At 44.9% G+C, this 57,496-nt stretch carries 59 protein-coding genes (2 of these 59 running past the window's edge); 15 read left to right on the forward strand and 44 right to left on the reverse strand.

Going from position 1 to position 57,496, the window contains the following annotated elements:
• On the forward strand, positions 1-1,962 hold the 3' portion of the coding sequence (secA2, locus tag JOD21_RS02670; protein WP_204728116.1) for an accessory Sec system translocase SecA2. The gene continues 417 nt to the left of window position 1, outside the view; 1,962 of the gene's 2,379 nt are visible here — the last part of the coding sequence; the start codon falls outside the window, past its left edge; it ends in the stop codon at positions 1,960-1,962.
• Positions 1,959-2,858, forward strand: a complete 900-nt coding sequence (locus JOD21_RS02675) for an accessory Sec system S-layer assembly protein (RefSeq protein WP_204728117.1) — start codon at positions 1,959-1,961, stop codon at positions 2,856-2,858. Before secA2 ends, JOD21_RS02675 begins: the two co-directional genes overlap by 4 nt.
• 187 nt (positions 2,859-3,045) lie before the next feature.
• On the opposite strand, the gene JOD21_RS02680 is transcribed toward JOD21_RS02675, so the two are convergent.
• The 6 genes from JOD21_RS02680 to galU form a co-directional block, all read right to left on the reverse strand.
• Positions 3,046-4,305, reverse strand: a complete 1,260-nt coding sequence (locus JOD21_RS02680; protein WP_204728118.1) for an oligosaccharide repeat unit polymerase — start codon at positions 4,303-4,305, stop codon at positions 3,046-3,048.
• Positions 4,302-5,816, reverse strand: coding sequence for a murein biosynthesis integral membrane protein MurJ (murJ, locus tag JOD21_RS02685; protein ID WP_204728119.1), 1,515 nt, complete (start codon positions 5,814-5,816; stop codon positions 4,302-4,304). The genes JOD21_RS02680 and murJ overlap by 4 nt, the downstream gene beginning before the upstream one ends.
• A 10-nt stretch (positions 5,817-5,826) precedes the next feature.
• On the reverse strand, positions 5,827-6,534 hold the full coding sequence (locus JOD21_RS02690) for a WecB/TagA/CpsF family glycosyltransferase (RefSeq protein WP_204728120.1): 708 nt from the start codon (positions 6,532-6,534) through the stop codon (positions 5,827-5,829).
• A gap of 21 nt (positions 6,535-6,555) precedes the next feature.
• The gene (locus JOD21_RS02695; protein ID WP_204728199.1) at positions 6,556-7,836 is read right to left on the reverse strand and encodes a nucleotide sugar dehydrogenase; all 1,281 of its coding nucleotides are present in this window, start codon (positions 7,834-7,836) and stop codon (positions 6,556-6,558) included.
• 67 nt (positions 7,837-7,903) lie between these two features.
• Positions 7,904-9,223 (reverse strand): UDP-glucose dehydrogenase family protein, encoded by a 1,320-nt coding sequence (locus JOD21_RS02700; RefSeq protein ID WP_204728121.1) that lies wholly within the window; start codon positions 9,221-9,223, stop codon positions 7,904-7,906.
• 6 nt (positions 9,224-9,229) lie between these two features.
• On the reverse strand, positions 9,230-10,108 hold the full coding sequence (galU, locus tag JOD21_RS02705) for a UTP--glucose-1-phosphate uridylyltransferase GalU (protein WP_204728122.1): 879 nt from the start codon (positions 10,106-10,108) through the stop codon (positions 9,230-9,232).
• Positions 10,109-10,836: 728 nt separating this feature from the next.
• Here galU and JOD21_RS02710 point away from each other — a divergent pair.
• Positions 10,837-12,096, forward strand: a complete 1,260-nt coding sequence (locus JOD21_RS02710; protein WP_204728123.1) for a helix-turn-helix transcriptional regulator — start codon at positions 10,837-10,839, stop codon at positions 12,094-12,096.
• Positions 12,089-12,277 carry a hypothetical protein gene (locus tag JOD21_RS02715; protein WP_204728124.1) on the forward strand — a complete coding sequence of 63 codons (189 nt, stop codon included), beginning with the start codon at positions 12,089-12,091 and terminating at the stop codon, positions 12,275-12,277. Before JOD21_RS02710 ends, JOD21_RS02715 begins: the two co-directional genes overlap by 8 nt.
• A gap of 302 nt (positions 12,278-12,579) precedes the next feature.
• Here JOD21_RS02715 and JOD21_RS02720 read toward each other — a convergent pair whose 3' ends face one another.
• The 3 genes from JOD21_RS02720 to serC form a co-directional block, all read right to left on the reverse strand.
• Positions 12,580-13,038 (reverse strand): IDEAL domain-containing protein, encoded by a 459-nt coding sequence (locus tag JOD21_RS02720; protein WP_235420730.1) that lies wholly within the window; start codon positions 13,036-13,038, stop codon positions 12,580-12,582.
• 462 nt (positions 13,039-13,500) lie between these two features.
• Complete coding sequence (locus JOD21_RS02725; RefSeq protein ID WP_204728125.1) at positions 13,501-14,685, reverse strand: phosphoglycerate dehydrogenase; 1,185 nt, start codon at positions 14,683-14,685, stop codon at positions 13,501-13,503.
• A gap of 703 nt (positions 14,686-15,388) precedes the next feature.
• Complete coding sequence (serC, locus tag JOD21_RS02730) at positions 15,389-16,468, reverse strand: 3-phosphoserine/phosphohydroxythreonine transaminase (RefSeq protein WP_204728126.1); 1,080 nt, start codon at positions 16,466-16,468, stop codon at positions 15,389-15,391.
• A gap of 211 nt (positions 16,469-16,679) precedes the next feature.
• Here serC and JOD21_RS02735 point away from each other — a divergent pair, with 211 nt between their 5' ends.
• Complete coding sequence (locus tag JOD21_RS02735; RefSeq protein WP_204728127.1) at positions 16,680-17,453, forward strand: LysM peptidoglycan-binding and 3D domain-containing protein; 774 nt, start codon at positions 16,680-16,682, stop codon at positions 17,451-17,453.
• Between the two features lie 225 nt (positions 17,454-17,678).
• Here JOD21_RS02735 and JOD21_RS02740 read toward each other — a convergent pair whose 3' ends face one another.
• From JOD21_RS02740 to JOD21_RS02760, 5 genes are all read right to left on the reverse strand, one after another.
• On the reverse strand, positions 17,679-17,870 hold the full coding sequence (locus tag JOD21_RS02740; protein ID WP_204728128.1) for a DUF6199 family natural product biosynthesis protein: 192 nt from the start codon (positions 17,868-17,870) through the stop codon (positions 17,679-17,681).
• Positions 17,871-18,001: 131 nt separating this feature from the next.
• The gene (locus JOD21_RS02745) at positions 18,002-19,252 is read right to left on the reverse strand and encodes an S-layer homology domain-containing protein (RefSeq protein ID WP_204728129.1); all 1,251 of its coding nucleotides are present in this window, start codon (positions 19,250-19,252) and stop codon (positions 18,002-18,004) included.
• A gap of 18 nt (positions 19,253-19,270) precedes the next feature.
• Complete coding sequence (locus JOD21_RS02750; RefSeq protein WP_204728130.1) at positions 19,271-20,506, reverse strand: S-layer homology domain-containing protein; 1,236 nt, start codon at positions 20,504-20,506, stop codon at positions 19,271-19,273.
• Between the two features lie 374 nt (positions 20,507-20,880).
• Entirely contained in the window at positions 20,881-22,152 is a 1,272-nt protein-coding gene (locus tag JOD21_RS02755; protein WP_204728131.1) for an S-layer homology domain-containing protein, read from the reverse strand.
• 387 nt (positions 22,153-22,539) lie between these two features.
• Positions 22,540-23,394 (reverse strand): STAS domain-containing protein, encoded by an 855-nt coding sequence (locus JOD21_RS02760; RefSeq protein WP_204728132.1) that lies wholly within the window; start codon positions 23,392-23,394, stop codon positions 22,540-22,542.
• Positions 23,395-23,623: 229 nt separating this feature from the next.
• Here JOD21_RS02760 and JOD21_RS02765 point away from each other — a divergent pair, with 229 nt between their 5' ends.
• Positions 23,624-23,779 (forward strand): hypothetical protein, encoded by a 156-nt coding sequence (locus JOD21_RS02765; RefSeq protein ID WP_204728133.1) that lies wholly within the window; start codon positions 23,624-23,626, stop codon positions 23,777-23,779.
• 39 nt (positions 23,780-23,818) lie between these two features.
• Positions 23,819-24,010 carry a hypothetical protein gene (locus JOD21_RS02770; protein WP_041123421.1) on the forward strand — a complete coding sequence of 64 codons (192 nt, stop codon included), beginning with the start codon at positions 23,819-23,821 and terminating at the stop codon, positions 24,008-24,010.
• A 238-nt stretch (positions 24,011-24,248) separates the two neighbouring features.
• Here the strand turns inward: JOD21_RS02770 and JOD21_RS02775 are convergent, their stop codons facing one another.
• On the reverse strand, positions 24,249-24,761 hold the full coding sequence (locus JOD21_RS02775) for a hypothetical protein (protein WP_204728134.1): 513 nt from the start codon (positions 24,759-24,761) through the stop codon (positions 24,249-24,251).
• A gap of 315 nt (positions 24,762-25,076) precedes the next feature.
• Here JOD21_RS02775 and JOD21_RS02780 point away from each other — a divergent pair, with 315 nt between their 5' ends.
• Positions 25,077-25,949, forward strand: coding sequence for a hypothetical protein (locus JOD21_RS02780; RefSeq protein ID WP_204728135.1), 873 nt, complete (start codon positions 25,077-25,079; stop codon positions 25,947-25,949).
• Positions 25,950-26,192: 243 nt separating this feature from the next.
• On the opposite strand, the gene JOD21_RS02785 is transcribed toward JOD21_RS02780, so the two are convergent.
• The 3 genes from JOD21_RS02785 to JOD21_RS02795 form a co-directional block, all read right to left on the reverse strand.
• The gene (locus tag JOD21_RS02785; protein WP_204728136.1) at positions 26,193-26,333 is read right to left on the reverse strand and encodes a YwzD family small protein; all 141 of its coding nucleotides are present in this window, start codon (positions 26,331-26,333) and stop codon (positions 26,193-26,195) included.
• Positions 26,334-26,366: 33 nt separating this feature from the next.
• A complete protein-coding gene (locus JOD21_RS02790) occupies positions 26,367-26,813 on the reverse strand; it encodes a hypothetical protein (protein ID WP_204728137.1) in 447 nt (148 codons plus the stop codon).
• 83 nt (positions 26,814-26,896) lie between these two features.
• The gene (locus JOD21_RS02795; RefSeq protein WP_204728138.1) at positions 26,897-27,034 is read right to left on the reverse strand and encodes a hypothetical protein; all 138 of its coding nucleotides are present in this window, start codon (positions 27,032-27,034) and stop codon (positions 26,897-26,899) included.
• Between the two features lie 177 nt (positions 27,035-27,211).
• On the opposite strand from JOD21_RS02795, the gene JOD21_RS02800 reads away from it, so the two are divergent.
• The 3 genes from JOD21_RS02800 (at position 27,212) to JOD21_RS02810 (ending at position 29,756) form a co-directional block, all read left to right on the forward strand.
• A complete protein-coding gene (locus JOD21_RS02800; protein ID WP_204728139.1) occupies positions 27,212-27,631 on the forward strand; it encodes a helix-turn-helix domain-containing protein in 420 nt (139 codons plus the stop codon).
• A 166-nt stretch (positions 27,632-27,797) separates the two neighbouring features.
• Complete coding sequence (locus tag JOD21_RS02805; protein ID WP_204728140.1) at positions 27,798-28,463, forward strand: hypothetical protein; 666 nt, start codon at positions 27,798-27,800, stop codon at positions 28,461-28,463.
• Between the two features lie 15 nt (positions 28,464-28,478).
• Positions 28,479-29,756: a permuted SH3 domain-containing protein gene (locus tag JOD21_RS02810; protein ID WP_204728141.1), complete on the forward strand. Its 1,278-nt coding sequence runs from the start codon at positions 28,479-28,481 to the stop codon at positions 29,754-29,756.
• A 298-nt stretch (positions 29,757-30,054) separates the two neighbouring features.
• On the opposite strand, the gene JOD21_RS02815 is transcribed toward JOD21_RS02810, so the two are convergent.
• Positions 30,055-31,005: a nuclease-related domain-containing protein gene (locus JOD21_RS02815; protein ID WP_204728142.1), complete on the reverse strand. Its 951-nt coding sequence runs from the start codon at positions 31,003-31,005 to the stop codon at positions 30,055-30,057.
• Positions 31,006-31,420: 415 nt separating this feature from the next.
• Here JOD21_RS02815 and JOD21_RS02820 point away from each other — a divergent pair, with 415 nt between their 5' ends.
• Both JOD21_RS02820 and JOD21_RS02825 read left to right on the forward strand, forming a co-directional pair.
• Positions 31,421-32,959, forward strand: a complete 1,539-nt coding sequence (locus tag JOD21_RS02820) for an SWIM zinc finger family protein (protein ID WP_204728143.1) — start codon at positions 31,421-31,423, stop codon at positions 32,957-32,959.
• Complete coding sequence (locus tag JOD21_RS02825; protein ID WP_204728144.1) at positions 32,946-35,738, forward strand: DEAD/DEAH box helicase; 2,793 nt, start codon at positions 32,946-32,948, stop codon at positions 35,736-35,738. Before JOD21_RS02820 ends, JOD21_RS02825 begins: the two co-directional genes overlap by 14 nt.
• Before the next feature lie 156 nt (positions 35,739-35,894).
• On the opposite strand, the gene JOD21_RS02830 is transcribed toward JOD21_RS02825, so the two are convergent.
• The gene (locus tag JOD21_RS02830) at positions 35,895-36,302 is read right to left on the reverse strand and encodes a single-stranded DNA-binding protein (RefSeq protein ID WP_204728145.1); all 408 of its coding nucleotides are present in this window, start codon (positions 36,300-36,302) and stop codon (positions 35,895-35,897) included.
• 240 nt (positions 36,303-36,542) lie between these two features.
• Here JOD21_RS02830 and JOD21_RS02835 point away from each other — a divergent pair, with 240 nt between their 5' ends.
• Positions 36,543-36,968: a YwpF family protein gene (locus tag JOD21_RS02835; RefSeq protein WP_204728146.1), complete on the forward strand. Its 426-nt coding sequence runs from the start codon at positions 36,543-36,545 to the stop codon at positions 36,966-36,968.
• 187 nt (positions 36,969-37,155) lie between these two features.
• On the opposite strand, the gene JOD21_RS02840 is transcribed toward JOD21_RS02835, so the two are convergent.
• The 9 genes from JOD21_RS02840 to JOD21_RS02880 form a co-directional block, all read right to left on the reverse strand.
• Positions 37,156-37,539 (reverse strand): hypothetical protein, encoded by a 384-nt coding sequence (locus JOD21_RS02840; protein ID WP_204728147.1) that lies wholly within the window; start codon positions 37,537-37,539, stop codon positions 37,156-37,158.
• 241 nt (positions 37,540-37,780) lie between these two features.
• Entirely contained in the window at positions 37,781-38,125 is a 345-nt protein-coding gene (locus JOD21_RS02845) for a hypothetical protein (RefSeq protein WP_204728148.1), read from the reverse strand.
• Positions 38,126-38,588: 463 nt separating this feature from the next.
• Positions 38,589-39,011, reverse strand: a complete 423-nt coding sequence (fabZ, locus tag JOD21_RS02850) for a 3-hydroxyacyl-ACP dehydratase FabZ (RefSeq protein WP_204728149.1) — start codon at positions 39,009-39,011, stop codon at positions 38,589-38,591.
• Between the two features lie 16 nt (positions 39,012-39,027).
• The gene (locus JOD21_RS02855) at positions 39,028-39,282 is read right to left on the reverse strand and encodes a DNA-directed RNA polymerase subunit beta (protein ID WP_204728150.1); all 255 of its coding nucleotides are present in this window, start codon (positions 39,280-39,282) and stop codon (positions 39,028-39,030) included.
• A gap of 15 nt (positions 39,283-39,297) precedes the next feature.
• Positions 39,298-40,134, reverse strand: a complete 837-nt coding sequence (locus JOD21_RS02860; protein ID WP_204728151.1) for a flagellar hook-basal body protein — start codon at positions 40,132-40,134, stop codon at positions 39,298-39,300.
• Positions 40,135-40,146: 12 nt separating this feature from the next.
• Positions 40,147-40,986 carry a flagellar hook-basal body protein gene (locus JOD21_RS02865; RefSeq protein ID WP_204728152.1) on the reverse strand — a complete coding sequence of 280 codons (840 nt, stop codon included), beginning with the start codon at positions 40,984-40,986 and terminating at the stop codon, positions 40,147-40,149.
• Between the two features lie 116 nt (positions 40,987-41,102).
• On the reverse strand, positions 41,103-42,104 hold the full coding sequence (gene mreB, locus JOD21_RS02870) for a rod shape-determining protein (protein ID WP_204728153.1): 1,002 nt from the start codon (positions 42,102-42,104) through the stop codon (positions 41,103-41,105).
• A 273-nt stretch (positions 42,105-42,377) separates the two neighbouring features.
• Positions 42,378-42,641, reverse strand: a complete 264-nt coding sequence (gene spoIIID, locus JOD21_RS02875) for a sporulation transcriptional regulator SpoIIID (RefSeq protein WP_204728154.1) — start codon at positions 42,639-42,641, stop codon at positions 42,378-42,380.
• 63 nt (positions 42,642-42,704) lie between these two features.
• Positions 42,705-43,391: a M23 family metallopeptidase gene (locus tag JOD21_RS02880; RefSeq protein WP_204728155.1), complete on the reverse strand. Its 687-nt coding sequence runs from the start codon at positions 43,389-43,391 to the stop codon at positions 42,705-42,707.
• Between the two features lie 123 nt (positions 43,392-43,514).
• On the opposite strand from JOD21_RS02880, the gene JOD21_RS02885 reads away from it, so the two are divergent.
• Positions 43,515-43,949: a VanZ family protein gene (locus JOD21_RS02885; RefSeq protein ID WP_204728156.1), complete on the forward strand. Its 435-nt coding sequence runs from the start codon at positions 43,515-43,517 to the stop codon at positions 43,947-43,949.
• A gap of 188 nt (positions 43,950-44,137) precedes the next feature.
• Here JOD21_RS02885 and spoIID read toward each other — a convergent pair whose 3' ends face one another.
• The 15 genes from spoIID to upp form a co-directional block, all read right to left on the reverse strand.
• Positions 44,138-45,121: a stage II sporulation protein D gene (gene spoIID / locus JOD21_RS02890; RefSeq protein WP_204728157.1), complete on the reverse strand. Its 984-nt coding sequence runs from the start codon at positions 45,119-45,121 to the stop codon at positions 44,138-44,140.
• A 616-nt stretch (positions 45,122-45,737) separates the two neighbouring features.
• The gene (gene murA / locus JOD21_RS02895) at positions 45,738-47,048 is read right to left on the reverse strand and encodes a UDP-N-acetylglucosamine 1-carboxyvinyltransferase (RefSeq protein WP_204728158.1); all 1,311 of its coding nucleotides are present in this window, start codon (positions 47,046-47,048) and stop codon (positions 45,738-45,740) included.
• A 457-nt stretch (positions 47,049-47,505) separates the two neighbouring features.
• Positions 47,506-47,736: a DUF1146 family protein gene (locus JOD21_RS02900; RefSeq protein WP_204728159.1), complete on the reverse strand. Its 231-nt coding sequence runs from the start codon at positions 47,734-47,736 to the stop codon at positions 47,506-47,508.
• A gap of 195 nt (positions 47,737-47,931) precedes the next feature.
• Entirely contained in the window at positions 47,932-48,336 is a 405-nt protein-coding gene (locus tag JOD21_RS02905; protein ID WP_204728160.1) for a F0F1 ATP synthase subunit epsilon, read from the reverse strand.
• Between the two features lie 22 nt (positions 48,337-48,358).
• Complete coding sequence (gene atpD, locus JOD21_RS02910; RefSeq protein WP_204728161.1) at positions 48,359-49,768, reverse strand: F0F1 ATP synthase subunit beta; 1,410 nt, start codon at positions 49,766-49,768, stop codon at positions 48,359-48,361.
• A gap of 268 nt (positions 49,769-50,036) precedes the next feature.
• Positions 50,037-50,900 (reverse strand): F0F1 ATP synthase subunit gamma, encoded by an 864-nt coding sequence (locus JOD21_RS02915; RefSeq protein WP_204728162.1) that lies wholly within the window; start codon positions 50,898-50,900, stop codon positions 50,037-50,039.
• Between the two features lie 39 nt (positions 50,901-50,939).
• Positions 50,940-52,448, reverse strand: coding sequence for a F0F1 ATP synthase subunit alpha (gene atpA, locus JOD21_RS02920; RefSeq protein WP_204728163.1), 1,509 nt, complete (start codon positions 52,446-52,448; stop codon positions 50,940-50,942).
• A 26-nt stretch (positions 52,449-52,474) separates the two neighbouring features.
• The gene (locus tag JOD21_RS02925; protein WP_204728164.1) at positions 52,475-53,011 is read right to left on the reverse strand and encodes a F0F1 ATP synthase subunit delta; all 537 of its coding nucleotides are present in this window, start codon (positions 53,009-53,011) and stop codon (positions 52,475-52,477) included.
• Entirely contained in the window at positions 53,008-53,526 is a 519-nt protein-coding gene (gene atpF / locus JOD21_RS02930) for a F0F1 ATP synthase subunit B (protein ID WP_204728165.1), read from the reverse strand. Before atpF ends, JOD21_RS02925 begins: the two co-directional genes overlap by 4 nt.
• A 288-nt stretch (positions 53,527-53,814) precedes the next feature.
• Entirely contained in the window at positions 53,815-54,039 is a 225-nt protein-coding gene (gene atpE / locus JOD21_RS02935) for a F0F1 ATP synthase subunit C (RefSeq protein ID WP_041123457.1), read from the reverse strand.
• A 76-nt stretch (positions 54,040-54,115) separates the two neighbouring features.
• Entirely contained in the window at positions 54,116-54,826 is a 711-nt protein-coding gene (gene atpB / locus JOD21_RS02940; RefSeq protein WP_041123458.1) for a F0F1 ATP synthase subunit A, read from the reverse strand.
• 5 nt (positions 54,827-54,831) lie between these two features.
• Complete coding sequence (locus tag JOD21_RS02945) at positions 54,832-55,218, reverse strand: ATP synthase subunit I (protein ID WP_204728166.1); 387 nt, start codon at positions 55,216-55,218, stop codon at positions 54,832-54,834.
• Between the two features lie 5 nt (positions 55,219-55,223).
• Positions 55,224-55,442 (reverse strand): AtpZ/AtpI family protein, encoded by a 219-nt coding sequence (locus JOD21_RS02950; RefSeq protein WP_204728167.1) that lies wholly within the window; start codon positions 55,440-55,442, stop codon positions 55,224-55,226.
• Between the two features lie 539 nt (positions 55,443-55,981).
• The gene (gene wecB / locus JOD21_RS02955; protein ID WP_204728168.1) at positions 55,982-57,127 is read right to left on the reverse strand and encodes a non-hydrolyzing UDP-N-acetylglucosamine 2-epimerase; all 1,146 of its coding nucleotides are present in this window, start codon (positions 57,125-57,127) and stop codon (positions 55,982-55,984) included.
• 28 nt (positions 57,128-57,155) lie between these two features.
• On the reverse strand, positions 57,156-57,496 hold the 3' portion of the coding sequence (gene upp / locus JOD21_RS02960; protein ID WP_204728169.1) for a uracil phosphoribosyltransferase. The gene runs 289 nt beyond the window's last position; 341 of the gene's 630 nt are visible here — the last part of the coding sequence; the start codon falls outside the window, past its right edge; the stop codon is at positions 57,156-57,158.

Raw genomic sequence — 57,496 nt, forward strand, 5'->3', positions numbered from 1 at the left:
GACCTGATTGGACAGGTACATGAATTCCTTGGACTGGATGTCAGCCTGAATATCCCCGGGCTAGAGCCTGACCGCAAGAGAATGGCTTATGCTGCTGATATTACATATGGAATCGGAAGCGAGTTTGGATTTGATTATCTGCGTGACAATATGGTCTATGAGACCGGGCAGCGCGTTCAGCGTCCCCTTCACTACGCCATCATTGATGAAGCAGACAGTGTGTTAATTGATGAAGCAAAGACGCCGCTGATTATTGCCGGTAAAGACGGAATCAGTACTGACCTCAGTTATCTATGTGCCAGGATCGTCAAGAATTTTGAAGAAGGCCGTGAGTTCCATTATGACCTTGAGACAAAAACGACGAACTTAACAGAAGACGGGATTTCAAGTATTGAACGCGGATTTGATATTGATAACCTGTATGAGCTTAAGCACCAGACGCTCTATCATTATGTGATTCAGGCTTTGCGTGCTCGCGTAATGTTCCAGCGTGACGTGGATTATATCGTGAAGGAAGGCAAGATTCTTCTGATTGATATGTTCACAGGGCGACCGATGGAAGGACGTTCATTAAGTAATGGGCTCCACCAGGCGATTGAAGCAAAAGAAGGTCTGGAAGTCACGGAAGAAAACAAAACGCAGGCTTCTATTACGATCCAGAACTACTTCCGCCGCTACGCGAAGCTGTCAGGTATGACAGGTACAGCGAAGACAGAGCAGAAAGAACTTCGTGACATTTACAACCTTGGTGTAGTACAGGTGCCGACAAATAAGCCGATCGCACGTGAAGATATGAAAGATCGCATTTATGAAACTGGTGAGCAGAAGTATCAGGCGGCTGCAGACCGTGCGGAAGAGCTCCATGCTGCCGGACGTCCCATTCTGATTGGAACGACGTCTATTATTCAGTCAGAGCTTGTCTCTAAAGAGTTGAAGAAGCGTGGTCTTCCTCATGAACTCTTGAACGCTAAGAGTCTTGAGCAGGAAGTCCGACTGATCTCACTTGCAGGTCAGAAAGGTTCCATTACGGTTGCGACGAATATGGCGGGACGTGGAACAGATATCGTCCTTGGTGAAGGTGTCCGTGAGCTTGGTGGACTGTACGTAATTGGAACAGAGCGTCATGAAGCACGCCGGATTGATAATCAGTTAAAGGGGCGCTCAGGTCGTCAGGGAGACCCGGGTACATCTGAATTCTTTATCTCACTTGATGATGAAATGTACCGCCGCTTTGCACCGGAAGAGCTTGAAAAACTGAAGAAAAATATTTCTTCTGATAAAAACGGTGAAGTAAAAAGTAAAAAAGCCAAAGAATTCGTTGACCGCGTGCAGCGGATCTGTGAAGGCTCCAACTTCTCGATCCGTGAATATAACCTGAAGCTTGATGATGTACTTGGTGTTCAGCGTGCGACGATTTATGATCTGCGCGATAAGCTGCTTGAACGTGACGCTGTTCATCCGATTCTGAAGAATATTATTTCCTCTCATGCAATGGAGGAAGTACGCCTGCGCTGCCCTGAGGATGAGCCGGATGAAACGTGGGATCGCAAACAGATGAAAGACAACCTGAAACTGATTGTGCCAACAGGTGACTTTTCGTTTATTAACGAAGACACACCACTGAAGAAAATCCAGCAGTCAGTGAAAGAGCAGACTGACGTTTATGTAAACCTTGTAGATGAACACCTGCAGGAGGAGTCATTCTCTGAGCAGCTGAGAAAGTTCCTGCTCGGCCGTACGGATCATTACTGGCTGCGCCATATTGATGCAATGGACCGCCTGAAAGAAGGCGTTGGACTCAGAAGCTACTCTCAGGAAGATCCAATGAGACAGTATCAGCGCGAAGGACTTGAGCTGTTCTCCATGATGTACTATCAGCTCGAGCAGGACGTGAGCAGACAGACTGCACAGCTGATTCATAAGATCGAGACAACGAAGAAGAACGGAGTGAAAGTTAAATGAGCTGGCTGAAAAAATTTACACGTAACAAAAAAAGAGACGGCAAAGATCACGCTGTTTCTTCTGATGAACTCGTAGAAAATACAGAAGCTGCGGGTGAAGAGGAAGTCACAACCGCCCTCTCCCTGCACCCTGGTTCAAGAGTTAATGATGAAGAAAAATATTATTATCAGTTTCTGAATAAAGAATTATCCCCGCTTAAGCGGAACCAGCTGTCACTGGCAGGGATTAACCTTGAACAGGACGAAAAAAGCGGTGCGGTTGCGGTAACGGCATTTGTCAGATCAAGCCTAAAGAAGCCTGTGACGCTCGGTAAAACATTTTTACTGCTGTTAAGTCCTGAAGGTGAGCGACTTGCACGTAAAGAATTTGACCTTGCAGCGCTTGGCGAGCTTCCGGCAGAGAGCAGCCGTCCGTGGCAGTTTATGTTTGAAGCTGGAACTGTTGAGAAGAAAGACATGCCTTCAGAGGACTGGCAGCTTGCTTTTGAACTGAAGCCAAAAGAAGTGCCGCACAGACTCGAGCTTGATGAAAAGTGGGAACAGTCACTGGCAGTTGAGGAACAGGAAAAGCTTGCATCATTTGTGAAGCAGACAGAGCCGCCGAAGCCTGGCGAAGTGAACTTCCTTGGCCTGCAGCAGTCGCGTAAGGAAGATGGCAGTCTTCATGTTACACTGCTGATCCGTAACGGCAGTCAGAAGAATATTCAGCTTGAGCAGCTGCCACTTGTGATTGAAGATGCACAGGGTGATGTAGTAGCAAAGGGTGGATTCAAGCTTGGACCGCTTTCTGTATCAGCGAATACAAGTAAGCCGTGGACATTTATTTTCCCTGCGGAGATGGTGAAGAAGCCGGATGCTGACTTTAGCAGATGGAAAGCTTATCCGCCGAAGCAGTAGGAGTATAAGTAAGAGCACAGTCCGGGATATCGGGACTGTGCTTTTTTTTGCACCAAAAAAGCACCCCGCCATCAGGCGAAGTGCTCCCGGCCACCAACCAGCCGTTGTTATATATTCTAGAGGAAATTTTTATCTGCAAAACCATCTTATCACTTATTAATAATTTTCACAATCTTTCATTTCACAATTAAGGAATTTTCTTTTCCACCGTCGCACTCAGCAGCGCAAAGCCGAGCATCAGTACAAAAATCAGATCTAAAAGCCCCGTGTGAAGCGAGATGGTGAACACTGTCAGCACAAATGCATAACTGATCGTCTGATATGACCGTGCTCCCGTCTGCCTCGTCTGGTTGTACAGAACGGTGATAAATAGCCCGATTAAGCCGAATCCGATGATCACACCGGCGTACCCGAAGTCAGCGAAGAGCTGGCCGAATAACGTTGGCGTTGTGGTCCGCCCGGGACGGGTAATATAGATCCCTTCTTCGACAGTCAGAGAGTTTGCGATTTCAGATACCTTCATTCGCGGTGATGTCTGTTCACCCGGCAGAAGCGGACTCAGAATGCCTCCATGGATCTCACCTAACAGGTACCCTTCCTCATCTGTGTACTCCATGATCTTACTCAGCACGACATGTCCAGTGACACTTTCGTTATTGATCGCGCGAACGAATGCAGGTGTTTCTTCCATCCTTGCTCTGAGCATTTCATTCCGCTCTGCAATCTGATCCACGTTCAGTTCATCTGAGATCTCAGGCAGCTCGCGGCTGTTGAACGGGTTTGATGGATCCTCCGTTGCGAACCGGTAGAAGCCGAACATAGAAAATGCAAGTCCGACGAATACGAGCGCTCCGATAAACCAGGTGAACTTAATCTGCTTGACCATATAGTGAAAAATGATAATGGCTGTAAACAGCATGATCACAAGCGGTGTTCTGTAACCCATCACAACAAACAGGCCAGCCAGCACAGCAAACAGTAGAATGAACAGTCCAACCTTCTTCTCTTTTACAAGGAAGAACCAGCTGATTAAAAATAGTCCGGAAAACCATAAAAGCGCACTCAGGAAGTTCAGCTTCGGATCAAGTGATCGTCTTGCCGCTTCATCACTGATGCCGATCTGTCCTGAACCGATCATAATGATATAAGCAATCAGGCCAAGCCAGGCGAGCGCGAACAGCACCCAGATGCTTTTGCCCTGAAGCTTGTCAGACACGTTTACCGTAAAGCGCCAGTTTTTACTGCGGACAATCCAGACCATGAGCCAGTATGACGCGAGCCCAAGCAGCAGCACAGGCCAGATTGAATATGTTAAGCCGAAATACTCAAACCGTCCGAAGTCAAACAGGCTTGTCCCGAAGTAAAGCAGTACAATAAACGGGAAGAACAGATACGGTGAAAATACGTCAATTCTATTTAGTTCCTGAAGTACGTGTTTGAATTTCATCCTCTGTTCCCTCCCCTTGCAATCAGCTCTTTAAACGGCTGGCTTTTTAGTATGAATAGTCCTGCTGCGTACACGATGATCCCTGTGACGCCGATAATGGCTAGATACAGAATAATCGGAAGTGACGGGATCGCTGTCTGCTGTAAGCCGATCAGTGCAACAGTCATGACTGCTCCTGCAATGAGCACCTTCAGCACATTCCATCCAATCTTCTTCAGATCAAATCCGCCTGTCAGTCTATAAAGCATGGTAAATGTCATAATGCTATACAGCATGCCTACAACGGATGAAGCAAGCGCAAGGCCAACTGCACCATACAGACTTGAGAACCACCAGTTGAAGATAACATTCAGTACGACTGAAATTAATCCGATGCGCAGGATATAATGCCCTTTTGACATCGTATAAAACCCTTTTGCTATAACGGCCTGTATACTGTAAAACAGCACGGATCCGACGTAAAAAATAGCATATGTAGCAGTATCAGCAGTCGCTGCTGCGTCAAACGCTCCTCTTTCGAAGAAGATCTTCACGAGTGGCTCCATGACAAGAATCATCCCGGCAATCGTCGGGATCAGGAACATGATCATAAAGATCAGTCCTTTTTCAATTCCGCTCTTGAACTGATCCATCTTATTGTCAGCATAAGCGGATGCAATTAACGGGAACACAAGCGTTGCAATTGTCACACCGAAGATCGCCTGCGGAATATTGACGAGTCTAAACGCATAATTCAGGTTCGATACGACCCCTGTGTCCATCTGAGCTGAGAAAATCGAGTCAACGGTAAGGTTAATCTGACCTATCGCAATGGTCAGTCCCACCGGCAGGAAGATCAGGTAGAAAGCCTTCACTTCTTTCCGGTCAATTTTCTGCCGCCAATCCATAAATCGCTTCGGCTTAAGGTACACAAGCTTGATTAAAAACGAAATAATCGTACCAATCAGATATCCGATCGGCACCGCATAAATGCCAATCTGGCGGTAAAATAAAAATGAAAATCCGATCATTACAAGTACTACAACGGTTTGTGAGAACGTGGAAAATGAGAACTTCTTCTGCGAGTCGAAGAAACCTTCATATACTGCGTTCATGCCAACGAAGATAATGGCAATAAAATAAATAATGGCAGTCCACGTTGCAATTTCAAAGCCGTCTTCATAGCGGCCAAATTCCGGATAAATCAGCCTCATTAGAAATGGTGAGACGATAATTCCGATAATGGAAATCCCGATTGTAATCCAAAACGTTCCTTTAACGATGTTTGTGAGGTGTGAAAACCCTTTACCTTCCCGGTCGAACTTATAATAGCTCGGCAGGAACGCATCCTTCATACCTGTAAGCATAAAAAGAACGATGGCATTTGGAATGGTCATCGCGGCAAAATAAATATCTGACTGCCCGGAAGCACCAAACAGCCCCGCGATCGTCATGTCACGGAGCATGCTTGAGAACTTTAACAGCAGTGTTGAAAATAGAAATAGTATACTCGCTACTTTGAATTTCGACATAGTAAACTCCTTACTTCTTCAGCACGCTGATCAGGAATTTCGGCAAAATGAGCTGACGCTTAATCCGCTTCGGTTCCTTCAGCAGGCGGTAAAACCATTCAAGCCCGAGGCGCTGAAAGGCTTGGGGCGCACGCTTGATTCTGCCTGACAGCACGTCAAATGAGCCGCCGACACCCTGGAAAATATGCGGGTGCAGTTCGCTCATATTGTTGACGATAAAGTATTCCTGCGCAGGGCTGCCCATTGCAACAAACAGGATATCAGGCTTGGCATCATTGATCGTCTGCCTGATCACGTCAGGATCTTTTTCGTAACCGTTCAGCGTACCTGCTACACGAATGCCAGGGTACAGTCTCTCAAGACTTGCCTGCGCTTCTTCAGCAATACCAGGCTTTGCGCCGAACAGAAACACACTTTTGTTGCGTTTCACTGACTCTTCGCAGATCCGCATCATCATATCAATGCCTGTGACGCGGCTGTTGATGCTGCCGCCTTTTAGCTTTGAAGCCAAAATCACGCCAATCCCGTCCGGAATCTGAAAGTCCGCGCGATTCAGGAGCGTTCTCAGCTCTTCATCCTGCCGGGCTTTCATGATTTTTTCCGGATTGATTGCGACGATGAATGAATTTTGCTGTTCTTCAAGTCTTTTATAGAGTGCGCTTATCAGTTCATCGTAGTTCAGAGGACTGACATCGACTCCGAGATAATTTTCCTTCATGTCATCTCACCTATCCCACTCTTATTCAGAGTGCTTTGAGTCACCTAATAGTCCGAATGCAAAACCTGCCTCTTCCCACGTTACGCGGTCAATACAGTTTTTCGTATCAAGCACAGCTGGTGTGCGCATCTCGGATTTGAAAGCTGCGGGATCCAGCTCTTTAAATTCATTGTGATCTGTCAGGATCAGCACCAGATCAGCATTGCTTACCGCTTCTGTAAAGTCCTGCGTCTGACGCGGCACTTTATTTTCTTTTACATGCGGATCGTAAGCTGTATAATCAACGCCTGCTTCTTCAAGCTGACGAAGTACTTCAAGTGACGGGCTTTCACGCACATCATCCACATTTCCTTTGAACGCCAGACCAAACACTGCCACACGGCCATGCTGAATCTGCTCCTTCTGGAAATACTTCTGTACGCGCTCTACTGTATGCTTTGGCATACCATCGTTCGTGTCACGTGCAAGGTGAATCATCTTCGCAAGGTCAGGCGCAAGCTCTACAAGGAACCACGGGTCAACTGCGATACAGTGACCGCCCACACCAGGGCCCGGCTTATGAATATTCACACGCGGGTGGAAGTTTGCAAAGTCAATTGCCTCCCAGATATTCACATCAATCTTTTCAGCGATCTTCGCAAGCTCATTGGCAAATGCGATATTGATATCGCGATACGTATTTTCAATGACCTTTACAAGCTCAGCTGTCGTTGCGTCTGTTAGATGGATTGTTCCTTTGACAAACGTTTCATACAGCTCTTTTGTCTTCTGTGAAGATTCAGGGCTGATTCCGCCGACAATGCGGTCATTCTGTACAAGCTCTTCAAAGATCTTACCCGGAATCACACGCTCTGGTGAGTGTGACACAAGCAGTTCAGTTCCGAACTCAAGACCTGTTTCTTTTAATACAGGCAGCATCACATCTTCAACAGTACGCGGTGGCACGGTTGATTCAAGGATGACCAGGTTGCCTTTTTTCACAAAAGGAACGATTGATTCTGTCGCCATGCGCACATAATCAAGGTTCGCTGTTTTATCGTCATTGATCGGTGACGGAACGGCAATGATGAACACGTCCGCTTCTTCAGGCTTTGTTGATACAGTAAGTGTGCCTGCATCTACGGCTTTTTCAAGGTACTCCTGAAGACCGTTTTCTTCAATATGAAGCTGTTTATTCTGAATCATGCTGACTGCTTTTTCATTTACATCAACGCCGTGAACCTTAATGCCGTTATTTGCAAACATGACAGCAGTCGGAAGGCCTATATAGCCAAGACCTACAACACAAATTTTCTCAAACATACGTTTTGTACTTCCTTTCATCGGCTTATCTTCAATAAACCTGCCTTTTATTATATCGAAAAAACGCTTAAGTTGACATACTCATACGAAAAGAATTTCCGCTCCGTCCGATCGAATGGTAGTGAATGCCGCCACTGAGCATATCACCTGGATCAAAGCAATTCCGTCCGTCAAAAATCAGCGGACGTTTCATCAGTTTTGTAAAGAAATCAGGCGTCTGTTCTTTAATCTGCTGCCAGTCTGTAATAATAAACGCTGTTTCAGCACCGCGGAGCGCTTCTTCAAGCGAGTCAGTATACGTCAGATCAGGGAACACTGCCTTCATTTTATCCGTAGCGATCGGATCATATGCGATAATATCAGCACCTTTTCGCTGAAGCTCTTCAATCATATGAATCGCCGGTGAATCCCGCGTGTCATCTGTATTCGGCTTAAATGCAAGTCCGAGCACAGCCGTTTTGGTGCCACGGTGAATCGCGCTGTACTCATTGGCCTTTTCCATCAGCTTGTTATGCTGCAGCTCATTGACCTCAAGTACAGCATTCAGCATACGGAATTCATAGCCCGCTTCAGCAGACATCGACGTAAGTGCTTTTGTATCTTTCGGGAAGCATGAGCCGCCAAAACCGATCCCGGCTTTTAAGAACTGGGTGCCGATCCGCTTATCGAGCCCCATACCTTTCGCGACTGCTTCCACATTTGCGCCGGTAATCTCGCAGATATTTGCGATTTCATTAATAAAGCTGATCTTGGTCGCTAAAAATGCATTGGATGCGTATTTGATCAGTTCTGCACTTTTCGTATCAGTCTGCACGACTGGAATGTCAAATGGCTCATACAGTGCAGCGACCTTTTGAACAGCCGGCTCATGATTACCGCCGATGACAATCCGGTCCCCGTGAAAGGCATCATAGATTGCATTGCCTTCACGCAGGAACTCAGGGTTTGATACTGCGTGAACGTCAATTTTTGACTTGCTGCGGATGATGTCTTCGACCATTTCGTTCGTCCCGACAGGCACTGTGCTTTTTGTGACGACGATGATGTCATTTGTCACAGTATCAGCAATGTCTGCTGCAGCCTGTCTGACATACGACAGATCTGCCTGACCGTTTTCACCCTCAGGCGTACCGACTGCGATAAAGATCATGTCTTTCCCGTGATAGGCTTCAGTGCGTTCTGTTGTAAAATGCAGCCGCTCTTCACGGATGTTTTTCTGCAGCATCTCATCAAGCCCCGGTTCAAAAATCGGTGACTTGCCGCTGCGGAGTAATGCTATTTTTTCTTTTGATATATCAAGACAGGTAACATGGTGTCCCACCTCTGCCAGGCAGACGCCTGTGACAAGGCCGACATAGCCTGTACCTGCAATTCCTATATGGTTCATGATGATTTATCCTTTCTGACGTGCCATCAGTTCCTCCAGATAATCCAGGAGGTCCCCTTTCAGGTCTTCCCGTTTAAGCCCAAGTTCAAGCGTCGCTTTAATAAAACCAAGCTTATCCCCGACATCATAACGGTTGCCGTTAAAATAATACGCAAGCAGCTGCCCCGGCATCTGTCTCAGCGCATCCGTCAATTCGATTTCACCCCGTGCACTCGGCTCAAGGTTCTCAAGTATATGAAACACTTCAGGCTGCAGAATATATCTGCCCTGAATCGCAAGCGTGGAAGGTGCATCTTCTATAGAAGGCTTTTCAACCAGACTCTCAATGGTATACAGGTGATCTTCAATCTGCTCACCCGGAGAGACGATCCCGTATTTCGAGACGTCCTCTTTCGGCACTTCCTGCACGCCGATCACAGAACTTCCAGGGTGCTCCCCGTAAATATCAATCAGCTGCTTCAGGCATGGCGTATCAGACTCAACAATATCATCACCTAAAATGACCGCAAACGGCTCATCGCCAATAAAGCTTTTCGCACACAAAATCGCATGTCCGAGTCCTTTAGGCTCTTTCTGCCTGATATAATGAATGTTCGCCAGGTTGGATATGTGCTTCACCTGATTCAGCAGTTCACGCTTTTCTTTTTTCTCAAGGGTTTCCTCCAGCTCATACGATTTGTCAAAATGATCCTCAATCGCACGCTTACCGCGGCCGCTGATAATAATAATATCTTCAACACCCGATGCGATCGCCTCTTCCACTATGTACTGGATCATCGGCTTATCTACAATCGGCAGCATTTCCTTCGGCTGAGCCTTCGTCGCCGGCAGCATTCTCGTTCCAAGGCCGGCAGCCGGAATAATCACCTTACGCACCTGCTTCATCCAAACCCCTCCCCTACACTTCTTTCAATCTCACTATTATAACGCAAAAGAGGTAATATCTGATAGCAAAAACGTGATTTTGCACATTATCCTATTGTATGCGAGTGTGATGATGTGTGCCAGTAGGAGATGTGAAATTTAAAGGAAATGTAATGGTTGTTATACTGAAGACCCGGGACAGTCCCGGGTCTTCAGGGGCTGGCTGTTTGGCGGGTAGGTCGTATAGGTGCTGAATGTGGTCGTGTTTCGGCTGCTTATGGTCGGATACACCCGGGTTTGTGGTCATATGAGCGCTTGCGGTGGTCGTATGAGAGGAATTAAGGGTCGCATCCGGTATTTTCATTGCAGCGACACACCCTCTTAATGCTTTTGAGAAACTAAAGGCTTGTTTCTGAAGGGCATGCAAGGCGGCTTCGCTTTGTGCGGGCGTGGTTGTAGAGTTTTGGCTGGCAGGTGGGGTGTTTTCGCGCACAGCTGTAGGATACACCCGGCTTTATTGCAGTGAGACGGGCCGCAGCTGTAGTGAGACGTGAATGGGTTGCAGTGACCGAACTCGTGACTGCATAACCCTCTGGGTAATGACTATATCGAAAGTCTTATATTATAATAGGAAGAGAAGATTTGAACCGCTTTGCCTTTTCGCAGGGAACTGCGCTTAGTAACATAAAGAAATAGATTTTAAAATATACATACACTTTTATACATAGATAACGAATGGGGGATGGCAGATGAATGTCGGGTCAATTATTAAGTATTACCGCACGAAAAAAGGCATGACACAGACAGAGTTGGCTGAAGGCATTTGCTCAATTTCTCACTTGAGTAAGATTGAGACGAATATGTATTCGGCGAATGAAGAGACTGTGGGATTGTTGTTGGATAAGCTTGGACTTCAGCTTGATGAAATTGCTGATAATCTTGCTGAATTGAAAGAAATACTGCAGGAGTTCATTTCTTCTGTTTTTATGAGAGATACAGCGACTATGGACACCTTATTTGAAGAAATGATGAAAAAAGAAGACTATTTTGAAACGAGTGAGTATGTAAATTTATTTCATTTATATAAATACAGATATTTTCTTAATAAAGCTGATTTAAAAGAAGCACAGGTGCAGTTGAAGATTCTGCAAAGACTTAAAACTACTTTTGATCCAATTGAAAGTAATATCCTTACATTCTTTAGCGGTTTCCACTATACAATAACTGAAAAAACAGAAGAAGCGATTAAGGCTCTAAATAAATTCTTGGAAAACCCACTCCCTGTAGGAGGTCAATGGGTTGGAGAAGCGTATTATCTGCTTGCCCGTGCCCACGTCAGTATGAATCAAAATGAAGCAGGGCTTATTTTTAGTAAAAAAGCGTATGATATCTTCATGAATGAAAGTAATTTTTCAAGACAGATTCATTCTCAGACAATTATAGGGATCAGTTACATGCGCCTGAACCTTTATAATGAAGCCATTGCAATCTATAAGCCTCTATTGCAAAATACGCGCATGTTCTTTCGGGACTCACTATATGCCGGCGTCCTTGTCAATTATGGAAGGTGCCTGCATATGTCAAAGCAATATGGAAAAGCACAAAAATATCTTGATGAAGCACTCGAACTTGCAGAACCATATACGGAAAGCCATGCAGTCGGATTACTTATTTGGTTAGAGAATGTCCAGAAAAATCGTAAAGTAAATAAACAATGGCATAGCAGGGTACAACTTTTAAAAGAATCTTATAAAGAAACATACGGAAAATACTATTATCATTACTCCACGTATTTAGAAAAATTAGAATTTTCCCAACTCGAAGGAGTTAAATATGCGGTAAAATGGTTGTATCCTTACTTAGTGAAACATCAGAACTATGGGGATGCACGTGAAATCATAGAAGTGATCATTGATTACTATAACGAAATTGGGGACTTTACTAAGACCAAGGAGTTTTATGATCAATGGAGGCTACTAATAGAAAAGGAGAGAATATATTATGGTTAAATTAAAGAAACTTATCACTGCCGGAGCTCTTGGGGTCACTGTATTGGCTGGAGGCTTTATGGCTGGAAGTGCTCTCCACACAGCAACAGATTCTAACCAGACAATTCATCAAGTTGCGAGTGACGACACTTATGGAACACAAACAGTTAAAGATCGAACTGTGCTTCCTCCTGCCAGATAAAGGAAATACAATTTTCCCAATAGACAATGTTGCGAACCTATCCTACAATAAGATTATGAAATGACCCAGCAATACCCTCTCATTTAACCGTCCGATTTGATCGGGCGGTTCTTTTTGTGCTTTTTTAGAGTAATTGTGACTTTCGTACATATAAGTGTCGATTTATGAGACCTTGGAACAATTTTTCTAAAAAAATTTCCGACTGTTTTTGACAAAATTTTTGGATTTTTCCCAACTTTAAAACCCTCTCTTCTGTTGGTCAGATGAGAGGGTTTATGGCTCGCTTCGGGTTCGGGCTTTCATTACTGGGCCGCCTCCTCTGTTTTCAGCTGGTCAGTAAGCTGCATAAACAGGTCACGGTCTCCTTCCAGGAGGGCTTTATCGATCAGTCTGTATAGGTTCTGCATCTCAAGGTTGCCGATTTCTTCATTCATTGCTTCTTCCTCCTCGTCTGCCTGAATTTGCTCAACGTAGAATTGGGAGACTGCTTTTAGATGATCAACCAGATCTGATATTTGCAGCAGCTGGAACAGCGGTATTCTGAAGATCCGTGTGCCTCGCTGGAAGACGAAAATATCAGTCAGGTTTTCGATTTGGCGTGTTTTCAGATTAATTCTGATCTCGTTTGATTCGACCGGGATAAATTGATAGACTTCCTCTCCCTTAACGACGGAGAAGTATTGGTACGCGAATACCAGCTTGAGCTCATGGCCTTCCTGAAGCGTGTAAAACGGCTTCATCATTTTAACGGTCAGCAGCATTGTTCTCCCTCCTGTCTTTAGTTGTAGTCGATCCCCGCAGATCCTTTACACGGATCTGCCCGTTATTCGAAATAAGAGTTTCCCTTCTTGAGACAGTGTGATGAGATTCACTGGTTAAGTCATTTAAGTTGAATATTATTTAAATATTCAGTACTTTAACATAATTATCGTATATTTTATGCAAAATGAAAAGGATAAATGTTTGAATATTTTGTGGATAGCATATTGAATGCTGGTTATTAAGGGAATTTTTCTGATAAATCAAGGAATTTAAGGTGGTTGTTATTTACTTTTTGGGAGATAACAGTAGAATGTTCTGATTAGTTTGGAAAATTTGATTTCAAATTTTTGGTTATATTTTATCGTGATGAAGTGTCTTTGTGAGATGGCAGGGAATTTTGCAGTTGTTTGTGCTTAGAGTGAAAAAGCGAAGACCCGGGACAGTCCCGGGTCTTCGCTCTTTTAGTGCCAGCCGTTTGCGATGTGTCGCGCGCGGATGACGCCTTCTATTTTTTGGAGTCTATTCATGATATCTGTTGCTTCTTCGTTGTTAAGTTTGTTGTCGATATCGATTAGCGTATAGGCAAATTCTCCGCGGCTACGGTTCAGCATGTCTGCAATGTTGAAGTTACGTTCTGCGAGCAGCTGTGAGAATTGGCCGAGCATATTCGGGATGTTGCGGTGCATGATTGTCAGGCGCCCCGGTGATGTAAGCGGGAGGCTGACGTTTGGCAGATTGACTGCATTTTTGATATTACCTGTTTCAAGGTAATTCTTCAGCTGCCTGGCAGCCATGATCGCACAATTTTCCTCAGATTCAGTTGTTGAGGCACCAAGGTGCGGTGTAGCCACTACATTGTCCATGCCAAAAATATCATCGCTCGGGAAGTCTGTAATATATTTGCCGACCGTTCCGTCCTGAAGCGCAGCTTTCAACGCTGCATGATCAACAAGTTCTCCGCGGGCAAAGTTGATAAAATGAATGCCTTTTTTCATGGCTTTGAATGCTTTTTCATCAATAATGCCGGTTGTTTTCGGGCTTAAAGGCACATGAATGGTTATGAAATCACACTGGGACAGGAGTTCTTCAAGCTGATGAACGCGCTTAACACTTCTTGAAATGGTCCATGCTACGTCTACTGACACAAATGGATCGTAGGCCATCACTTCCATGTCGAGTGCGAGTGCATCATTGGCTACAACGGATCCGATATTACCGAGCCCGATGACACCGAGCTTTTTACCGGCTACTTCATGACCGATAAACGCTTTTTTGTTTGCTTCCACTTTTTCAGAGATGTCCGTTTCCCCTTTTAGCGAGTGGGTCCACTGAACGGCACGGAACAGGTTGCGGGAGCTTGCGATCAGGCATGAGATCACGAGTTCTTTTACAGCATTGGCGTTCGCACCAGGGGTGTTGAACACGACAACGCCCTGTTCAGAGCACTGGTCGATCGGGATATTGTTCGTTCCGGCCCCTGCACGCGCAATCGCCTGAACGGTTTCAGGAATCGGCTGCCCGTGCAGCTTGTGGCTTCTCAGTAAAAGAGCATCCGGGTCATTGCCCGCATTGATCTCGTATTGTTCATCTAAAAGTTTCAGTCCTGCATCAGCGATTTTGTTATAGGTTTGAATCTGATAAGTCAACGTAGAGAACCTCCTGATATATACATAAAGTGATGGTGCAATGACGTCAGTAATCTGCGTTTCAGGTGGCGCTTTCCAAGTGGATGGACCGACTTGTGGTCCCGATGAGCCTCCTCGAGCTTCGCTCCGCGGGGTCTCATCTGTCCATTTTATCCCGCTGGAGTCGCCACCTTCCACTTCGATCACTGACAGATGGATGAAATTACATCATTTTCTTTTTTATGAAGCTCTGTCAAAGTTGGCTGTTGATTTCCGCTCCAGGGGGAACGCTTTCCGCAGGGCGTGCGGTGAGCCTCCTCATCGCTCCGCGCCTGCGGGGTCTCACCTGTCACGCTTCTCCTGCTGGAGTCGTCCCCCTTCCGCTGCAATCACCAGCTGTGCTAAAACAACATTGGGCTTTAACACAGCCTTTTACAAAGAAAAATATAATAACTATATGGGCTTTTTTATCAATAATTTTTATACTAAACCAGACAGTCTATAAGGTTAGAAGACCAAGTATATTGACCATCCCTGCTAACTCACTTCAAAAACAGACAGAGTAGAGTTCCAAGAAACAAAGTTGATCGCAGTGGAAAGCGGGGACTCCGGGACGATTAGCGGGACAGCTGAGACCCCGCAGCCGAAGGCGAGGAGGCTCAGCGACCGCCGTCCGGAAAGCCTCCGCTTGAAACGGAGATCAACGGTTCGCTTTAACTAACTTTTATTTCATCGTCTCCTCAAATTCCCGCATCGCCTCACACAGCCGCTCCACATGCTCAAGCGGCATCGCATTGTAAATACTTGCGCGCATGCCACCCACCGACCGGTGACCTTTTAGTTCCACCAGCTGCTTCGACGCTGCAAAATGTAAAAACGCACGGTCTGTTTCTTCGCTGTCTGTTTTAAAAGGCACATTCATCAGCGAACGATCTTCCTTTTTAACAGGCGAATGGAAAATGGTCGATTGATCGATTGTTTCATATAATAAGGAAGCTTTTTCGCGGTTGCGCCTTTCAATCTCTTTGACACCCCCGAGTGAATCAATCCACTCAAGCATAAGACCGATCATATAAATGCCGAATGTCGGCGGTGTATGATAGAGCGAATCTGCTTTCGCATGCGTTTCGTAATTCAGCATGGTGGGCAGTCCGTCCGGGGCGTGCCCGATCAGGTCGTCCCGTATGATCACGACTGTGACGCCGGACGGTCCGAGATTTTTCTGTGCGCCTGCGTAGATCATGCCATAATCACTGACGTTAATCTCCTCTGACAGGATGCCGGAGGACCAGTCATTGATGATCGGCGCATCAGTTTTTGGCAGGTGCGTAAATCGCGTTCCTTCTATTGTATTGTTACCGGTGATGTGGACGTAGGATAAGTTTTTTGACTGTGTAATCTGAGAGAAATCAGGAATTTGTCTGAACTGATCCTCTTCGGATGTTGCTGCGACAGTGGTTTGTCCGACCTTTTTAGCTTCTTTTAGTGCTTTTTGGGACCATGATCCTGTAATAATGTAGGCCGCTTCGTGATCTTTTTGTAACAAATTTAATGGAATCATGCTGAATTGTAACGATGCGCCACCCTGTAAAAATAATATTTTATAGTTTTCAGGGATGTTCATCAGTTTTCTTAAGCGCTGTTTTGTGTTGGACAAAATTTCCTCAAAGGCTTTTGAACGGTGACTCATTTCAAGTACCGACATACCTGCGTGATTCGTGTCGACGAGTTCAGATTGCGCTCGCATCAGTACTTCGAGCGGCATGGCTGAAGGCCCCGCCGAAAAGTTGACGACTCGATCCATCAGATTTCTACTCCTCTCTTACACTTTAAATCATTAAAATATCCTTTCCAATAATAGAGTATAGTATAGTCCTCAGGCGTACACATGTCAACGCTGTATAGACAAATTTGACCGTAATGTAATTGTTATCTCTCTCTAACTGTTTTGTTATTGCAGTGAAATGTATGCGTGTTATGCTAGGTCCTGTTAGTGAAAAGGAGGTAATTCAATTATGAAAAAACAAATCGTTGCACTAACTGCAATCGCAGCATTATCAACAGGCGCAGCAGCGTCAGCATCAGCAGCAGATTATTCAGTAAAAAAAGGTGACACTCTTTGGAGCATCTCTCAAAATAATAATGTAACAGTAGAACAAATTCAGGAATGGAACAATCTATCTTCTGATCTTATTTATCCGGCACAAACACTTAAAGTTTCTGGTGAAGCACAAGCTGCTTCAAACGACACGTATACAGTAGTGAAAGGCGACACACTTTATAAGATCGCCCAGGCACACGGTATTACTGTAGGTGAACTTATGAGCTGGAATGGCCTTTCAAGTGACCTGATCTTCCCTGGACAGGAATTCTCAGTAGCTGGACAGGCAGCAGCTCCGGCAGTCGCTCAAGCTGCAGCACCGGCACAGAACTCAGGTCAAACTCAGTCAACTGAAGGTGTACAAGGAACTGGTGGCGAAGCACCATCATCTGATGCAGTTCAGGAAATGACAGTTACAGCTACAGCATATACTGCTTATTGTGCAGGCTGCTCTGGTGTAACAGCAACTGGAATTGACCTCCGTGCAAATCCTAACCAGAAAGTAATCGCAGTAGACCCTAACGTCATTCCACTTGGATCACGTGTATGGGTTGAAGGTTACGGAGAAGCAATCGCTGGAGATACTGGCGGCGCAATCAAAGGAAATAAAATCGACCTATTTATTCCTTCTCAACAAGACGCTCTTAACTATGGCGTACAAACTGTAGACATCAAAATCCTTGACTAATAGGATTTTATAATAGAAGAAACCCCGTCGTTCTGCTGAGCGACGGGGTTTTTGATTGGTTTTGAGGTTGGTAAGTTATTGGACTGAAAGGTTAATGGTTTTATTGTGAACTCCGGAGTGGTATGGCCAGATCGTAATTCCTTCAACATACATCTGATTTCCATCAGCACCTGAGTTTTTTCCATCCCCTATCACACGCCAGCCCATCCACGCTCACAAAGCAGGCTAATTAATAAACGCATCAAGCATATAGAAAAAGCCGGCGATCAACATTAATATCCCTACGCCGCGATAAAAAATCACAGACAGCTCACTCTGCTCAGCGTTTACCAGCCATCCGATTCCGATAAACCAGGGGATCACCGGTTTCCATGTAATAATCAGACCAAAAAATAATAGAAAAAATCCTGATAGCATGTTTGTCTCCTTTTCACACATTATCAATTTGGTAGTACAGTGTTCATCATCCATCAGTGGAAAATTTCACAAAAAAAGCTGAACAGGCTTGTTGAAGCCTGTTCAGCTCTAACACTACAATTCCACTCAGCTTAGAATAATACAAGCCCTGTTTCTTTATCAATTTTGATTTCGTATTCACCACGGCTTGAATATGCCTTAAACACATACATGCTATCTTCTTCACTGACTAATTCGTATTTGTAGATAGTAGTAGAACCATCATTTGCGCGAGTTTCACCTTCCATATAATTAGCTGCTTCCTCAGCAGTCAGGTTCAGTATCGGCATATCTTCTTTATTTTCAAAATATGTTCTATTGTAATCATTTACTTTCCAAGTGCCGTCATCATTTTTAATTTCAATATGATACTCAGTGACTGGAACTAATCCGGTTTGTGTATACATCACTTTCAGTTCAATTGTATCTTCATTGTTTTGAATCATATCAAAGCCAAGCTTACTAGTGAAAGCGCCTGTGTAGTACAATCCATCACATGCACGGCACTGATCTTCATAGTTTTCAATTACAGTAGGTTCATATCCAACCGTTACTGATTCAAGCATTTCATCACGGAAGTTTTCATATGGGAATACTGGTTCGTTAGCATCTGTTTTGATCACATTACTATAAAATGTATCTTTCATTTTATTAAATGTACCTCTTGCCTGCACCCATGCCATGTCATCATTCAGCTCTTTCGATTGATAGATGCGGTCGATGAATGCAGCGAGCTGGTAGCGCGTTACGTCATTATAAGATGAGAATGTATCTGGTGATGTACCTGTCGTGATACCCGCATCAACCAGCGCTTTTACATAAGGGGCTTCCCAGCTGTCACTGCTGATATCGTTAAATCCTGTATCCGTATCATTTTCATCAAATGGCAGATCGAATCCTTCCACCAGCATTTTAGCGATCTGGGCTCTGTTCAGGCGGTCTTCAGGATTGAAGTTGCCCTCTGCGTCCCCTGTTACAACCCCGTCATTTTCAAGCAGCGTTACATAATCATGTGCCCAGTGCCACTCATCAACATCCGGAAAGTCACTCACGTTTTGTGTAGCCTGGATGTTCCCTACACCATTTGAAATCATTTTTGCAGCCTGTGCACGTGTGATTTCCTGGAACGGTCTCATCTCATAGCTGACGCTGCCATCAGCGTTTGCCTGATCATAGCCAGTCATGACTCTTTTGAAAAATACACTTTCGATCGGGCCGTAAGCGTCACTCTCAACGCTCACATCTGTAAATAATTCTTCAGCCTGTGCCCCTGCTGCAAATCCTAATGATAATACGCCCGCTCCAACAGTTGTAAGCAAGCCTTTTGCTAAACGTTTTTTCATCATGATATCCTCCACATTTTAAGGTTCAATTGTAATTGCACCTGTATTTTTATTGACAACAAAGATGGTTTCAAGTCCATTTTTCTCATGATAAAATCGGTACGCATCAGGTCTTTCATCAAGATAGGTGATGCGATCATAGGCTCCGCCTTCATACAGGTACTGTACAAAGTTGGCGGCCTGTTCAAAATCAACCGGTGCCGGCGGTGTATCTTCACCATCCGGTATGTATCCATTCACCTGCCACTGCTCCCCGTTACGGAGCAGATCAACTTCCATCAGATATGGCGAGTCAAATTGTGCGACTGTAAATGAAATTGCATCTTCATTTTTCACATCAAAATCTATATATTTTTCAGGGAAAAACGGTGCGTGGAAAAGTGTCGCTCCACAATTCACACAAACATTTTCATATCTTTCAATCAGCGTTGGTTCATAGTCATCTGTTACAAAAGGTGTGACTGACTCACTGAATGTATCGTATCCAGGTAAGTCCTCAGTAGAATCTGCGTTCTTTCTCTGATAAGAAAGCTGATCATTCAGCTTCACCAGCGTCTCTCTGGCAATCATCAGCGTCTGCCGGTCATTCATCTCATCAACGGTCAACTGGTCCAGCGCGCGGTCAAGGAATGCCGCAAGCTGATAGCGCGTTACTGTGCCGTATGGGTCAAAGCTGTCTTCTGTTCTGCCTGTTGTGATCCCGCTGTCAAGCAGTGCGTTTACATACGGTGCGAACCAGCTGTCTTCAGGTACATCTTCAAAAGAAGTTTCGCCGTCATTCAATGGTAAATCAAATGTTTCTGCAATCATTTTTGCAACTTGTGCACGATTCAGCTGACCTTCAGGATCAAATGACCCGTCTTCTTTACCTGAGATCACGTCTGCTCTTGAAAGCAGCGTGACATATGTATCCGCCCAGTGACTTTCCGGGACGTCTTCGAATGAATTGGTGTTCTGCGTTGCCGGGAACATGCCCGCTGCATTCACCATCATCTTACTCGCCTGCGCTCTGGTTACGGGCTGGAGCGGCTTCATTTCTTTAGGGTCAAGAAAATTTGATCCAGTCTGGTAACCTGACATAACGCCTTTGTAATACATACTCTCAATTGAATCATAGAATTCAGATGATCGATCAACATCTGTAAAGGTTTGATAAGTGTTTGATTCGACTGCTGCTTCACCTGGCTGGATGAGACTGAGTGACAGTGCTGCACCCGCAATAAGAGCGGTACTTTTCTTATAAATGTGAGTCATTTACTTCCTCCTGTTGTCCGGACGTTTTCTAACGCCTCTTTCTTCTGTAATCTAAATGTAACATTTAAGTAATATAAAAGAAACAATAAATCCATTATAATTCCAAACTGATACATTAGACTCTACCCGAATTGCTGACATGTAAACGTTTGGAAGCAATTTTTGATATTTTTGGGAAATGACATTCGGGTCCAAAGTTACATAATGTGCCTTAACACTTGCAGCATACGGGGACCGTGATACTACTTTTAACCCTTTCAATATTACTATCAATCCTCAGCATGCTGAACTTACTGAAGATCATACGACGATTAAAGTAATTTTATTTAAAAAGAAAACCGCAGCCATCTTACAGCTGCGGTTTTGCAATCAAATCAGTAATAAAAATTGCCTTCATCTGGATTATATTTAACGACGTACTCATCGTTAGGACCATCCGTATTCAGCTGAATCAGCCACTCCCCTTCTTCATTCATGCCAATATCTGTGACACTATAAACTTGTTCCCACTGCTTAAAGTTCAACCGGTAGGATGATTCGATGTGGTTAAGCGCTTCTTCTTTCGTCAGGCTGATCTTAAGTTCACCGCCATTATAGAACTCAGCTTCATATCCATCCAACTTCCATTGTCCATTCTCTTTTGCGATACTAATTAAATAATTTCCGCTTGAAAAAAGACCATTCACCTCTTCATCATATTGAATCGTTATACGGTCTCCGCTATTTTCAATCACACTCTTATGAAACATATTTTGAATTGATGCCGTATATTTGATTCCATCACAGTCTCCATATAGCGCACATTCTGAATTAAAAACTTTTTCCAGAACAGGTTCATAGTCAGCTGTCACCAGATCTTTAAAGCCTAACTGGAAATCTTCATACGTCTTAGTCTCACTGGAAGAATTAGCTTCCTGAAGGGCGTTCATATAATGATGATGAAACTGTCCATACACTTCACGTACTTTAAGAAATGTTTGATCAACGCTTCGTTCAGATTGATTAAGTGAACGTTCAATGAATGCAGCAAGCTGATAACGCGTTACATCTTCTTCCGGGGAAAAAGCGGTTTGGGACGTGCCAGTTGTGATCTCAGCATCAACCAGTGCATTTATATATGCTGCAGCCCAATGATCAGCAGAAACATCATTGAAGCCGGTTTCCATTTCATTTTCATCATATGGTAAGTCAAATGCATTAACGATAATTTTCGCAGCCTGAGCTCGCGTTAAATTTGCCTGCGGATTGAATGTACCATCCTGATACCCGCCAAATATTTCTTTCTCATCCATGATCGTGACATAATCATGGGCCCAGTTCATTTCGCTTACATCTGTAAATGGACTTAACTTTTGTGTAGCCATTTTCCCACCCAATGATGCAGTCAGCATTTTTGCTGTCTGTGCCCGTGTTACTTTTTCAAAAGGCTTCATCTCGTAATACATGCCGGAAGAAACCGGGTATCCTGACATAATGTCCATATGAAACACATTCTCCATCGTTCCATAAATAGGGGCATGCTGCTCGATGTCCGAAAAAATACTTTCAAATTGATTGCGTTCTTCTCCAGCAGCAGTTTGTAATACGCCAATTGACAGAACACCCGCACCAACTAGTGCTGACACATTTTTTGTAAATTGATTCATATTGTACCTCCTCTATGTATTTAGCAAATCCCATTGACTAACGCATTTTAAATATGAAATCTTAAATTATTTTTATTTCCTTCCTGTCATGCAATCATAATGTAACATTTTAGTAATAAAAAAGAAATATAAAACCCTTTTAAATGTAAATTAGTGATATTCGTCCTTTTATAAATGGATAAAAATACATGAGTTTTGTATTCTGTTCTTCGATAAATGATGACTATACGTCTATGATTGAGTGGTACCGCCATTAATTAAAGGGTTACTACGCTCACGGTTTTTTCGCTGGGGGCTGATTACTACCAGCACTGAAGAAAATCAAACACCGTAATTAAATCTGCTAAAAAAGAAAACCGCAGCCATCATCAGCTGCGGTTTCCTGTATTAAATATATTCACTTATCTTCATTTCAAAACCAATTTCTTTTAAAGCTGATTTTAATGTTGCATATGACGGGATATCTGAGAAATTCAGGCCGAGCTGCACGATCGTCTGTGCCATTTCAGGAGAGATCCCTGAAATTTTCGGTTTTACGCCAATTAATTTGAGTGAATCAATGACCTGGAACAATTTGTGTGCAACAAAAGTGTCAACCATTGCAACACCTGAGAGGTCAATGACGAATTCATTTACATTCAGTTCAAGGCATTTTGTGAGTGATTCTTCCATAATCAGCTTTGCACGGTGCGTGTCAATGGTTCCGACGAGCGGCAGCACTGCAACGCCGGCATCAATCGGTACAACCGGCACTGACATTTCGAGCATCTGCTCCTGTGAGGCTTGAAGAGATTTTGTCTGTACTTCTACAAATGGCAGGCAGAAGTAATACACGACATCATCCACTGTGCGGTCTAGTACTGACAGAATGTCATAAAGTTTTGCTACTGAAAAACCATATGTAATCGCTTCTTCTTTAATGATGTTCCCAATTGCGGCGCGGTATTCCGGCACTTCCTTCAACATAGAGTCAAGTGAAATACCCATTTCAGCACAGGCCTTACCTGTTTTCGTCCCCCAGCTTTCAATCCGTTCCTGACGTTCCTCTTTTGTCATGGACAGAGATTCAGCATAGAGTGTGACGAGTTCAACACGAAATTGAAACAGATCTTCAGAAAATGCTTCAAGTCTTTCATATCGTTTATTTTGATTTTCAGTAATGGCATGTGCCAGATCGGTTCGCTGGTCTAAAATTTTATCAGTTAATTGATTCAGGGTTGGTTCAAGACGAGTGTCGGCCATAGCGGACCCCTTTCGTACGTATAGAAATGTTGTTAGCTAAATACATTTACCCGTATTTTAAAATGATAAACATAAATCTGAATGTTTTTTTAGTGTAACAGATTAAGGCAGAAATTTGTCGTTTTTTGTCTATATATATTATTTATGTAACAACGCGATTAAGAAACGATGATTTTGTTGAATGGTGGTTTTTTGCGGCGTAAGATGTTGTCAAAGGGAGGCGTTACGTATGCAGAAAGAAGTTCTTTTCGACCTGAATGAACAGCGATTTTTCATCCAGTCCATGCAGCCTTCGAATGTACGAAATATGAGCTTTACGGGTCATTCACCCGGCTCGAGAATCGGACAGCCAATTGATTTAAAAAAACTTAAACCGCTTCAATAGTCTATGGACATCTTAGAGATTTGCAGGAGGTGTGGTTCGGTGAAACTTCATAACATAGGTGCAATGATCATTGCCATTTTACTTATTTCTTATATTACTCTGAAGGTGTTTACTGATATGTTCCAGACATCATTCAGCGAATCATTTTTGATTGAATTTATTTTAATTATCGGATTGATCGGCTCTTTTACTTTTCTTAGCTGGAAGTCTGAGGAGAACGAGCATTATTAATATGTATGAAGGCTGAGACGTTGATGTCTCAGCCTTTTTCTTTGGTAATCGGTTCACTGCGCTGCAGGGGGCGCTTTCCGCAGGGCCGGCGGTGAGCCTCCTCGAGCTTCGCTCTGCGGGGTCTCAGCTATCCCGCTAATCGTCCCGGAGTCACCGCCTTCCGCTCCGTTCGCCTCAGGTGTTATTAATAACCTCATTTATTTAAATTAAAATTCTCTCTGTACACTTCAACAATATATTACGTCGTATGAAGTGGCAGGTCGTGGAGTTTTTTGGGCAGGAGGACGATTGGGATGTCTTTGATTTCGTCTCCGTAGATGCCTGTCATTTTTTCGTCGAGTCTGGTGAATAGTTCATCAAACCACTGCTGGACTTCTTCGTCCGCAAACACCTGATCGATGAAAAATTCAATTTCTGTCGCATTATTTTTGCGCTGAAAGGTTTTTACTTCTGAAATCGACTCATGAAGTCCGAGTGCTTTCAGACGTTTTGTATAAAACTTCAGTACAACTCCGTCAATCTGGTTTTCCTTCATTTTCTGAGGATTCCCTTCATATTTCACCACGGCAATATCCTTTTCAAATTCGGGATTATCTTCTCTTTCAACCAGATAGTCAGGCAGAGCAAAAATCGCTTCTGTTACATCTTCATCTTTATAAAACTGGTGGTCATCCACCGTCCATTTGTTATCACGCAGTCTTTTACAGACCTCCATAAACAATACTTTTCCTAATGGGTCGAGCAGCATCATGCCTCTCCCCTTTCTTTTAAATGTTTGTTGTACTATGACCGCTTTCACCATTTTTTAAACACTGAATAGCAAAATGGGATTTTGTGCATACTTAAATTGAATCAGTAAACTGAAGAGTAATTATGTAAATTTTGCGACGTTAACCCTGATGAGAAGCGCGAGGCTTAACATCCGCAGAAATCGACAGCCAGCTCATACAGAGCTAAAGAATGAAAAAAATGTTCTTAATATAGAACAAAAAGTGTTGTAATCATCTGATTAAAGAACTATAATAAAGGTTAAATAGAGATAAAAAACTTTCAGGAGGCGGTAAAAATGGGTCAGGAATCATATCAGCTTAGTGTTCGTTATAAAGACTTTGAGTATGCAGTTGCCGGTGACCGTGAATTTGTGGAAGAGCATGATAAAGTCGTTCAGTCCTACCTTTCAAAAATGATGAAAGACGATCTGAAGCCTGGCCCTGGCCGCCGCGGTAAGGTACCCGCGACTTTTGAAATCGAAAAGAGTTCGCCGTCAGCACCAAAGCCGCTCACTCAGTCAGGTTCAGCAGAAAAGCCGGATATTCAAAAATACCTTGAAAAGCTTCCATTACATGCAGAATGGCAGTTCACACTGGCGATGGCTTATTACCTGTCTCACTTCAAACAGCAGCCGTCATTTACAGCGAAGATGGTGCGCAAGCAGTTCAGAGAAGCCCGTCATACTGTGCCGAATAATATTCATCTGAGTGTTCATACGTGTGTGAAGAAAGGTTATCTGCAGGAGGCCGGTCATCAGGAGCTGCAGAAAATCTATGAAGTAACGGAATCCGGCCTGGCTTATATCCAGACGCTACTTTCCAATATGCCAAAAGAGCAGGATGAAACACGAATAGTTTCTGAGGATACGCCTGATTTCAACTTGGAAAACAACCCTGATCCGCGGGTGCTTGAACGCGTGGAGGATCAGGCGCTAAGTATTCTTTATATCTATATGAAAGAATTCGATCGTCAGCATATGTCTGCAAAGGAAGTCTACGATGTGCTGAAGAGTCATTTTGACACGGAACATTCATCAAAAGCAATTCAGATTGCGCTCAGCCGCTCACGCCCGCTTGTTGAAAAAATCAAGCACGAGGGCCAGATGCATTACATGCTGACTGAAAATGGGATTGATCATATGGAGACGCTGCTCGGGAATCAGGTGTAGTGTCAGGGCCGGGGCTGAGTGTCCCGGTTTTTTGTTGGTGTTGGTGCAGGATGTTGTGTTTTTTCTTTATTGGGTAGCAATCACCGCTGCTCAGGTAGCTTTCAGGCATTTCTGGTGTCGCATCCGTTTCCTTCACGTATCATTCCACTCACCTTTATGTCTTTATGACATTTAGGGACTGTTTCTCAAAAGCATCCTCACAAATTAAAAAAGCATCCCGGAAACAGTTTTCCGGCACGCTTTTCAGACTTGCTGTTTCGTATTCATTTGTGAGGCAAGCCATTGCACCATCTGTTGTGGTGTGAGCTGTTCTTTCTCACCTTTTTGGTGTGCTTCTTTTAAAATTGCTGATAGATTTTCGCTTGTAAGTTGCTCCATTGCCATGTTAAATCGCTCCATTGTATGTTTTCCAATCATTTACCTGTTTTGCTGCCAGGTCAAACCGGACCAAATGACTCTTTTCTCACCTGGTAGAATCGGCTTATTTTGATCGCCGGGACGGGAATAATTGAAAGCATAGCTAAGAGCGCTGCTCAATGAACGATGGCAATAGTTTTCTGCGTGCGGGAACATCAGGGTAATGGTGTGCGTGCTGGTGTTACATGAAATATGTATATCGAAGGACGATTTTCCGCGAAGTGTGATCATGATGCCTGTCTGGTGTGGTGCTGTGCGCTGTTTGTAATAATGGCATGATTCGATAAAAATCTTTTTTTCACTATAAAAAAGCTGTTGCAGCTGCCTGAAAAAATTATAGTGAGGCAGCCGCTCAAAATCCTTTACTGTCTGATAATCGAGAAAGTCTTTCATAATTGTATTGAGATCTTCAGGCAGCTGATCAAAGTTAAACGTGTACAAATTCATAAAACCCTCCAGATGGTAGCAGCTTCTACAAAGGCACTCCGTATCGATGCGGGAGCTGAGATTTTATGAATGACCCTTTTTCTCTATTTATTGGCTTGCGTGTGTACGAATTGTGTTTCTACCCATTTTAAAAAGTCAATTTCCTCCGGCTTCAATGCACGGGACAGTTTTTCCTCAAAATCAATACGAGCTTCATGTACCCAATCTTGAAAAGTATCCACTTACATTTCCTCCATTTTTCAGAAAATTACTAATTTATTGTATTTTATAATTATTTATTATAGCAAATAATCAACGTTTTGTTTATACATTTTTCATAACATATCGTTGATAAATATTTTTCATTGCCTGCTGACCGATATTGTAAATGTATTCCGGTCATTAAGTAGGTGAATTCGTTGTCTTTAGCTCACATTTTAAAGTATTACCGTGAAGAAGTGCTGCAGATCAGTCAGAAAAATGCTGCCTACCAGCTGAATATTCAGCCTGCCACCCTTTCAAATTATGAAAGAGGCGTCAGACAGATTCCGATTGATACGCTGCGCAGGATGAAAGATATTTATCATATTGATGACGACAAGTTTATGGCGATGGTGCTTTATGAAACGACTGATACTAAAGTAATTAAGGAATCAAGGCTGGAACTTTCAGAAAGAGTAATGAAAGCTGAGGACCGTCAGCTGATCGACTTTCTGAGAACCTACCCGGCCCTGCTTGACGAATTACGTACTCTTTCCCAGATGCCTTCAGCAAAGCAGGCGAATAAGATTGAAATGCTGATGCAATTGCTGAGAGTTGTGAAGAAGAATGGATATTAAAAGAAGCTGCAGGTCTTTATTGACCGGCAGCTTCTTTTATGTAGTTCTATGGTCCCTTTCATTTTTCTCACTATTCCAACATTTAATTTCAAATTACTTCAAGCAGTGACAAGATCAGTGTTTTTCTTTACAATAGAGAAAGCGATTATTTTTGGGAGGTTTGAAGATGCGTTACGGCTTACGCGAGGGTCTTAAAAGCCCTGGCAGAATGATAGATTTCGTGTTGGGCAGCGATGCTGTTTTACATATAAAACGTTATATTGCAGCTGCTTTTATAGTGGCACTGGTGATTTTCGGCTTTGGTGCTGTGATTGGTATGGGCACCCAGGAATGGGCCGGGAATTTTGTTTTATTTTATGGACTTGAATATGATCTGCAGCGATTTTACTTCTTACTGGGCAGACTTGCGCAGGGGTTATTGTATGTGAGTATTGTGCTATTTTTGCCGGCACTTTTTTACTGGCTGATGGCAAAACAGTTCACTTTCAGGCAGATGCTAGCACTGTCGTTGTTCCCGGTTTTCATACTCCTGCTTGAACAGCTGAGCTATATTGTGCTGATCGTGTGGCAGGGAATTGACTGGTACTCTTCCCCGTTTTCATGGGGTGTGATCGGGCAGTTGTTCATTGAGCAGGCATGGCTTGTATACTTCCTGGGCGCAATTTCCCTTTTCAAATTCTGGGTAATCTATTGGCAGTTTACGGTGCTGCGTTCAATCACTACATTAAAATGGTGGGCAGCATTTTTAATTATTCTCGGGTTAAACATTTTATTCTGGGCTGCAACCGCTGCGCTTGAATATCTCCCGTTCTATCAGTATTTATTTCTATAAAGGAGCTGGCATAAATTGAGTAAAAGAAGTATATGGTTAATCGGCGTTCTCGCTGTCATTTTTGCCGGCGTGAACCTTTATTTGATTAAACAGGATGACCTGTTAATTGACCGGACTTCGATTGTCCACGATCAGAAGCCCTCAAAAAGTGAATTGGTCGAAGAAGTCATGGTCAAAGATGGTGTGGTACATACAGCGCTTGAAGAAAGAGTTTACTTTTCTGAACAGCTTGGCATGTTTACACAGTTTTTAGTAGAAGAAGGCGACCAGGTGACACCGGGGACACCTTTATATGAATATACGGTTTCAGACCTTGAGGAACAGCGTCTTGTATTCGAATCGGAAATCGAACAGCTTGAAGATGAGATCTCAGCTGTCGAGTCATATCTGAGTGAGCTTGAGAGCATTGAGCGGAAGATCTCAGAATCAAATTCCTCCTCTTCAGCAACTGCGCGTCCATCAAGTACGCTTGAAGATGAGGAGCTCCTGGTGACGATTGAGCTTGAAGTTGGCATTGATGTGTCTGACGCAACCGTTGATCAGACCCGCTCATTGATTAATCAGCAGATTGGTCAGCAGGAAGCCCAGGTGGAACGCTTAGAGGCTGAGCGCGATAAGTATGAACGTCTTGCTGACGGGCTTGAAGACAGCCCAGTTGTGACAGTTGAAAGTGAATTCACAGGACAGATTGCCCGTCTTGCTGAAGACATCAGCCACCCGCTGATCACGATCTATACGGACTCTCTTGCATCAAAGTCAAAACTGACAGATGAAGAAGCAAAACTGGTTGAGGAAGGAATGCAGGCACGCGTGGCTTCACCAGTTGCAGAATCAGTGGGAGACGGTGTTGTTGCATCCAATCCGCTTTTGCCTGATCAGGAGCCGGCGTTGAATGAAAAAAGCATGTATCCATTAAACATAGACTTACTCACAGCAAACGAAGACTGGTTTATCGGCCAGCACGTGGTCAATGAAATCGTACTTGAAGCAGCACCGAATGCGGTGACAATGCCTGTGATCGGTCTGGACATCTCTAAAGTCTATGTATTAAATGAAATGGGACTTGTTGAACCCCGTATTGTGGAAGTCGGAATCCTTGACGGCGACCGCCAGCAGATTCTCAGCGGACTGAACGCCGGTGAATGGGTCACAGTCGATCCTGAACAGATTGAACGCAGCGGGATGCCTTACATTACGCCAATGAAGGTCAGCCGCCTGACGTTTGATAACCTAGGATACACAGGGCAGCGGACGAACTGGAAGTATGTGCTGCTTGGCGTATTGCCGAATTAATTGGAGCTTGAGTTTGAGCGGAAGCCCTGCTGGTGCAGGGCTTTTTGTTTTGGGGTTGGGTGGTGTGGAGCTGGGCGGGTGCGGGGGTGCGGCGACTTTTCCGGTCACATTCATGGTTTTACAGGTCACATTCAGGTATATTCAGGTCGGATCCAAATATTTAGAGGTCACATCAAATGATAACCCGCATTTTCGGGTCACATAACAGTTTTTAGAGGTCATTATCGGGCGTTTACCGGTCACATTTTCTTTTTTTTTAGGTCACTAGTTACAATCACAACTCTCAGATTTCACATTACTATTTTCTATAATATCTCGTCCCTTTCCCCTCTCCAGTCCGATGAAGGTCCATTTTTCTGAGTAGTCTCTTTACCGACTGGCTCGAACTAGTCTCAAAAAGCTTTCTGAATTGTTGGTTAGTCAAACCATCACCCAACAGTAAAAATGCTTCTTCAATAGCGTGTTCAAAAATGTGAAAACCAGTGATATTACACAGTGAGCATTGCCATTTCCTCGCTCTCCTCAGGATGTTAAATCCTTTACATTCAGGGCAAATATAACCTTTTTTAAGATCATTAAATGTAATGCCAAATTTTTTGTACCAATTAATTAGATGTTCCTCATGAGCCTGTAACATCTTTTCACTTATGCTGAGTGCCTTTGAAACTGAAATCTTTTTTAATTTGTGTTTACTAAGTAATTGATGAATCGTTCTCGGGATCGCCTGCATTGGAATCGTATTTGAGAGATCTTTCACATTTTCTGCTTTTACAATCGTCCTAGAATTCCCCATTACAATGAAAGGGATTACCGGGACAGTTATATTACAGTGTAGCTTAAGCCATTTGCTTAAAAGATCTGACTGCCTTTCAGCTTGTAATTTGAAACTCGGAAAGCCTTCTTCAACACCATTTAAGGTCCGCAGAGTTTGATCGTAAAAAGACCTTATTTCTATTGTTCCCTTAATATATTTTACCTCCAAAATACAGATCACCCCTGGATAGACGATCACTGTATCAATTTGAAAGTTTGTCCCCTTATACTTCAAACGTAAGTCACAGATAATAATTGGATCTGATTCGAGAAATGTTAAATAATAATCAGAGCTTTTTTCACCATGAAAGCCAGCCATACATTGTCCCAGTTCTTTTTCTATCTCTGCTTTTGAAGGGTGAAATTGGGGCAGACGATTATTGATGCTTTCTAAAGCTTTAATTGTTCTGGGCAGTTTACGTGGTTTAAGAATCAATTGATTTCCCACTTTCTTTTAATCTAGGTGCTGAGCGTGGTTCAGGTCACATTTTAAAAGTTACGGGGCACATCCTTTCATTTACCGGTCACTAACGGTGATTTACCGGTCGTAATTCACATAGCTGCAGTTTTATAGGTCAGGTCCCCTCACTTATAGATCACATCACTCGAGTTACGGGGCACATCCACCTATATTCCGGTCAGATCCGCCCATACCTGCCTGACGCCCGGCACGTCCGCCCCGCCCAGCCCCTCTTCATGCCCTTAACAAACCTAAAAGACTGTTTCCCAACTGCATCCAAAGCACGAAAGTTCAACCTGCGAAGACCCGGGTCTGTCCCGGGTCTTCGCTTTTCACGAAAAGTACGGTATAATAAAAGATACGTTTTTTTTCGAAAAGGTGGAGATGGTGGATGCAAACGCAATTGCTGGCAGATGGGATGGAGCGTCTTGAGCAGCGGCTGTTCAGGCAGTTTTCTCCTGCTGATCAGACGGATGAACGTCTTGTGCAGAAGGGATTGTTTTTATATAGGCAGGGCACGGTGTATGAGATGGGATTTGATGCGAATCATCAGATGCTGAAGGCGAAGGTGCGCGATGTCCACGGTGTCAGTGTGCGGATTTCACTGAATCCTGATAAGGGAAGCAGCTGCAGCTGTCCTGAGGAGCCCTGGTGCCGTCACCGGATGGCGGTGTTTTTTAAGTTTTATCAGCAGAATGCGAGTGTCAGTCAGTGGATTCAGGCGTGGCGTAATCAGAAGCAGGATGCTTCTATAAGAGCGCAGAAGTCTCCTGAATTCTGGCGTAGAATTGCTGTGGAGACAGCTGACAGCGTTCCTGTTGATCATATAAAAGCTGAGCCTTATCTGCTTGAAAACTATATGATGGCGAATTACCGGAAGTTCGAGCAGCATGCACCGGTTGAAAAGGAATGGGTTCCTTTATACATGCTATATGTGTCTTTTTACTATCATAGAAAGCTCTCTGAGACGTTTGAGGGCTATGAGTCTGTTCATATCACACGTGCGCTGGAGACGATTATGGAGGCGATGCAGAAGGCTGTAGTTGATCTTGCTGTATATGCTCATCCGTTTTCGTTTGATCCCTTTTTCAAAGAGCTGAAGCGTGAGACGGCCTCGCTTCTTGAAAAGAAAGATCCGCTGAGCTTTTCAATCTATGCCATGCTGTGGTTTCAGCTGTTTACAAAACGCAGTGACCGTGAGCAGGAGGCTGTGCGTTTGAAGCAGGCTGAAGTCACAGATGAAACCCATTTAGCAGGGACGATCTTTACTTTGCTTCGAAATGGTGATGATTTTGAAGAACAGTTTGCCGCTTCTACAGAGCTCGCGGTACCTCATGCGGTTCAGTGGCTTGAGTGGCTGCTGCGCGAAGGTGAGATTGACCGTTCTGTCAGAGTGTTAAAAGCGATGCAGAAAAAGCTGGACCTTTATCTTGCACGTATGGATAACCATTCAGACCAGCGTTCGTTCGCGTTATGGCTGATTCATAAAATTGAAGGTGAGCAGCTGAGACTGCATGTGCCGGATGTGACGATTAAATTATATGAAAAACTCCTGCCATACAGTGCGCGGCACCTCGGTGCTGTGCTGCTTGATGCGGGAAAATATAAAGAATGGGTGGAGCTCGTTCACTGGATTGACTTCTCCCCTGAAGAACTTGAAGCAGCAGGATTGAAAAAGCTGATGGAGCGCAAACCCGAGTTTGCAGCTCCCCTGCTTCACCAATGGGTGGAGAGTCTGATTCAGAAAAAGCAGCGTGAGACGTACAAGAAAGCTGTCCGCTATTTGAAAAAGCTGAAGAAAATCTATCAGGGGATGAACGAAGAACCGCGATTTGCCCTGTATTTCGACCAGCTGCTTGACCGCTACAGACGGCTGCGGGCATTCAGAGAAGAATGTGAAAGGGGGAAACTGATTCATGGAAAAGATTGATGTACTGCCGCTTGATCAGGGTTATTTTTCGATCAGGGTTTTAACTGAAGATGGTGAAATGATTGACCCTGCGATCTGGCAGTATGCGCTGCTGCTTTGGCATAAAGAATCGTTTTATGGCACGTCCCTCCCTTCTTTCAGTAATCTGCCGGCTGACAGTATTGCGCTCGACAGCTGGGCGCTGTTGACGCTGTTTGCACAGCCGGAATTTCATGGACGCAAGCAGTGGGCGCTGTCAGAGCAGTCCGAATTTATGTATGATGCCGCTCCCCTTTTATATGAGTGGATCACTGAAGGTAAGTGGCTTGCTGAGTGGAATCATAAGTCAGATAGCGAGACGTTTGATATGAAGCTTGGTGAGGAGTTCTGGGATGAGTGGGCAGATATGTCCTACAGCGGTGAGCATGCGGATGCTGATCAGAAGAAGTTTATGAATGAGTGGTATGAGTATGCAATCACCTCGTTTTTTGACCATCACCCGAGAAGTTCGAATCTTGCAGCGCGTCTGTTCAACAGCGGCCATGTGCTGACGGCTGAAGATCTTGCGGCGTACTTTGATGAGACGAAGTGGAAAATGTGGGTTGAACAGAAGGATCTTGAACTTCCCTACCGCTTCGGACTTCGTCTTGAAGAGCCTGAATCTGAAGAACAGCCCTGGCGCATGCAACCTTTCCTGCGCGACAGCAGACGGTCTGACTGGACGTATGATCTGGATCTTTCAAAACCGCTTACTGATTCTCTCCCTAAAAGATGGCTGGATGAAGAGCAGGCGATATCCCATGAGCTTGACCGCTGGGTGAAACTGATTCCGTATTTAAAAGAGGATGGTCAGTGGCAGCTTGAGATGGCTGAAGAACGTGCATGGCTGTTTTTAACGGAAGGCAGTGAAAAACTGCTCGCCCTCGACGTTGAAATTCTGCTTCCTGCATGGTGGCAGTCGATTCAGAAGTCGAATGTCTCACTCAAGGCAGCAGTAAAAGGCGATCATAACTACCGTCCGTCCTTTGTCGGGTTGGATTCCCTTGTGGATTATGACTGGAAGATTTCTGTGAATGGACAGGATCTCTCAGATGATGAATTCCAGTCTCTTGTCGAGGAAAAGCGCCGGTTCATTCAACTGAACGGTGAATGGGTTGCGCTTGACCCGGCAATGATCGCGCGGATTCAACAGGCGATGCAGGCTGCGAAAAAGAATGGGATCAGTATGCAGGACTTACTTGAGGATCACTTAAATGATGAGGAAGATGAGAGCGCGGATGATTTGCGTATTCAATTTGAGCTGAACCGCTCAATGAAATCAATGATGGAGAAGCTGAATGATGCAGGCAAAGTGCCGCTCCTCCCGCCTCCTGACGCCCTTGATGGTGAGCTGAGACCCTATCAGCAACAGGGCTTCAGCTGGATGAGTTTTCTGCGCAGCAACCGTTTTGGCGCGTGCCTGGCTGATGATATGGGTCTTGGGAAAACGATTCAATTGATCAGTTATATGCTGTATGTAAAAGATACGGAGTCACCTGAGCAGCCATTTCTCATTATCTGCCCGACTTCTGTACTCGGAAACTGGCAGCGTGAGATCGAACGTTTTGCCCCGTCTCTGAATGTACACCTTCACTACGGACCTGGCCGTGCAAAAAATGAAGCTTTCGGGACTTCGATTGCAACAGCTGATGTCGTGCTGACATCTTACGGCTTGTGTCACGCTGATCAGGAAGAACTCACAGCCGTCCAGTGGGCAGCTGTTGCACTGGATGAAGCGCAGAATATTAAAAACCCATTCACCAAGCAGTCAAAAGCCATCCGCAGTCTGAACGGTGCGCACCACCTCGCACTGACCGGAACGCCGATGGAAAACAGACTGTCTGAGCTTTGGGCGATTTTTGACTTTATTAATCACGGCTACCTTGGTTCACTTGGTGCTTTCAGAAAAGATTTCATTGCGCCAATTGAGCGTGACGGATCTGAAGAACTGACGCTCAAATTGCAAAAAAGAATACGTCCATTCCTGCTTCGCCGGACAAAAGTGGATCCTGCTGTCGGTCTGAATCTTCCTTCTAAGATTGAGCAGAAGGAATTCTGTCCGCTGACCTCAGAGCAGGCTTCACTGTATGAACAGCTTGTGCAGGACACGCTTGAAAAGATCCCTCAGCTGACAGGAATTGAGCGTAAAGGGATGGTTCTTCAGATGCTGAATCGCCTGAAGCAACTGTGTGATCACCCTGCCCTCTATCTCCAGGAAGACGCACCGGCTGACATCGTTGCGCGTTCCGAGAAAATGGATAAGCTCATGGATCTTCTCGAACAGATTCTTGAAGCTGAAGAAGGAACGATTATTTTCACGCAGTACATCTCGATGGGACGCATGATTCAGGATGTACTGCAGAAGAAATACGGGTTTAAAGTGCCATTTTTAAACGGCTCTACGCCAAAAGCAACGCGTGATCAGCTGGTTGAGCAGTTCCAGGCCAGAGAATTCCCTGTGTTTATCCTGAGTCTCAAAGCCGGCGGAACAGGCCTGACGCTGACAGCTGCAAATCATGTGATTCATTATGACCGCTGGTGGAATCCGGCTGTTGAAAATCAGGCAACAGACCGTGCTTACCGGATCGGCCAGACCCGTTTCGTACATGTGCATAAGTTTATATCTTCAGGAACAATTGAAGAAAAGATTGATAAGATGCTTGAGAAGAAGCAATCGCTGAATGAGGATATTATCCGCGGCGATCAGTGGATTACGGAGCTTTCGAATGAGGAGCTTGAAGATCTGCTGGTGCTGAATTAGCTATATGAAGAGAACCGTCTGACTTTGTCAGGCGGTTTTTTTGTAAGTATGAGGATGATTGCGGCAGGCTTGCTTCCTGCAGGTCCGGCAATGGGGAAGGTTTGCTTTCTCTGCAGGATACTTGTGCCTGTTGGAGCGGAGCCACGGCTGGTGTTGCTATTTGATTGTTTCTAAATGAGTGTCCTGCGGTGGAGCGGTGTTTCGCGGAATCGGCTGTTCAAATGGGCCGGGATCTGCGGATTGTTTTCTGCGGTCCATAAATCTGACATTGTCTACGTGGACTTCTGTCGTATACTGCCTGGTGCCATCTTCTCTTTCATATGATCTTGACTGAATGCTGCCAACGACGCCGACTAATGACCCTTTTTCACAATAAGCATGTGTGTTTTGTGCATTCCTGTTCCAGATTGTACACCTGATAAAGTCGGCTTCAAATTCACCTGCCTGATTTTTAAATGGCCGGTTCACAGCAATGGTGACGTTCAACACCTGCCTGTTCCCGGCGATCTCTTTCAGTTCCGGATCTTTTGTCAGCCGCCCGACTAGCGTAACCTGATTGATCATATCCATCCTCCTTTCTTTGAAGATATTCTCATTTTAGCTGCGGGATAAATTGTTGTAAAACACGGAAATATTTATTTTGATGTCATTTTTATGTGTGAAAAAGTCGAAATGCCCTAGGCGAAATTCACCTTTTATTCTGCAATATTCCCCGGGAAATGAACTAACCCTTATTTTTTAACTTTTTTGAAAAAAATGCTGTATGCTATAATCAGGTTACAATGACTAAAGGGGCTGTGCGGAATGAAAACATTCAAACTGATGAAAATTCAGGTCGTGGAAGAAGACAACATTCGCAACTTTACGCTGCATGACGGCCTGATTATTAATAAAGAAGATGAACACCAGACGTGGATCCTCGAGGCTTTTTTAGATGGTGCTGAGACGGAGTATTTCCAAAAGCTTCAGCAAAGTGATGAAAATGTCGAGATTCTTGCAGTCATTTCAAATGAGAAAAATGATCCGGCAGGGCTGTTTGCGAGTGTGCATGAAGTAAAGCCGATCGGTGATAAGGTCAGTGTGTTATTCAGTGCCCATATGAGAAATCAGCGTAATGAATATGCAGAAGATTTGCTTGCTTACATATTGGACCGGAAAGATATTTCAGGTGATGAGCTGCTCGCAGAGTTTAAGCAGCAGATGAAGGATAAGCCTCGGATTAAGAAGTGAGTCTGGGCAGGTGGACGGCTTGAGGATGAGAAGTCAGATTCATTTGTTTTCCGGTCAGATCGGGCTTTTTACGGGTTAGAAAAGAAGTTTTATCGGTAACACCGGCACTCCCACCGGACAAAATAAAAGGACTGTTCAAAAAATCAGCTGTACTGACTTTTTGAACAGTCCTTTTTCTGTATATATATTAAGAAAGCTTTCTTTCCAGTGTCTGGATCACGTACTTTGCTTCTGCTTTACATGAGAAGTCCATTTCTGTACCTGTGCTCATTTGAAGCTGCTCGATGCGCTCGATTTGTGCAGGTGTTGGTTCTTCTTCCAGCACTTTTTCGATCGTTTCGTTGATTTTATTTGCAAGCTGCTCATGGAATTCCGGGCTTTCTTTGACGGATGGCTCCAGGTTTTCATACCATGATGCCTGAGTTGTGATGTATTTGCTCCATGCATTCATAAATTCAACCATGTTGAAGCGGTCTTCATTCCAATCTATTTCGTTCATGTACTGCTCAAATGCAGTATTAATTGAACGGGTAATGCTGATTTTAGTCCCTGTTGGCAATTGTTGAAGCATATAAGAAACGAACCTCCTAGCTCTTTACTATCCGATAATTTCCCAATGACTATGATGTGCTCAACGTTGAAGTGATAAGTCTCTCTGTGCATTTTACCCTATTGCTGTTAAAAGCACAATCATCTATACATCCCAGTGGTATAACGTATGTCTTTTATCATGATTAAGGGCGAATGGGACTGAGAAAGTCTTGATTATATTATGTAAAATCAATCTGCCGGATTAAATCCGGCAGAAAGGATTACTCGTCACGGTTGTCGCGGTCTTCACGGTCGATATCGTCTTCGATGATGTCTTCACCATTGGCGTTCTCGTCGCGCATTGGATCTTTGTCTGTGTCAGTGTTCCGGTCGTTGTTGCGGTCCCCGTCCATGCCCCAGTCATCATCTGCACGATTGTTTCCGTCCATTGCATTATTGTTATCGCCGTTGTTACCATCCATCGCATTGTTGTCGCGATTGTCGTTGACGGGGTTATCCATCATGGATTCGTTATCGTTGTCCGGCATGCCGTCGTTTACGTTACAGCCGACCATCAGCGCTGCTGCAAGCAGTGAGCCTGCTGTCATTTTGATGTATTTATTCATTTGATCCCTCTCCTTTTTATGAACTGACCATTCACGGTCTGTCGATAGTTTCCCCGGAGAGAGATGGATTATGTATTGCGGCATGAAAATGAGGCTGGACGAGTAAGTCTCAGCCTCTGTAAGTTGGTTAAGCTTCTGTAACCGGTTCACTTCGCTGCAGGCGGCGCTTTCCGCGTGGCGTGCGCTGAGCCTCCTCAGGCTTCGCCTTGCGGGGTCTCAGCTGTCACGCCACTCACGCTGGAGTCGCCGCCTTCCACTCCGTTCACCTGAGATGACATTAAATAATTGAAGCCTGATTAGAAAAAGGAATGTATGCTGTCACAATGTACAGCTTCAGGCGCTAGCACGTTTCCCTCGGACTCTGCCCGATAAGTCAACATCGGCTCACTTCGTTCACCGTGTTACCTTTATCTCCGACGCCTCAGTCCAACGTGTACGCCCCTAAACGCCTGCCTACGCTTTTCTACTTAATCGCAAACATGATCTCCGTCTCACAAGCCACTTCCCCGTCAACGGTTGCGGTTGCTTTTCCTTTGCCGATTGGTCCTTTGATGCGGACGATCTCGACTTCAAGACGGAGCTGATCGCCCGGTTTTACCTGACGCTTGAAGCGGCATTTGTCGATACCTGTAAAGAAAGCGAGTTTGCCTCTGTAATCTTCCTGCTTCAGCATTGCGACTGCCCCTGTCTGTGCAAGTGCTTCAACGATTAAAACGCCTGGCATAACCGGATAGTCCGGGAAATGACCATTAAAAAATTCTTCATTCGCTGTTACGTTTTTAATGGCAACTGCGCGTTTACCTTCTTCAATTTCCACCACTTTATCAATTAATAAAAATGGGTAGCGGTGGGGAATAATTTCTTTAATCTGCTGAATGTCTAACATCGGAAAAACCTCCTGCTTATTCTGTATCTTGTGTAACGAGATCGATTATATGAGTCCAGGTTTCCTTCTTCAGGGCATCCTGCGGCGAGCCATCGCCAATTACACCGTAGCCCACCATCAGTCCGACTACAAGACTGAGTCCTGCAAGCAACAGGATCAGTGCAACTCTGATCAGAATTGGAAACAGGCGGACCTGTACCCATTTTGGCGTTTTTGAGGTATTTTCCTGGTCTTTAGGCTTTTGATTATTTTCTGAACGTGTTTCAGACATAATGAAATAACTCCTTTAACGCAATCCGTTGACAAGACCGGACATCTGATCAGAGATCGAAACGGCTCTTGAATGAAATTGGTAATTTCTCTGAACTTCAATCAGCTCAGTGAATGCTTTTGATAGATCTACATTTGATTGTTCAAGGGCTCCCTGCTCAAGACCGATATTCTGTCTGAGCCCGCCTTCCATCTGAACAAGAAGTTCACCGGCATCTACACCGAGCTCATCCAGATTATCAGGGATCCCAAGGTATACACTTGATACGCGGTCCATCAGCTGCGGGCGCTGAATATCAACGATGCCCATTTCAACAGTCTGCTGAACACCACCGGACTCCACTAAGAGTGTGCCGTCATCTTCAAGCTGAATATTATCCACCGGGCCATCAAGCATGATCAGCTCGTCATTCTGGTTTAAAAGGCCATTGCCCTGCGCATCAACTAGCATCAATTCATCATCGTTAACCGGTGTCAGATAAAACGCACCGTCACGTGTGAAATTCTGTTCTGATGTACCATCAGGTGATTGGACAAGTACTTTAAAGTACTGGTTTTCCGTATTAAATGCAAAATCCAGGTCGCGCTCTGTGCGCTGAAGTGATCCCTGCGTGCCGACTAGCTGGGATTGAGAAATCTTTGCACCGTTGCCAAGTCTGAGTCCATCCGGCGTCATTCTTGGCGCATCATCTCCACGCTGATTTTGCACCTGCTGATGAAGCAGCGAGTTAAAGTTAGCTGTTGTCTGCTTATAACCGTTCGTCGCAGAGTTTGCGATATTATTTGAAATCAGATCAAGCTGCTGCTGGAGCTGGTTCATCGTATTCGTTGCTGTTACCATGTTGCGAATCATTTTTTAACCCCCTTAGTTCACCCTGCCGACTTCGTTCACGGCTTTTTCCATACTGCGGTCATATGCCTGCAGAACTTTCTGGTTCGCTTCAAATGAGCGGTAAGCTGTCATCAGATCTGTCATTGTTCTGGCACTGTCAACATTTGACCGTTCGAGTGAACCCTGTACCATGCTAAAGCCCGCATCAGCCACATCGTATGCACTTGCATATTCTGTACCTTCAGGCGCACGAAACAATCCTTCTCCTTCTTTTACAAGTGCACGCGGGTCATCTGAGTAGGCTACACCGATCCGTGCAATATTCTCACCATTCTGTACGACCTGACCGCCATCTGTCACTTCAAAGCGGTCGTTTTCAAGTTCAATTCGCACACCATTTTCATCAAGAACGTAATGGCCGGCAGGTGTTGTTAGAAAGCCTTCTGCATCAAGTGCGAAGTTACCGTTTCTTGTGTAGCGGTCTGCTCCGTCTTCATTTTCAAGTGTGAAAAAGAGTGCGCCCGGTACGCCGGTTTCCTCATTTACAGGCAGATCGCCCTGTAAAATGGCTAGGTCCGTTGACAAACCTGTCTCACGCAGGTCTCCCTGTGTAAATAATGGGACAGCCTCCTGCATGTATACACCTGTGTTCAAACCGCCGACTGGTGTCATTCTTTCTGATGACATGCCATTTTGTGTCGGAACATCAGATCCGCTGAGACTTGAGAGCAGCATATCAGGAAAAGCTCTCATCGAAGCCTGGTCCGCCTTGAAGCCAGGTGTATTCACATTTGACATATTATTGGTCAGCATTTCCGTTCTTCTCTGCTGAGCAAGCATTCCGGTTGCAACTGTATAGAAACCTCTGAACATATTTTTCACCTCGTCATTTATTCCCGTGACTCATTATACCAAATTTCTACATTAAAAAAGCTGATTTTAAGGAGATTCCTTCTTTCGGCATTGAAAGTTGGAATCCCCCTCATGAATTAGCCCAGTTTGCTCTGAGGAATTTTATCGATATTCTCAAGCATCACGCCTGTCCCAATCGCTACACAATCCATTGGGTTCTCAGCTACAAATACAGGTACTTTCAGTTCTTCAGCAAGCAGCTGATCAATGCCGTGAAGCAGTGCGCCGCCTCCTGTTAAAATCACGCCGCGGTCAATAATGTCTGCTGACAGCTCTGGCGGTGTTTTTTCAAGCACGTTTTTAGCAGCCTGTACAATTACAGCTACAGATTCGCGCAGTGCTTTTTCAACTTCATCGGATTTAATCGTGATCGTACGTGGCAGACCACTGACCATATCGCGGCCACGGATTTCCATTTCTTCATTACGTGAATCCGGAAATACCGTTGCGATATTCAGCTTGATTGCTTCAGCTGTTCTTTCACCGATCAGCAGCTTATATTCTTTTTTTACATAGTTTAAAATATCTGCATCAAACTGATCACCGGCCATTTTAATTGACTGGGATGTTACGATATCACCCATTGAAAGTACGGCAACATCTGTTGTACCGCCACCAATGTCCACGACCATGTTACCGCTTGGCTGGAAAATATCCATGCCTGCGCCAATTGCAGCAACTTTCGGCTCTTCTTCAAGGAAAATCCGCTTGCCGCCGCTCTTTTCAGCTGCTTCACGAATTGCTTTTTGCTCAACGCTTGTAATGTTTGTCGGGCAGCAGATCAGAATCCGCGGCTTTGACATAAAACCTTTGACATTCAGCTTGTTAATAAAGTGCTTCAACATAGCTTCGGTTACATCAAAATCAGCAATTACCCCATCTTTCAGCGGGCGGATGGCAACGATATTGCCAGGCGTTCTGCCGACCATGTTACGCGCTTCCTCACCGACTGCAAGTACGCGGTTTGTGTTTTTATCAATTGCAACAACTGATGGTTCATTAAGTACGATTCCTTTGCCTTTGACGTGGATCAGCAGGTTGGCTGTTCCGAGGTCAATTCCTATATCTTTAGAAAACATCTGATTGTTTGACTCCCTTCGGTCACTGGTAAATTACGTTTTATTTTTCGTTAATTGATATCCTTACATTATATCGGTTTAAACGGACCAGTTTTTAGGTGTTTATCGAGGTCTGTCCCCCGGGTTTTTAGCTTAAGGATAAGATATTGTTTATGTTTGTAGAGCCGGGTCAGACCCTCTTCTACGCGCCATAGACCAATAAGTATATATTACCACAACTAAAAGAGGAGGTCATGAACCAAACAAACGTTTGATTCACGGCCTCCTCTTTTTTCAGTTGATTGATTGCTGCTGCTTTTCGTATTTGGCTTTAGTGGCTTCTCCGCCCCTTAGATGTCGGATCGCTTTATGGTAATGAAGAATCGATTTTACTTCGTCTGCGAGCGCAGGATCCAGTTTTGGCAGGCGCTCGGTTAAGTCTTTATGCACTGTACTTTTAGATACCCCAAAAATTTTTGCGATTGAGCGGACCGTCTCTTCTGTCTCTACGATATGCCTGCCAGCCGAGATTGTTCTCTCTCTGATATACTCATGCACGTTGCCGGCCTCCTGTGGGTCCGTTTGTGCATTATATGCCGGCAGACGGTTATGATATACCTATTATTGCGTAATTGAGACCGGGTCGACCGGCTGACCGTCTTTTAATACTTCAAAGTGAACATGAAGGCCTGCTTCAGGGTTGAGTTCACTGACACCGGACTGTGCAATGACCTGGCCCTGTCTCACTTCTTCCCCTTCAGCGACTGCGATATCATCAATTGCCTGATAGCGCGTTACATATCCATCATGTTCAATTTCCACAGCATTTCCGATAAACGGATCCTCTTCAACAAGCGTAACTTTTCCGCTCATTGCCGCTGTCACTTCAAAAGGCTCACCATTTTGTACCAGATCTACACCCAGATTCGGATAATATGTCTGGTTCACTACGACCAGTGCCTCCTGCTGTTCAGCAGCGTCAGCAGACTGATCGTAAAACGGTTTGTGGACAGTGACCGCATCCTGATCAGCTACAGGCAGACTCAGCGTTTCTGCCGGCTGGTTGACTTCTGTCGCTTCTTCAGGTGCATAAGTATAATCTCTGGCATCTTCCTGATAAACGTATTCATTTTCCGTTGACAGTTCTGCTACTTCTGAATCTTTCTGACTCTGAATAAAAAATACAGAGCCAACCGCGAGCACAGCACAGCCCATATAAAGAGCCGGTGCAGCCCAGCGCTTTCTGAAAAACTTCTTAACACTTTCTGACAGGGTAGATTGATTTTTGTCTCCCTTAATCATTTTCATCACCTCAGCACTCATTTTGAACGCTTAGAGGAAATTCTATACATTGTCACAATTTTTTTCTTCAAGACTTGCACCTGCATGATACAATCCCGTTAGTATACGTCTATGAAAGGATTCTTCTCTATGATCAAATGGCTTAAATTGCTGATTACCGCTCTGCCTCTTATGTATATGATCCTGGTGTGGGTGCTCTCAAGCCTTCCCCACAATGCAGTAGTCGATCTGCCATCCGGGTCATTTGACCGTTTGTTAAAAGAATCTCTGCACTTAATCGAATTTGGTATTCTTCATTTCTTATTTATTCTTGCACTACTTATCCACGGCAAGCTCACAGTGGCTACACATACCCTTGCAGCCGTGTTTGCGGCTTTCTACGGCTTTGTTGATGAAATCCATCAGGCATTCGTCCCCTACCGCTCAGCGACGATCATAGACGCCGTGAAAGATATCATTGGCGTCGTGTTTGTATACCTCGCTATTCAGCGTCTTTATTTTGTTAAAAGAGATAGCAGGTTGAGAAAGTGGTTTGTGAAGGTGGAACGTTATTTTGCAGGGTGAAGCTGTTTTAGGCGCGTGCTCGGGCTCAGAATGCAGCAATCTTTGCTGGGGCGGTAGCGATACACCCGGGAACTTGTAGCAATCGCTGCCAGGAAAGTAGCTATTCTATGATCCTGATGTCGTATCGGCTGCGTTCCCCCCGTGTGGACCTCAAAAAGAAGCATCCCGCAACCGCGGAATGCTTCTTTTTATCTTTTAACCAGCAGCGCAGGCACTGCCTGGTCAATTGAACTCAGTTCAACGCCGCTGAAGTAATGCTGCACAATCTCTTTATACGTACTGCCTGCAAGCGCCATCCCATTCGCCCCGTACTGGCTCATCCCGACGCCATGCCCGTAACCCTTCGTTTTGATAACCACCTGATCACCCTGCAGCACCCATTCAAAATCAGTCGAGCGCAAGTCCAGCGTTTCACGGATCTCCCTTCCGCTAAATGTCTTTCCCGCAATTTCAACCGTTTTAATCCGGTTACCAGGGGTGCGTTCAAGAATACTGCCCTGTTCCCCTTCAGCTAACGTGATCCCGAGTTTTTGCTCAAATTCACTAATCGGCATTGTGACTTCATGATGGAAGCCCGGCGCTGCCTGCTCATCCCATTTACTTTCAACAGACGCTAAGTAAGGCACATCTTCCTCCCAGTAATCTTTTGCATTTTCCGTCCAGCCATTACTTGTTGAAAAGAAGGCTGCAGTAATCGGTTTGCCTTCAAATGTTAAAATTTCACCCTTTGTTTCATACACTGCTTCTTCAATGACACGGATCTTCCAGTCATATTCATCTTTCCAAATCTCTTTTAATTCATCTTTACTTTTAAATACCTGGTGGGTTGTCGTATCAGTAATCGGCCCTTCATTATGTGAAAGAAATCGTGTTACATAGGTTCGTGCAGCAAGTGCCTGCGCTTTTAGTGCCTCTTTTTCAAAAGATGCAGGCATCTCACTTGCGACAACGCCTGTTACATACTCTTCAAGGTCAATCTCCTCCACCTCACCGCTGTGCCTCAACACAGGAACAGCCAGCTTAGCGGCACTCTCCTCCGCTTCCGCAGGCTCCACCTTCTCAGGCAAAGGCGTCCTCTGCTCATCTTCAGGAGAAACAATCAGTGCAGGGATGGCGAATAAAATAATAAAAATCACTGCCACAACTAAAAACAACTTGATCCGCTGGTGCATCCTCACCCCTCCAGACATAGGTTATGAGGAAGTATATGTGTGTAAGTGTGAGTGTAGACCAGGTGGGGAGTGAAGATGGGGGACTGTCCCGGGTCTTCAGGTTTTCGTGCATGCTGCCGAACGTCGCATGTTCGCTAGTGAAGGTCGTATCATGCCGCATGAAGGTCGGATACACCCGGGTTGGCGGTCGTATACCAGCTCGCGAAGGTCGTATCAGCAGCGGCGAAGGTCGTGACCGCACCTTTTGAACACAGCAACCCGCCCTCGTGATGCTTTTGAGAAACTAAAGGCTTGTTTCCGAAGGGCATTCAGGGCGGTTTCGTTGTGGGGCGAGCGCGGTTGCAGTGTTTTAGCCAGTGGCTGTTGTATTTTCCTCCGTATCTGCACGATACGCCCGGGTTGATTGCAGTATATACAGCCGCAAATGTCGTGTATGCACCCGCAGATGTAGTTAGGCCATAAGCGGTTGCGGCGGCAACCCCGATCCAGCCACTCTTCCCAAAAAACGAAAAAAAGCAGTATACCTACGCCTCTGCGTGTGTATACTGCTTTTATAAACGTATAATTAGTTAGAAGTTCGTGATGTATAAGAATAAGAAGTATGAGTTCAGTAAAATTATACGCGCACTGCTGTTGCAGCTGCTTCTGCTCTAGCTTCTGTCTCTTCACTTACACGTTCTACATTTGCACCAAGTGCCACAAGCTTTTTGTGGAAGTTCACGTAGCCGCGGTCAAGGTGTTTTAGTTCAGTTACCTGTGTGTAACCGTCTGCTACAAGTCCTGCGAGGATAAGTGCTGCGCCTGCTCTAAGGTCAGTTGCTGCAACTTCTGCTCCCTGCAGATCGCTTGGTCCGTTCATAATTGTTGAACGTCCTTCGATTTTTACATTCGCATTCATGCGGCGGAATTCTTCAACGTGCATGAAGCGGTTTTCAAATACTGTTTCAGTAATAACGCCAGTTCCGTTAGCCGTCAGCATAAGCGCCATCATCTGTGACTGCATATCTGTCGGGAATCCAGGATGTGGCATTGTTTTGATATCGACTGACTTCAGGTCACCATGTCCGATGACACGTACGCCTTCGTTTTCCTCGATGACAGTAACGCCCATTTCCTTCAGCTTTGCAATGACTGATGCTGAATGTTCAGGTACTGCGTTTTCGATCAGTACGTTACCTTCAGTGATTGCTGCTGCGATCATGAATGTGCCTGCTTCAATACGGTCTGGAATAATTGTGTGTTCTGCGCCGTGAAGCTCTTCCACACCTTCAATTCGGATTGTATCTGTACCTGCACCTTTGATTTTAGCACCCATTTTGTTCATATAGTTTGCCATATCTACGATTTCAGGTTCTTTTGCACAGTTCTCAATGACTGTTGTACCTTCTGCAAGTGTTGCTGCTGCCATGATGTTTTCAGTGGCACCTACACTCGGGAAGTCCAGATAGATTTTTGCGCCTTTCAGACGTCCGTCTGTTTTTGCTTCAATAAAGCCGTTACCAACATTTACTTCAGCACCCATCGCTTCGAACCCTTTCAGGTGAAGGTCAATTGGTCTTGAACCGATTGCACAGCCTCCTGGAAGTGCCACTCTTGCATGACCATTTCTTGCAAGTAGTGGTCCCATAACCTGTACTGATGCACGCATCTTACGTACATATTCAAATGGTGCTTCCGGTGCAAGATCGCTGCTTGCGTCCACGATCAGTTTGTTTTCTTCCTTTGAATAACTAACCTCAGCATTTAGATGTGTCAGTACCTGATTGATGGTTGATACATCTGATAGTGCAGGGACTTCAAGTAAAGTGCTTTTACCTTTGCCTGCTAATAGTGCTGCTGCTAAAATTGGAAGAACTGCGTTTTTAGCACCTTCCACTTTGACTGAACCTTGCAGCTTGTTACCGCCGCGTACGATGATTTTTTCCAAGTGAGTTCCCCTCCGCGTCTTCATTCTCATAATACTATTCATATTCAACGTTAGTGACTGAAGTGATATCATCCTCTTCAATCGCGCAATTGGCTACATTCAATAATTGTCTCAGATACAAGTAAACTTTTAAAAAACTAAAACATTACAAATCGTATCATTCTAAAACTCTTTAATACAAGAGAAGAAAGTCATGATTCATGGCAATTTGACATTTATTTCACATGCCATATTTTTTATATCGGCTAATTCGACAGCCTTTATACAATTTCTTCGTTCTCTTATATATGAAGAGTTCAAGATAGCCCCCGTAGGTTTGATGGGCATATGCTTGACTATTCCACAACATTCTAAAGTTAAACCATTTCTTCCTTATTTGGTAGCGAAAAAATTCACATTTATTGAAAAAAGTGAGTTTTCTATATATGAAAACCTTTACATTATGTCTATATTGTGTCTAAAAAAGTAATGGCAATTGTTGTGACCATGTTGTATAAGATAAGAAGAAATTTGCTACTGTTGATCCGATTGCAATACTGACTAGAATGAACAGGACCCTTGCCTGAAGTACCCGGTTTGGCCGGATCGCTTTGTCAAAACGAAGTGCCTGCATGGACCAGAATGTCAGTCCGATAAAGATTAAATGTATGAACATGCTGAGTAATGCATGCTGTCCAAATTCCGCCATGTCCCGACTCCTTTCTGCCAACCTTGACATTCTATCAAACTATTCTCGGATTTCCATGAGAATGTGTCCGTAGTTTGTGAAAATGCTCATAAAGTATGATGTCAGTCCTCTTGAAAGAAACTGAACTAATAAAAAACCGGCCCCTGTACCGGCCTGGCATAGAAGCCATTCCGGGGAGGGTGCCGGTTGAATCAGTTACATTCTGTTTTCGTATACATCAATGCGGTTCATTGCACGGCGAAGTGCAAGTTCTGCGCGTTTGAAGTCAACGTTGTCCTGTTTGGCCTGCAGAAGGCTCTCTGCCCGCTGCTTGGCTTCTTTTGCACGGTCGATATCAATCTCAGTTGCCGGCTCTGCAGCCTGTGCTAAGATTGTCACCTGCTCAGGGCGGACTTCCAGGAAGCCTCCGGTTACTGCAACAAGATCTGTACGTCCTTCTTTTTTCAGACGGACCGCACCGATCTCAAGCGGTGCAACCATTGGGATATGCCCTGCTAAAATGCCGAGCTCCCCACTCTGAGCTTTTGTGCTCACCATTTCTACAGCAGACTCGTACACAGGGCCATCGGGAGTAACGATATTGACGTTAACGGTCTTCATTTTTTTCCCTCCTGGTCCCTAATTATACTTCTACGCCCATCTTCTTAGCAGATTCAAGTACTTCTTCAATGCGTCCTACAAGACGGAATGCATCTTCTGGAAGGTGGTCGTATTTACCGGCAAGAATGTCTTTGAATCCTGCAATTGTTTCTTTAACAGGAACATAAGAACCTTTCTGACCTGTAAACTGTTCTGCTACGTGGAAGTTTTGTGACAGGAAGAACTGGATACGACGTGCGCGTCCAACGATCATCTTGTCTTCTTCCTGAAGCTCATCCATACCAAGGATGGCAATGATATCCTGAAGCTCTTTGTAACGCTGAAGCGTCTGCTGAACTTCACGTGCTACACTGTAGTGCTCTTCTCCAACGATCTCAGGAGAAAGTGCGCGTGATGTTGAAGCAAGCGGGTCAACGGCTGGGTAGATACCCATTTCAGAAAGCTTACGCTCAAGGTTTGTTGTTGCATCAAGGTGGGCGAATGTTGTCGCCGGTGCAGGGTCAGTATAGTCATCGGCAGGTACGTAGATCGCCTGGATCGATGTTACTGAACCAACATTTGTCGACGTGATACGCTCTTGAAGCTGACCCATTTCAGTTGCAAGTGTCGGCTGGTAACCAACGGCTGATGGCATACGGCCAAGTAGTGCTGATACCTCAGAACCTGCCTGCGTGAAACGGAAGATATTATCGATGAACAGAAGTACGTCCTGTCCCTGCTCATCACGGAAGAATTCTGCCATTGTCAGACCTGACAGGGCAACACGCATACGCGCACCCGGCGGCTCGTTCATCTGACCGAATACCATCGCTGTTTTCTTGATAACGCCTGAATCTGTCATCTCGTGGAAAAGGTCATTTCCTTCACGAGTACGCTCTCCAACACCGGCGAATACCGAGATACCGCCGTGCTCTTGTGCGATGTTGTTGATCAGTTCCTGAATCAGTACGGTTTTACCAACACCGGCTCCTCCGAAGAGACCGATTTTACCACCCTTGATATATGGAGCAAGCAGGTCTACTACTTTGATTCCAGTCTCAAGGATTTCTGTGTCAGTTGAAAGTTGTTCGAATGTTGGTGCTGTACGGTGAATTGGGTCACGCTGAACGCTTGCATCTACATCTCCTGCAAGGTCAATCGCTTCTCCAAGTACGTTGAATACGCGTCCAAGTGTCGCATCTCCAACAGGAACAGTGATTGGCGAACCAAGGTCCGTTACTTCTGCTCCACGCTGAATGCCGTCTGTGGAGGACATCGCAATGGTACGAACAGCATCATCACCAAGGTGAAGCGCTACTTCTAACGTTAGTACATCTGCTTCTGCTGAGCCTGATGCTACTGTTAGAGCGTTATAAATGTCAGGCAGTTGGCCATTGTCAAACTTAATGTCAACAACTGGACCCATGACCTGTAAAACGCGTCCTTTATTCATCATTTTCCCTCCTAGCTTGCTTATGGAAGCCGAGCGGGAAAGCCCGGCTAAACTTAATGTGTCTTTCATAACGAGAGATTGACCTCCGTTCAGGGCGAACGCTTTCCGCGGGGAGGGCGGTGAGCCTCCTCAGGCTTCGCCTTGCGGGGTCTCACCTTTCCCTCTTATCCCGCTGGAGTCGTCGCCCTTCTCTCCGGTCAACTCTCTGGGTAAGTCTTCATACTATCCCGACTGAGCTGTCTTACAAACAGTCAGTGCTGGAAGTAGATTAGTCTTCTAACGCCGCGGCGCCGCCGACGATTTCGGTGATTTCCTGAGTGATCGCGGCCTGGCGGGCACGGTTGTATGATAATGATAGTGAATCGATAAGCTCTTTGGCGTTGTCCGTTGCACTCTTCATTGCTGTCATACGGGCAGCGTGTTCACTTGCTTTTCCGTCAAGCAGTGCGCCGTAGATCAGGCTTTCTGCATATTGTGGTAAAAGCACTTCAAGGATTGCTTCAGGTGACGGTTCAAACTCATAAGATGTCATGCTGCCTGTTTCAGCTGCTACATCTGTCAGAGGGAGAACCTTCTTCTCTGTTACTTCCTGTGAAATTGCGCTGACGAAGTGGTTGTAGTACATGTAAAGCTCGTCAAAAGCTTCATCTGCATACATACCCACTGCTTTCCCCGTAATTTCTTTAATATCAGCAAAGCTTGGCTGGTCGGGTAACCCAATGATGCTATCGATGATATTCATGCCTTTTTTAGCAAAGAAGTCACGTCCTACACGTCCGACTGCAAGGATGACATACTCATCTTTGCTTGAGTGACGGCTGTTGATCGCATTCATTGCTGAACGGATTACGTTGGAGTTATAAGCTCCTGCAAGTCCTCTGTCAGATGTGATGACGAGATAAGCTGTCTTTTTCACCGGGCGTGTGCTCAGCATCGGGTGTGATGCGTCTTTCGCGCCTGTTGCAATGGAAGCAACCACTTCCTGAATTTTATTCATGTAAGGGTTGAATGATTTCGCGTTATCCTCTGCACGGGACAGTTTGGATGCGGATACCATCTCCATTGCTTTTGTGATCTGACTTGTCTTTTTCGTCGACGTGATTCTGTTTTTAATATCGCGTAACGATGCCACTGGTTCTCACCACCCTTTAAAGTTGAATTGCCGGTTTAATTATTCGCTTTTAGCAAAAGTCTTTTTGAATCCGTTGATTGCTGCTTCCATATCACTGTCTTCAGGCAGACCTTGCGTTGTGCGGATGTGATCCAGCAGTTCTTTGTGGTTTTGATCCATCCAGCTTAGGAATTCGTTTTCGAAACGGCGAATATCTTCTACTGGGATATCATCAAGGTGTCCTTTAGTTAATGAGTAAAGGATCATTACCTGTTTTTCTACTTTAAGCGGCTTGTTCAGGTCCTGCTTCAGTACTTCAACAGTACGTGCACCACGGTTCAGTTTTGCCTGAGTTGCTTTATCAAGGTCAGAACCGAACTGCGCGAATGCTTCAAGCTCACGGTATGCTGCAAGGTCAAGACGCAGTGTACCGGATACCTTCTTCATCGCTTTGATCTGTGCAGATCCACCAACACGGGATACTGAAAGACCGGCGTTAATCGCAGGACGTACACCCGAGAAGAATAGATCTGACTGAAGGAAGATCTGTCCATCAGTGATTGAGATTACGTTCGTTGGAATGTAAGCTGAGATATCCCCTGCCTGTGTTTCAACGAATGGTAGGGCTGTGATTGAACCTGAGCCCAATGTTTCATTCAGCTTCGCTGCACGCTCAAGAAGGCGGCTGTGAAGGTAGAATACGTCACCAGGATATGCTTCACGACCTGGAGGACGGCGTAATAGTAGTGAAAGTTCACGGTATGCAGATGCCTGTTTTGTTAAGTCATCATATACAACAAGCACGTGCTTGCCGTTAAGCATGAATTCTTCACCCATTGTTACTCCTGTATAAGGTGCAAGGAATAATAGTGGAGCAGGCTGTGATGCTGATGCCGTTACAACGATTGAGTAATCAAGTGCTCCGTGCTTACGAAGCGTTTCAACTGTACCACGTACTGTTGATTCTTTCTGTCCGATCGCAACGTAGATACAAATCATATCCTGGTCCTTCTGGTTCAGGATTGTATCGATTGCGACAGATGTTTTACCAGTCTGACGGTCACCGATGATCAGCTCACGCTGGCCACGGCCGATTGGAACTAGTGCATCGATCGCTTTGATACCAGTCTGAAGCGGCTCGTGTACTGACTTACGTGCCATTACGCCTGGTGCCGGGCTTTCGATTGGACGTGCTTTAGACGTGTTGATTGGACCAAGTCCATCAACTGGCTGTCCAAGCGGGTTTACTACGCGGCCAATCAGTTCCTCACCAACAGGAACTTCCATGATACGGCCTGTACGGCGAACTTCGTCGCCTTCTTTAATGTCGCGGTATGGTCCAAGGATAATGATACCGACATTGTTCTGCTCAAGGTTTTGCGCCATACCCATAACGCCGTTAGAGAACTCAACAAGCTCTCCAGCCATTACGTTATCAAGGCCATGAGCACGTGCGATACCGTCACCAATTTCGATAACAGTACCAACCTCCGTTACTTCGATATCCGATTGATAGTTTTCAATCTGCTGTTTAATCAGCGCACTGATTTCTTCAGCTTTGATGCTCATGAATGTCACCCCTCATTTCGTGGATCTTATCGTTTCAGTTCACGTTCAAGGCGATTTAGCTTATTGCGAAGGGTGCCGTCAAAAATACGGTTCCCAATGCGGATGCGAATGCCGCCAAGAAGTGCTGAGTCTACGTGATTATGAATGTCAAGACGCTGCTTTCCGACTTTCGGAGCAAATGAAGCAGAGATTGCTTCTTTATCTGCGTCTGATAGTTTTGTTGCTGATGATACGTGTGCAACGGCTGTACCGCGTGCATCAAGTGCACGGTTAATGTATTCATCTGCAAGCTCGACCATCTCATTGTTACGACGGCGGTCAACCAGAATATACATCGTGTTCAGCACGTGCTGTGAAATGCCGCTGAAAGATGTTGAGATCAGCTGCTTTTTCTGTGTCTTTGACCATTTAGGAGACTTAAGAATCTGCGTCAGTTCAGGCGTTTTTACAAACACTTCGCGAACTGTGCGAAGATCTTCTTCAATCTGATCTGTCTGGCCATTCTTTACTGCAAGCTCAAAAAGTGCCTGAGCGTAACGCGCTGCTGCAGTTGATTTGCTCATCGCAGATCCCCTGCCTTTGCAATTGTTTCGTTGATCAGCTGCTGCTGCTCTTCAACTGTCAGTTCTTTTTCAATTACTTTAGAAGCAACAAGTACTGATAGTGTAGCAACCTGCTCGCGAAGTGCTGCAACTGCCTGGTCTTTCTCTGTTTCGATCTCGCGAAGTGTCGCTTCTTTCATACGCTCTGATTCTGCACGCGCTGCAAGAATAATTTCTTCACGCTGTGCATCACCCTGTTTGCGGGCGTTTTCAATCAGTTCCTGCGCATCCTGACGAGCTTCTTTCAAAAGCTGGCGCTGCTCTTCAAGCTGCTGCTTCGCTTCTGTACGGCTTCTTTCAGCCGCTTCGATTTCGCCTGCGATATGGTCTTCACGCTGTTTCATGATGCCCATTAATGGACCCCATGCGAATTTCTTGAGTAAAAATAGTAGTATAAGGAACATCGCTAATTGGAAAAGGATGTCTCCTTCACTGAAGCCGCCGGCCCCAAGTACAAATGCATCAAGTGTGAACACGCTCGTTTCACTCCCTTCAGAAGTCAGTCAAATACGGAAAGTTTCATATAAATTAAGATGTCCGTTGATTTCCGCTGCGGACGGGCGCTTTCCGCGGGGACGGCGGTGAGCCTCCTCGAGCTTCGCTCTGCGGGGTCTCACCTGTCCGTCTGCTCCCGCTGGAGTCGCCCGTCCTCCGCTTCAATCAACTACTGCAGATATTTCTGATACTTTTAAGTTTAATTAAGGTGTTCTGTAAAAAATGGCGAAGCATGTCACGATGTGATCTTCGCCATTTTATGAGAAATATTATTGACCTTGTACGATGAACGCGATAACTACTGCGATGATCGGAACGGCCTCAACTAGTGCTACCCCGATGAACATTGTTGTTTGAAGCATACCACGTGCTTCTGGCTGGCGAGCCATACCTTCTACTGTTTTAGATACGATCATACCGTTACCGATACCTGCACCTAGTGCTGCTAAACCTACTGCTAGTGCTGCTGCTAAAAGACCAATTGAACCTGTCATTTGGATATATCCTCCTTAGTGTGGGTAAATAATTTTTGTTTTTAATGTTTGTTCAGTAACTGAACAGGTAAATATATTAATGGTCAGAGCTCACTTTGTGCGCCATATAAACCATCGTTAACATTACGAAAATGAATGCCTGGATTGCTCCGATGAATACTGAGAAACCAAGCCATGCAAGCGTTGGTATAACCGCTGCAAGGTGCCCCCAGAAGCCTGCTGCCAGACTTCCTGCAAGAAGACCAAGTAAGATCTCACCTGCATAGATGTTACCGTAAAGACGCAAACCAAGCGTTAGCGTGTTTGCAAATTCTTCAATAATCTTAAGCGGGAATAAGAAACCCATTGGACGGAAAAAGTCTTTTCCATATTCGCTGAAGCCTTTCATGCGTATGCCATAGTAATGTGTCAGCGCAATTACCATAACGGCAAGCGTCATTGTAACGATTGGATCCGCTGTTGGTGATTTCCACCAGAGATAGTGATCATATGTAATCGCAAATGGTAAACCTAAAAAGTTTGAAATTGCAACGTACATAATGAGTGTAATCCCTAGAATGTGAAAGCTCCCCCCGGTTTTCCAATCCATGTTACTCTTAATGATGTTCCGCACAAAATCCATGATCCACTCCATAAAGTTCTGCATCCCTGTCGGCTTCATGGCCAGGGCACGCGTGGATATGAACGCAATCAGAAAGACAATTGCAGATGCGACGGTAATCATTAAGACATTGGAGAGATTAAAGGTCAGCCCCAAAAATTCTGCTAATGGCGCTTCATGATTCATTTATTTCACCTCTCTTCCCGCTTTTTGTGTAGGACTTGCTGCAATAAATAATCTATCATAATGACGAAATAAACCATCATTAATCCAAATACAGTGGAAATCAAATGAATGAGATCCGGAAATTCCAGTGCAATGAGCACCGCTACTCCTGCTGAAGCCATTCGTGATAATGTTCCAAGCGAACGTACTTTTCTGCCTTCATCCACCGCGCGGTTAAACTTTTCCATTCTGTTCTTCATTAGCCAGAGATTAAGAAGGCTGAAAGAAGTTCCCAGTATAAGACCTAAGAATACATCCGGAAAAGGGCTAAAGCCAAAACCGATAGCGAAAATCGATAACAAGTATAATATGTACTTGGTGTACCGTAAAAAATGCTTACTGATGTCGGGCATTTAAGCTACTCTCCTGAGTCGAATTGTTTCACTGTGCGAAGCATCGCATAGATTCCTGCTGATAAACCCAGAAGTAATCCGATGATCATAAACAGCGGTTCTGAATCCAGACGGTGATCAAGCCACCGGCCACCGAAAATTCCGGCGAGTATGGAACCAGTTAGTTGTGACAGAATGGCCGAATACAGGGCCATCGCATAGAACGGACGTCTTGACTGACGCATGAGTGCATCCTCACAATCTGAGAATGGAATTGAGGGCGGATATATAAGGGTTTTCGAGACATTTCAACAACCTATGAAAACCTTATCATTATACCCTTTAAAAGCATACAATAGGCACTAAATGATGTCAACGCGATCTCGACAAAAAGTTCATTAGATCACATATAGATTTTTCTGCGTTCACATTTTTGACAAACCGGTTTTTTAGGTGGTTCGTGAGAGTTGTTTTTTGATGTGGGATGTGTCCTGATCCGGAGTTGAATCGGTGTATGGCTGGACGGTCCGGGTGGCAGGGTTTTAGTATGAACGGAGTGTTACTGTGGGTGGGTTAATTCTTACACCTTTGCTGGACATTCGATCATGTTTTTGATTATATCTACCACCTTCCATTTTATTCAACTTTTGGACGTGACGCGGTTGATATTTCTATGGGCTCCTGGAATATATCTATCACCTTTCACAATTATTCATTCACCTTTCAATTTTATCTCACCTTGCCCAAACAAAATCCCGCCCCTAACCCAGGAGCGGGATTTCTCTTACACGCGGAACGTATCCGGGCGCTGGTCTGTTTCTTTAAAATAGTAGCGGATCGCTTCTGCAATGCGGGCAGATGCTTTGCCGTCACCGTATGGGTTTGATGCTTTTGACATTGCTTCATAGGCAGCATCGTCAGTCAGCAGTTCAGTTGCCATGTTATAAATCTGCTCTTCTTCGATTCCTGCAAGCTTCAGCGTCCCTGCTGCAATCCCTTCCGGACGTTCAGTTGTATCCCGCAGCACGAGTACCGGCACACCAAGTGACGGTGCTTCTTCCTGCACGCCGCCTGAATCAGTCAGAATCAGATGTGCTTTTGAAGCGAAATTGTGGAAATCGATTACATCAAGCGGGTCGATCAGATGAATGCGGTCGTCTCCGCCAAGAATCTCCTGAGCGATTTCACGTACAGCAGGGTTCAGGTGCACAGGATAGACGACCTGGACATCCCTTTGTCCTTCAACGACGCGCTTGATTGCACGGAACATATTTTTCATCGGCTCGCCGAGATTTTCCCTGCGGTGCGCTGTCACCAGAATCAAACGGTCTCCGTTCAGACGGTCAAGAATATCACTCTGATACGCTTCATTTACAGTGGTAGACAGTGCATCGATCGCTGTGTTACCAGTGACAAAGATCTTTTCTTCAGGCTTATTTTCCTGAATAAGATTGTCAGCAGACTGTTCGGTCGGCGCAAAATGCAGGTCTGCCATGACGCCTGTCAGCTGGCGGTTCATTTCCTCAGGGTACGGTGAATATTTGTTCCACGTACGCAGGCCGGCTTCTACGTGACCCACTGCGATCTGATTGTAAAATGCCGCAAGTCCTGCGACAAATGTTGTCGTCGTATCACCGTGGACAAGTACGATATCAGGCTTTGTCTCTTTCATAATTCGGTCGAGCCCTTCAAGCGCACGCGTTGTAATGCCTGTGAGCGTCTGACGGTCTTTCATAATATTCAAATCGTGATCCGGTGTGATACCGAAAATGTCCATTACCTGATCGAGCATTTGGCGATGCTGGGCAGTGACGGTCACGATCGGTTCGAAATGTGCACTCTGTTTTTTGAGTTCTAAGACAAGTGGTGCCATTTTAATAGCTTCAGGTCTCGTGCCAAAGATTGTCATGACTTTAATACGTTTTGACATGATTGTCTCCTTTACTGATGAGAACGATTTATTTTGTGCCGAATAGTCTATCGCCTGCGTCTCCAAGACCAGGAACGATATACCCTTTTTCATTCAGTTTTTCATCAAGTGCTGCGATATAAATATCTACATCGTCGTGCTCTTTTTTAATTTCCTCAACGCCTTCAGGAGCTGCTACAAGGCATAGGAACTTAATATTTTTCGCACCGCGCTTTTTCAGGGAGTTGATCGCTTCAACTGCTGATCCGCCTGTTGCAAGCATCGGGTCTACAAGAATGAAGTCACGCTCTTCAACGTCTGAAGGCAGCTTCACGTAGTATTCAATCGGCTTTAATGTTTCAGGGTCACGGTAAAGACCAACGTGTCCAA

The organism is Jeotgalibacillus terrae, assembly GCF_016908195.1.
In the GTDB taxonomy this organism is placed as follows: domain Bacteria; phylum Bacillota; class Bacilli; order Bacillales; family Jeotgalibacillaceae; genus Jeotgalibacillus; species Jeotgalibacillus terrae.

Bases quoted from the DNA above. Each gene is read 5' to 3' on its own strand.
- JOD21_RS02675 (WP_204728117.1), top strand. From the start codon at position 1,959: ATGAGCTGGCTGAAAAAATTTACACGTAACAAAAAAAGAGACGGCAAA.
- JOD21_RS02680 (WP_204728118.1), bottom strand. From the start codon at position 4,305: ATGAAATTCAAACACGTACTTCAGGAACTAAATAGAATTGACGTATTT.
- murJ (WP_204728119.1), bottom strand. From the start codon at position 5,816: ATGTCGAAATTCAAAGTAGCGAGTATACTATTTCTATTTTCAACACTG.
- JOD21_RS02690 (WP_204728120.1), bottom strand. From the start codon at position 6,534: ATGAAGGAAAATTATCTCGGAGTCGATGTCAGTCCTCTGAACTACGAT.
- JOD21_RS02695 (WP_204728199.1), bottom strand. From the start codon at position 7,836: ATGTTTGAGAAAATTTGTGTTGTAGGTCTTGGCTATATAGGCCTTCCG.
- JOD21_RS02700 (WP_204728121.1), bottom strand. From the start codon at position 9,223: ATGAACCATATAGGAATTGCAGGTACAGGCTATGTCGGCCTTGTCACA.
- galU (WP_204728122.1), bottom strand. From the start codon at position 10,108: ATGAAGCAGGTGCGTAAGGTGATTATTCCGGCTGCCGGCCTTGGAACG.
- JOD21_RS02710 (WP_204728123.1), top strand. From the start codon at position 10,837: ATGAATGTCGGGTCAATTATTAAGTATTACCGCACGAAAAAAGGCATG.
- JOD21_RS02715 (WP_204728124.1), top strand. From the start codon at position 12,089: ATGGTTAAATTAAAGAAACTTATCACTGCCGGAGCTCTTGGGGTCACT.
- JOD21_RS02720 (WP_235420730.1), bottom strand. From the start codon at position 13,038: ATGCTGCTGACCGTTAAAATGATGAAGCCGTTTTACACGCTTCAGGAA.
- serC (WP_204728126.1), bottom strand. From the start codon at position 16,468: ATGGATCGAGTCGTCAACTTTTCGGCGGGGCCTTCAGCCATGCCGCTC.
- JOD21_RS02735 (WP_204728127.1), top strand. From the start codon at position 16,680: ATGAAAAAACAAATCGTTGCACTAACTGCAATCGCAGCATTATCAACA.
- JOD21_RS02740 (WP_204728128.1), bottom strand. From the start codon at position 17,870: ATGCTATCAGGATTTTTTCTATTATTTTTTGGTCTGATTATTACATGG.
- JOD21_RS02745 (WP_204728129.1), bottom strand. From the start codon at position 19,252: ATGAAAAAACGTTTAGCAAAAGGCTTGCTTACAACTGTTGGAGCGGGC.
- JOD21_RS02750 (WP_204728130.1), bottom strand. From the start codon at position 20,506: ATGACTCACATTTATAAGAAAAGTACCGCTCTTATTGCGGGTGCAGCA.
- JOD21_RS02755 (WP_204728131.1), bottom strand. From the start codon at position 22,152: ATGAATCAATTTACAAAAAATGTGTCAGCACTAGTTGGTGCGGGTGTT.
- JOD21_RS02760 (WP_204728132.1), bottom strand. From the start codon at position 23,394: ATGGCCGACACTCGTCTTGAACCAACCCTGAATCAATTAACTGATAAA.
- JOD21_RS02765 (WP_204728133.1), top strand. From the start codon at position 23,624: ATGCAGAAAGAAGTTCTTTTCGACCTGAATGAACAGCGATTTTTCATC.
- JOD21_RS02775 (WP_204728134.1), bottom strand. From the start codon at position 24,761: ATGATGCTGCTCGACCCATTAGGAAAAGTATTGTTTATGGAGGTCTGT.
- JOD21_RS02780 (WP_204728135.1), top strand. From the start codon at position 25,077: ATGGGTCAGGAATCATATCAGCTTAGTGTTCGTTATAAAGACTTTGAG.
- JOD21_RS02785 (WP_204728136.1), bottom strand. From the start codon at position 26,333: ATGGCAATGGAGCAACTTACAAGCGAAAATCTATCAGCAATTTTAAAA.
- JOD21_RS02790 (WP_204728137.1), bottom strand. From the start codon at position 26,813: ATGAATTTGTACACGTTTAACTTTGATCAGCTGCCTGAAGATCTCAAT.
- JOD21_RS02805 (WP_204728140.1), top strand. From the start codon at position 27,798: ATGCGTTACGGCTTACGCGAGGGTCTTAAAAGCCCTGGCAGAATGATA.
- JOD21_RS02820 (WP_204728143.1), top strand. From the start codon at position 31,421: ATGCAAACGCAATTGCTGGCAGATGGGATGGAGCGTCTTGAGCAGCGG.
- JOD21_RS02825 (WP_204728144.1), top strand. From the start codon at position 32,946: ATGGAAAAGATTGATGTACTGCCGCTTGATCAGGGTTATTTTTCGATC.
- JOD21_RS02830 (WP_204728145.1), bottom strand. From the start codon at position 36,302: ATGATCAATCAGGTTACGCTAGTCGGGCGGCTGACAAAAGATCCGGAA.
- JOD21_RS02835 (WP_204728146.1), top strand. From the start codon at position 36,543: ATGAAAACATTCAAACTGATGAAAATTCAGGTCGTGGAAGAAGACAAC.
- JOD21_RS02840 (WP_204728147.1), bottom strand. From the start codon at position 37,539: ATGCTTCAACAATTGCCAACAGGGACTAAAATCAGCATTACCCGTTCA.
- JOD21_RS02845 (WP_204728148.1), bottom strand. From the start codon at position 38,125: ATGAATAAATACATCAAAATGACAGCAGGCTCACTGCTTGCAGCAGCG.
- fabZ (WP_204728149.1), bottom strand. From the start codon at position 39,011: ATGTTAGACATTCAGCAGATTAAAGAAATTATTCCCCACCGCTACCCA.
- JOD21_RS02855 (WP_204728150.1), bottom strand. From the start codon at position 39,282: ATGTCTGAAACACGTTCAGAAAATAATCAAAAGCCTAAAGACCAGGAA.
- JOD21_RS02860 (WP_204728151.1), bottom strand. From the start codon at position 40,134: ATGATTCGCAACATGGTAACAGCAACGAATACGATGAACCAGCTCCAG.
- JOD21_RS02865 (WP_204728152.1), bottom strand. From the start codon at position 40,986: ATGTTCAGAGGTTTCTATACAGTTGCAACCGGAATGCTTGCTCAGCAG.
- mreB (WP_204728153.1), bottom strand. From the start codon at position 42,104: ATGTTTTCTAAAGATATAGGAATTGACCTCGGAACAGCCAACCTGCTG.
- JOD21_RS02880 (WP_204728155.1), bottom strand. From the start codon at position 43,391: ATGAAAATGATTAAGGGAGACAAAAATCAATCTACCCTGTCAGAAAGT.
- JOD21_RS02885 (WP_204728156.1), top strand. From the start codon at position 43,515: ATGATCAAATGGCTTAAATTGCTGATTACCGCTCTGCCTCTTATGTAT.
- spoIID (WP_204728157.1), bottom strand. From the start codon at position 45,121: ATGCACCAGCGGATCAAGTTGTTTTTAGTTGTGGCAGTGATTTTTATT.
- JOD21_RS02900 (WP_204728159.1), bottom strand. From the start codon at position 47,736: ATGGCGGAATTTGGACAGCATGCATTACTCAGCATGTTCATACATTTA.
- JOD21_RS02905 (WP_204728160.1), bottom strand. From the start codon at position 48,336: ATGAAGACCGTTAACGTCAATATCGTTACTCCCGATGGCCCTGTGTAC.
- atpD (WP_204728161.1), bottom strand. From the start codon at position 49,768: ATGAATAAAGGACGCGTTTTACAGGTCATGGGTCCAGTTGTTGACATT.
- atpA (WP_204728163.1), bottom strand. From the start codon at position 52,448: ATGAGCATCAAAGCTGAAGAAATCAGTGCGCTGATTAAACAGCAGATT.
- JOD21_RS02925 (WP_204728164.1), bottom strand. From the start codon at position 53,011: ATGAGCAAATCAACTGCAGCAGCGCGTTACGCTCAGGCACTTTTTGAG.
- atpE (WP_041123457.1), bottom strand. From the start codon at position 54,039: ATGACAGGTTCAATTGGTCTTTTAGCAGCAGCACTAGCAGTAGGTTTA.
- atpB (WP_041123458.1), bottom strand. From the start codon at position 54,826: ATGAATCATGAAGCGCCATTAGCAGAATTTTTGGGGCTGACCTTTAAT.
- JOD21_RS02945 (WP_204728166.1), bottom strand. From the start codon at position 55,218: ATGCCCGACATCAGTAAGCATTTTTTACGGTACACCAAGTACATATTA.
- JOD21_RS02950 (WP_204728167.1), bottom strand. From the start codon at position 55,442: ATGCGTCAGTCAAGACGTCCGTTCTATGCGATGGCCCTGTATTCGGCC.
- wecB (WP_204728168.1), bottom strand. From the start codon at position 57,127: ATGTCAAAACGTATTAAAGTCATGACAATCTTTGGCACGAGACCTGAA.